This window comes from Brevibacterium sp. FME37 (genome assembly GCF_014897485.1).
In the GTDB taxonomy this organism is placed as follows: Bacteria; Actinomycetota; Actinomycetes; order Actinomycetales; family Brevibacteriaceae; genus Brevibacterium.
The window spans coordinates 1-56,808 of sequence record NZ_JABUYE010000015.1; the positions used below are offsets into that span (position 1 = coordinate 1).

55 protein-coding genes (1 of these 55 only partly in view) are annotated in these 56,808 nt (G+C 62.5%); 36 read left to right on the forward strand and 19 right to left on the reverse strand.

The features are described 5' to 3' along the window. The first annotated feature begins 224 nt into the window (after positions 1–224). Together INT29_RS15585 and INT29_RS15590 are read left to right on the forward strand one after the other, a co-directional pair. Positions 225–1,988 (forward strand): CDP-glycerol glycerophosphotransferase family protein, encoded by a 1,764-nt coding sequence (locus tag INT29_RS15585; RefSeq protein ID WP_193072281.1) that lies wholly within the window; start codon positions 225–227, stop codon positions 1,986–1,988. A gap of 621 nt (positions 1,989–2,609) precedes the next feature. Next, positions 2,610–3,821 carry a hypothetical protein gene (locus tag INT29_RS15590; protein ID WP_193072282.1) on the forward strand — a complete coding sequence of 404 codons (1,212 nt, stop codon included), beginning with the start codon at positions 2,610–2,612 and terminating at the stop codon, positions 3,819–3,821. A gap of 21 nt (positions 3,822–3,842) precedes the next feature. On the opposite strand, the gene INT29_RS15595 is transcribed toward INT29_RS15590, so the two are convergent. Next, complete coding sequence (locus INT29_RS15595) at positions 3,843–5,051, reverse strand: YbfB/YjiJ family MFS transporter (RefSeq protein ID WP_193072283.1); 1,209 nt, start codon at positions 5,049–5,051, stop codon at positions 3,843–3,845. Between the two features lie 133 nt (positions 5,052–5,184). Next, positions 5,185–6,567, reverse strand: coding sequence for a cation:dicarboxylate symporter family transporter (locus INT29_RS15600; RefSeq protein ID WP_101572630.1), 1,383 nt, complete (start codon positions 6,565–6,567; stop codon positions 5,185–5,187). Positions 6,568–6,620: 53 nt separating this feature from the next. Here INT29_RS15600 and INT29_RS15605 point away from each other — a divergent pair, with 53 nt between their 5' ends. From INT29_RS15605 to INT29_RS15630, 6 genes are all read left to right on the forward strand, one after another. After that, positions 6,621–7,187, forward strand: coding sequence for a hypothetical protein (locus INT29_RS15605; protein ID WP_308298064.1), 567 nt, complete (start codon positions 6,621–6,623; stop codon positions 7,185–7,187). A 43-nt stretch (positions 7,188–7,230) separates the two neighbouring features. After that, on the forward strand, positions 7,231–8,940 hold the full coding sequence (locus tag INT29_RS15610) for a sensor histidine kinase (protein ID WP_193072284.1): 1,710 nt from the start codon (positions 7,231–7,233) through the stop codon (positions 8,938–8,940). Further along, a complete protein-coding gene (locus INT29_RS15615) occupies positions 8,927–9,637 on the forward strand; it encodes a response regulator (protein WP_193072285.1) in 711 nt (236 codons plus the stop codon). Before INT29_RS15610 ends, INT29_RS15615 begins: the two co-directional genes overlap by 14 nt. A gap of 115 nt (positions 9,638–9,752) precedes the next feature. After that, positions 9,753–10,292, forward strand: a complete 540-nt coding sequence (locus INT29_RS15620; RefSeq protein ID WP_193072286.1) for a type IV toxin-antitoxin system AbiEi family antitoxin domain-containing protein — start codon at positions 9,753–9,755, stop codon at positions 10,290–10,292. Beyond that, positions 10,289–11,206, forward strand: a complete 918-nt coding sequence (locus tag INT29_RS15625) for a nucleotidyl transferase AbiEii/AbiGii toxin family protein (protein WP_226842081.1) — start codon at positions 10,289–10,291, stop codon at positions 11,204–11,206. The genes INT29_RS15620 and INT29_RS15625 overlap by 4 nt, the downstream gene beginning before the upstream one ends. A 21-nt stretch (positions 11,207–11,227) precedes the next feature. Next, positions 11,228–11,530, forward strand: a complete 303-nt coding sequence (locus INT29_RS15630) for a helix-turn-helix domain-containing protein (RefSeq protein ID WP_226842083.1) — start codon at positions 11,228–11,230, stop codon at positions 11,528–11,530. Positions 11,531–11,585: 55 nt separating this feature from the next. On the opposite strand, the gene INT29_RS15635 is transcribed toward INT29_RS15630, so the two are convergent. Beyond that, a complete protein-coding gene (locus INT29_RS15635) occupies positions 11,586–12,503 on the reverse strand; it encodes a LysR family transcriptional regulator (protein WP_193072288.1) in 918 nt (305 codons plus the stop codon). Positions 12,504–12,566: 63 nt separating this feature from the next. On the opposite strand from INT29_RS15635, the gene INT29_RS15640 reads away from it, so the two are divergent. The 6 genes from INT29_RS15640 to INT29_RS15665 are packed head-to-tail and all read left to right on the forward strand — an operon-like array spanning position 12,567 to position 19,561. Next, positions 12,567–13,499, forward strand: a complete 933-nt coding sequence (locus tag INT29_RS15640; RefSeq protein ID WP_101572646.1) for a universal stress protein — start codon at positions 12,567–12,569, stop codon at positions 13,497–13,499. Between the two features lie 43 nt (positions 13,500–13,542). Beyond that, positions 13,543–14,967 carry a diaminopimelate decarboxylase gene (gene lysA, locus INT29_RS15645; protein ID WP_226842085.1) on the forward strand — a complete coding sequence of 475 codons (1,425 nt, stop codon included), beginning with the start codon at positions 13,543–13,545 and terminating at the stop codon, positions 14,965–14,967. Next, the gene (locus INT29_RS15650) at positions 14,960–16,666 is read left to right on the forward strand and encodes an amidohydrolase (protein WP_193072290.1); all 1,707 of its coding nucleotides are present in this window, start codon (positions 14,960–14,962) and stop codon (positions 16,664–16,666) included. Before lysA ends, INT29_RS15650 begins: the two co-directional genes overlap by 8 nt. 39 nt (positions 16,667–16,705) lie before the next feature. Beyond that, complete coding sequence (locus INT29_RS15655; RefSeq protein WP_193072292.1) at positions 16,706–17,875, forward strand: M20 family metallopeptidase; 1,170 nt, start codon at positions 16,706–16,708, stop codon at positions 17,873–17,875. Between the two features lie 22 nt (positions 17,876–17,897). After that, complete coding sequence (locus INT29_RS15660; protein ID WP_193072293.1) at positions 17,898–18,122, forward strand: hypothetical protein; 225 nt, start codon at positions 17,898–17,900, stop codon at positions 18,120–18,122. After that, positions 18,119–19,561 carry a sodium:solute symporter family protein gene (locus INT29_RS15665; RefSeq protein WP_193072294.1) on the forward strand — a complete coding sequence of 481 codons (1,443 nt, stop codon included), beginning with the start codon at positions 18,119–18,121 and terminating at the stop codon, positions 19,559–19,561. Before INT29_RS15660 ends, INT29_RS15665 begins: the two co-directional genes overlap by 4 nt. A 223-nt stretch (positions 19,562–19,784) precedes the next feature. Here the strand turns inward: INT29_RS15665 and INT29_RS15670 are convergent, their stop codons facing one another. Then, a complete protein-coding gene (locus INT29_RS15670) occupies positions 19,785–20,123 on the reverse strand; it encodes a transposase (protein ID WP_193072296.1) in 339 nt (112 codons plus the stop codon). A 31-nt stretch (positions 20,124–20,154) separates the two neighbouring features. On the opposite strand from INT29_RS15670, the gene INT29_RS20465 reads away from it, so the two are divergent. Then, entirely contained in the window at positions 20,155–20,280 is a 126-nt protein-coding gene (locus INT29_RS20465; protein ID WP_264298589.1) for a hypothetical protein, read from the forward strand. Between the two features lie 63 nt (positions 20,281–20,343). Here the strand turns inward: INT29_RS20465 and INT29_RS15675 are convergent, their stop codons facing one another. Continuing rightward, entirely contained in the window at positions 20,344–21,879 is a 1,536-nt protein-coding gene (locus INT29_RS15675; RefSeq protein ID WP_193072297.1) for a class I adenylate-forming enzyme family protein, read from the reverse strand. Positions 21,880–21,974: 95 nt separating this feature from the next. On the opposite strand from INT29_RS15675, the gene INT29_RS15680 reads away from it, so the two are divergent. After that, complete coding sequence (locus tag INT29_RS15680; RefSeq protein WP_193072298.1) at positions 21,975–22,769, forward strand: SDR family oxidoreductase; 795 nt, start codon at positions 21,975–21,977, stop codon at positions 22,767–22,769. Positions 22,770–22,870: 101 nt separating this feature from the next. Here INT29_RS15680 and INT29_RS15685 read toward each other — a convergent pair whose 3' ends face one another. From INT29_RS15685 to INT29_RS15690, 3 genes are all read right to left on the reverse strand, one after another. Continuing rightward, the gene (locus tag INT29_RS15685) at positions 22,871–23,989 is read right to left on the reverse strand and encodes an MFS transporter (protein WP_226842086.1); all 1,119 of its coding nucleotides are present in this window, start codon (positions 23,987–23,989) and stop codon (positions 22,871–22,873) included. Then, complete coding sequence (locus INT29_RS20240) at positions 23,887–24,276, reverse strand: hypothetical protein (RefSeq protein ID WP_226842088.1); 390 nt, start codon at positions 24,274–24,276, stop codon at positions 23,887–23,889. The genes INT29_RS15685 and INT29_RS20240 overlap by 103 nt, the downstream gene beginning before the upstream one ends. Positions 24,277–24,356: 80 nt before the next feature. Beyond that, positions 24,357–25,316 (reverse strand): phosphotriesterase, encoded by a 960-nt coding sequence (locus INT29_RS15690; RefSeq protein ID WP_101572664.1) that lies wholly within the window; start codon positions 25,314–25,316, stop codon positions 24,357–24,359. Positions 25,317–25,507: 191 nt separating this feature from the next. On the opposite strand from INT29_RS15690, the gene INT29_RS15695 reads away from it, so the two are divergent. From INT29_RS15695 to INT29_RS15735, 9 genes are all read left to right on the forward strand, one after another. Further along, positions 25,508–25,987: a MaoC family dehydratase gene (locus tag INT29_RS15695; protein ID WP_193072299.1), complete on the forward strand. Its 480-nt coding sequence runs from the start codon at positions 25,508–25,510 to the stop codon at positions 25,985–25,987. A 126-nt stretch (positions 25,988–26,113) separates the two neighbouring features. Beyond that, positions 26,114–26,914, forward strand: a complete 801-nt coding sequence (locus INT29_RS15700) for an SDR family oxidoreductase (RefSeq protein ID WP_226842090.1) — start codon at positions 26,114–26,116, stop codon at positions 26,912–26,914. A 29-nt stretch (positions 26,915–26,943) separates the two neighbouring features. Continuing rightward, positions 26,944–27,945, forward strand: a complete 1,002-nt coding sequence (locus tag INT29_RS15705; RefSeq protein ID WP_193072300.1) for an NADPH:quinone oxidoreductase family protein — start codon at positions 26,944–26,946, stop codon at positions 27,943–27,945. A 70-nt stretch (positions 27,946–28,015) separates the two neighbouring features. Continuing rightward, positions 28,016–29,239, forward strand: coding sequence for an acyl-CoA dehydrogenase family protein (locus INT29_RS15710; protein ID WP_193072301.1), 1,224 nt, complete (start codon positions 28,016–28,018; stop codon positions 29,237–29,239). Then, positions 29,236–30,261, forward strand: a complete 1,026-nt coding sequence (locus INT29_RS15715; RefSeq protein ID WP_193072302.1) for a phosphotransferase family protein — start codon at positions 29,236–29,238, stop codon at positions 30,259–30,261. The genes INT29_RS15710 and INT29_RS15715 overlap by 4 nt, the downstream gene beginning before the upstream one ends. Positions 30,262–30,313: 52 nt before the next feature. Then, on the forward strand, positions 30,314–31,000 hold the full coding sequence (locus INT29_RS15720) for a TetR/AcrR family transcriptional regulator (RefSeq protein ID WP_193072303.1): 687 nt from the start codon (positions 30,314–30,316) through the stop codon (positions 30,998–31,000). Positions 31,001–31,089: 89 nt separating this feature from the next. Next, a complete protein-coding gene (locus INT29_RS15725; RefSeq protein WP_319020924.1) occupies positions 31,090–31,989 on the forward strand; it encodes an alpha/beta hydrolase in 900 nt (299 codons plus the stop codon). A 162-nt stretch (positions 31,990–32,151) separates the two neighbouring features. Then, positions 32,152–33,237: a helix-turn-helix domain-containing protein gene (locus INT29_RS15730; RefSeq protein WP_193072307.1), complete on the forward strand. Its 1,086-nt coding sequence runs from the start codon at positions 32,152–32,154 to the stop codon at positions 33,235–33,237. A 376-nt stretch (positions 33,238–33,613) separates the two neighbouring features. Then, positions 33,614–34,480 carry a uroporphyrinogen-III synthase gene (locus INT29_RS15735; RefSeq protein ID WP_193072309.1) on the forward strand — a complete coding sequence of 289 codons (867 nt, stop codon included), beginning with the start codon at positions 33,614–33,616 and terminating at the stop codon, positions 34,478–34,480. Here the strand turns inward: INT29_RS15735 and INT29_RS15740 are convergent. Both INT29_RS15740 and INT29_RS15745 read right to left on the reverse strand, forming a co-directional pair. Then, the gene (locus tag INT29_RS15740; protein WP_193072311.1) at positions 34,456–35,073 is read right to left on the reverse strand and encodes a DUF4166 domain-containing protein; all 618 of its coding nucleotides are present in this window, start codon (positions 35,071–35,073) and stop codon (positions 34,456–34,458) included. The two genes, INT29_RS15735 and INT29_RS15740, sit on opposite strands and share 25 nt — an antisense overlap. A gap of 65 nt (positions 35,074–35,138) precedes the next feature. Continuing rightward, entirely contained in the window at positions 35,139–35,792 is a 654-nt protein-coding gene (locus tag INT29_RS15745) for a histidine phosphatase family protein (protein WP_101572696.1), read from the reverse strand. Between the two features lie 241 nt (positions 35,793–36,033). Here INT29_RS15745 and INT29_RS15750 point away from each other — a divergent pair. Then, a protein-coding gene (locus tag INT29_RS15750) for an IS3 family transposase (RefSeq protein ID WP_096161367.1) occupies positions 36,034–37,424 on the forward strand; the annotation gives its coding sequence in 2 pieces (ribosomal slippage) (positions 36,034–36,382 and positions 36,382–37,424; 1,392 coding nt in all). Between the two features lie 87 nt (positions 37,425–37,511). On the opposite strand, the gene INT29_RS15755 is transcribed toward INT29_RS15750, so the two are convergent. Then, positions 37,512–38,402, reverse strand: coding sequence for an oxidoreductase (locus INT29_RS15755; protein WP_193072312.1), 891 nt, complete (start codon positions 38,400–38,402; stop codon positions 37,512–37,514). A 210-nt stretch (positions 38,403–38,612) separates the two neighbouring features. On the opposite strand from INT29_RS15755, the gene INT29_RS15760 reads away from it, so the two are divergent. Together INT29_RS15760 and INT29_RS15765 are read left to right on the forward strand one after the other, a co-directional pair. Further along, on the forward strand, positions 38,613–40,085 hold the full coding sequence (locus INT29_RS15760) for an MFS transporter (RefSeq protein WP_193072313.1): 1,473 nt from the start codon (positions 38,613–38,615) through the stop codon (positions 40,083–40,085). A 386-nt stretch (positions 40,086–40,471) separates the two neighbouring features. Continuing rightward, the gene (locus INT29_RS15765; RefSeq protein WP_193072314.1) at positions 40,472–41,680 is read left to right on the forward strand and encodes an NADP-dependent malic enzyme; all 1,209 of its coding nucleotides are present in this window, start codon (positions 40,472–40,474) and stop codon (positions 41,678–41,680) included. Positions 41,681–41,804: 124 nt separating this feature from the next. Here the strand turns inward: INT29_RS15765 and INT29_RS15770 are convergent, their stop codons facing one another. After that, positions 41,805–42,893 (reverse strand): SPFH domain-containing protein, encoded by a 1,089-nt coding sequence (locus tag INT29_RS15770; protein WP_193072315.1) that lies wholly within the window; start codon positions 42,891–42,893, stop codon positions 41,805–41,807. A gap of 174 nt (positions 42,894–43,067) precedes the next feature. On the opposite strand from INT29_RS15770, the gene INT29_RS15775 reads away from it, so the two are divergent. Together INT29_RS15775 and nagB are read left to right on the forward strand one after the other, a co-directional pair. Continuing rightward, positions 43,068–43,823, forward strand: a complete 756-nt coding sequence (locus INT29_RS15775; protein WP_226842092.1) for a FadR/GntR family transcriptional regulator — start codon at positions 43,068–43,070, stop codon at positions 43,821–43,823. 6 nt (positions 43,824–43,829) lie between these two features. Then, entirely contained in the window at positions 43,830–44,612 is a 783-nt protein-coding gene (gene nagB, locus INT29_RS15780; RefSeq protein WP_101572720.1) for a glucosamine-6-phosphate deaminase, read from the forward strand. 65 nt (positions 44,613–44,677) lie between these two features. On the opposite strand, the gene INT29_RS15785 is transcribed toward nagB, so the two are convergent. The 4 genes from INT29_RS15785 to INT29_RS15800 are packed head-to-tail and all read right to left on the reverse strand — an operon-like array spanning position 44,678 to position 48,897. Beyond that, entirely contained in the window at positions 44,678–45,367 is a 690-nt protein-coding gene (locus tag INT29_RS15785; RefSeq protein WP_193072316.1) for an N-acetylmannosamine-6-phosphate 2-epimerase, read from the reverse strand. After that, positions 45,367–46,398, reverse strand: a complete 1,032-nt coding sequence (locus INT29_RS15790; RefSeq protein ID WP_193072317.1) for an ROK family protein — start codon at positions 46,396–46,398, stop codon at positions 45,367–45,369. The genes INT29_RS15785 and INT29_RS15790 overlap by 1 nt, the downstream gene beginning before the upstream one ends. Next, positions 46,395–47,312, reverse strand: a complete 918-nt coding sequence (locus INT29_RS15795; RefSeq protein ID WP_193072319.1) for a dihydrodipicolinate synthase family protein — start codon at positions 47,310–47,312, stop codon at positions 46,395–46,397. The genes INT29_RS15790 and INT29_RS15795 overlap by 4 nt, the downstream gene beginning before the upstream one ends. Next, a complete protein-coding gene (locus INT29_RS15800) occupies positions 47,305–48,897 on the reverse strand; it encodes a sodium:solute symporter (protein WP_193072321.1) in 1,593 nt (530 codons plus the stop codon). Before INT29_RS15800 ends, INT29_RS15795 begins: the two co-directional genes overlap by 8 nt. Before the next feature lie 557 nt (positions 48,898–49,454). On the opposite strand from INT29_RS15800, the gene INT29_RS15805 reads away from it, so the two are divergent. The 4 genes from INT29_RS15805 to INT29_RS15820 all read left to right on the forward strand — a co-directional run bounded on the left by INT29_RS15805 (position 49,455) and on the right by INT29_RS15820 (position 53,492). After that, positions 49,455–50,822, forward strand: a complete 1,368-nt coding sequence (locus INT29_RS15805; RefSeq protein ID WP_193072323.1) for a hypothetical protein — start codon at positions 49,455–49,457, stop codon at positions 50,820–50,822. Between the two features lie 173 nt (positions 50,823–50,995). Further along, positions 50,996–52,075 carry a glycosyltransferase family 2 protein gene (locus tag INT29_RS15810; protein ID WP_193072324.1) on the forward strand — a complete coding sequence of 360 codons (1,080 nt, stop codon included), beginning with the start codon at positions 50,996–50,998 and terminating at the stop codon, positions 52,073–52,075. Further along, the gene (locus tag INT29_RS15815; protein WP_193072326.1) at positions 52,072–52,998 is read left to right on the forward strand and encodes a hypothetical protein; all 927 of its coding nucleotides are present in this window, start codon (positions 52,072–52,074) and stop codon (positions 52,996–52,998) included. Before INT29_RS15810 ends, INT29_RS15815 begins: the two co-directional genes overlap by 4 nt. Positions 52,999–53,030: 32 nt before the next feature. Continuing rightward, positions 53,031–53,492: a DUF3151 domain-containing protein gene (locus INT29_RS15820; protein WP_101572736.1), complete on the forward strand. Its 462-nt coding sequence runs from the start codon at positions 53,031–53,033 to the stop codon at positions 53,490–53,492. Positions 53,493–53,574: 82 nt separating this feature from the next. Here the strand turns inward: INT29_RS15820 and INT29_RS15825 are convergent, their stop codons facing one another. Further along, positions 53,575–53,910, reverse strand: a complete 336-nt coding sequence (locus INT29_RS15825; protein WP_193072327.1) for an ArsR/SmtB family transcription factor — start codon at positions 53,908–53,910, stop codon at positions 53,575–53,577. 166 nt (positions 53,911–54,076) lie between these two features. Here INT29_RS15825 and INT29_RS15830 point away from each other — a divergent pair, with 166 nt between their 5' ends. Continuing rightward, complete coding sequence (locus tag INT29_RS15830) at positions 54,077–55,153, forward strand: NADH:flavin oxidoreductase/NADH oxidase (protein ID WP_101572740.1); 1,077 nt, start codon at positions 54,077–54,079, stop codon at positions 55,151–55,153. Positions 55,154–55,216: 63 nt separating this feature from the next. On the opposite strand, the gene INT29_RS15835 is transcribed toward INT29_RS15830, so the two are convergent. Further along, positions 55,217–55,876, reverse strand: coding sequence for a TetR/AcrR family transcriptional regulator (locus tag INT29_RS15835; RefSeq protein WP_101572741.1), 660 nt, complete (start codon positions 55,874–55,876; stop codon positions 55,217–55,219). A 172-nt stretch (positions 55,877–56,048) separates the two neighbouring features. On the opposite strand from INT29_RS15835, the gene INT29_RS15840 reads away from it, so the two are divergent. Next, complete coding sequence (locus INT29_RS15840) at positions 56,049–56,309, forward strand: hypothetical protein (RefSeq protein WP_193072328.1); 261 nt, start codon at positions 56,049–56,051, stop codon at positions 56,307–56,309. Here INT29_RS15840 and INT29_RS15845 read toward each other — a convergent pair. Continuing rightward, positions 56,290–56,808, reverse strand: partial view of a polyphosphate polymerase domain-containing protein gene (locus INT29_RS15845; protein WP_193072329.1) — the 3' portion only. The gene runs 342 nt beyond the window's last position; the window shows 519 of its 861 coding nt (coding positions 343–861); its start codon lies off the right edge, out of view; its stop codon occupies positions 56,290–56,292. The genes INT29_RS15840 and INT29_RS15845 overlap by 20 nt on opposite strands.

Below are 56,808 nucleotides of genomic sequence, written 5' to 3' on the forward strand. Positions count from 1 at the left end.
TAGCGACTCGCCTTGTTTGAAATTCATCGGCCTACACTCTCGTTTACGAAGAGCCAGATAACTCGTCAACTCTGCAGAATAGCGCGATTGATCCCGGGAAATACACCGTCGTTCTTGAACACGGATGCCTTGATCTCCTTGAACAAGCAGGGCCGATTACTCCTCTGTGGTTGCAATATGCAGTCATCTACGAAATCACTTGGACCCTGCGGGCTGAAGAGGCTATGGCTTCGGGTACCTCTGGAATCGACTCTGAGACCGCCGCTCGTTTCCACGAGCTAGTCGGTAAAATCCGTCTGCATCTCTCGCGGGAAGCGATTGAAACGTTTCCACTAATCAAGCGCTCCACCGCGCAGTGGGAAGCGCTGGCATACGGCTACAATATTGAGGAATGGCGCTGGAGCTCGGTAGTCATCGACCACTTCGATGAGGCCCGTCGTCTTGTCGAACTCCGCTATCACTTCACGGGCAGCATGCCACACGAGGATATACGGTTCAGAGGCAAACGCGCGGCCCCGTTCGCCAGCAAGACACGGAGCTTTAACTATCTGCAAAGGACACTCCTTCATGAGCGGATTATCTGGGTACCCGTCGATGGAACTTTGGAGATTCGTCTTGATGGGCAATCGGTGCCGTTGACGTTTGAGTGGCCAAAACCCAAACAGTTCTCAGTTCGACCAGCCGCGGTTCAATCGCTTAGAGGCTCGCGAATACCACTCTCCAAACAGAAGAAGCGAAGGAAAACGGCTACGGGGAGCGACCGCGCAGTGTCTGCACTTGCCCGTGCGGAACCGATCCGTAGGCTCTTTGCCGGAGCCTGGGTACTGATGGATCGGGATGTGAACTGCAACGACAACGCCGAACATCTGTTCCGCTATCTGCGGAAACGACGGCGAGACATTAACGCCTGGTTCGTCGTGGAGAAGGACTCACCCGGTTGGAAGCGTCTGCGAGCCGAAGGGTTCAAACGATTGATCCCGTATGGATCGACTTTGTGGAGAGCCTTATGCCTCAACGCTCGATTCTTGGTGTCGTCCCACGCTGATCGGTATGTTTCCAATCCTTTTGTGCTCTCAAACGGTGAAAAGCTACGATGGAGATTTGTTTTTCTGCAGCATGGCGTGACCAAAGATGACATATCGCGTTGGCTCAACAGCAAAGACATTGCGGGAATGGTGGCGTCGACCGTTGACGAATATGCCTCTATCGCGGGGGACAACTCCCCCTATATTCTCAGTTCCAAAGAGGTCGCACTGACAGGTATGCCTCGCTACGATGTTCTGGCGAAGAATGCAGCCGGTTGCGGTGCGGGCAGGCGTAGATCTATTACATTTATGCCGACATGGCGGCAGTTCTTAGCTGGTAAAGCGGTCGGGCAAAGCAATAGACGAGACCTAAACCCCGAGTTCTTCGGATCCGAATTCCTCCACCGATGGCTCGAATTTCTCCAATCTGACGAACTCAAAGAAACGGCCCAGGAACACGGATGCACGATCACATTCATGCCGCATCCAAACCTCGAAGGCTATCTCCCTGAGATCACTCTGCCCGTGCATGTTGAAGTCGTCACATACGCAGATGTCAACGTTCAAGATGTGATTGCCCGATCGGCGGTAGTCGTCACCGACTACTCGTCGATCGCCTTCGACGCTGCTGTAGTCCACCGTCCGGTCGTCTATTATCAGTTCGATCGCGATCGTGTCTTTGGCGGGGGCCATTTAACTAGGCCCGGTTATTTCTCTTATAAAAATGACGGGTTCGGCCCGGTGGCTGAAGAGCTGGGAGGCGTGCTGGATGCCCTGCGCGCGACGCTCGAGGGTGGTGTCGATCCCGCACCCGAATACCTCGAAAGGATCGAACGGACGTTCATCAAGCCTGGGAGAGCTTGCAGCGCTGTCACCGAGATGATTGAAAGCCTCGATCGTCCAGTGGCTGTCGGCGACCATCGTCCGACGCCACAGGCGCCTCAGATCCAGTACCTCAACTGACCGATGAATAGCTCGGTCCTTGGTACGACCAGGCGGAGGGGCCAATCCACGAATTGATCGCGGGGTCATTTCCCCAGGGCGAACTTCCCACCTATGGCGGAGCCAGCTAACTCGGACGGCTTAATATCCGGTGGTCGGGAAACTCCCGGGCATCTGGATCCGGTGATGAGTCGGAGTTCTCCACGTTGAAGGCCTCCGGCTATGCGGCTGCGGGCTCCTCGCTACCCTTCTTGATCGGTGAGAGGTCGAACTCCAGGGCTACTTGGCCACTGACGAGCACACCACCGGAATCCAGGTTGTTGTTCCACTTCATATCTCAGTCCTTGCCTTGGACGTGGTCGGATCCTTCGAACTCGGCGCGTAGATTCCCGAAAGAATCGAAGTCGATGTGTTCAAGTGGAATAGGTACAAGAAGTGGCAACGTCGTCAAAGCCCGAGTTGTGAGACACTCCAATGTGAGACAGAGGATCCCCAGCATGAAGGAGTGCGATAGTGGCCAGAAGCGGACAGCTGACGAAGGATGCTGATCGGGCGGTAGATTCGGCAGCGGTCACTCCGATTCGCTCCTGGCTTGCCCGAATGCGGTTGAGGTCCTGGATCTTTCGTCCCTTTCTATTCCTGATGGTCGGACTGATCCTGCTCGTGCTGTGCTGGTGGCTCTTCGGTCTCACAACCTCTGATTCGTTTTGGCGCGAAGCGGTCAGCGCCATCTTGGGTGCCGTGGCCACGATCATCGGTGCAACCGCAATCGCGTTCATTGCACTGCGGGAACAGCTGCGACGGGTGGAGGAGAAACGCCTACTCAAGCGATTTGAAGATCTGACATGGAAGCATTCCTCGATCCGTGTCGGGGCGATGGAGATTCCGGGCATAGCAGTCGTCGCATCCGCGACTCATGATGCAGGCTGGGACGCGAACACGATCGTGGAATTCGCGCCGGAGGGGAGCCCTCGTGCAACCGATGAGTTGACCGCTCGGGCGCTCGATGTGACCTTGCCAAAGCTTCAGGCGCAGGCTGAGGAACGAAAACTCACATTCTTCGATGATGACTGTGTCGATATTGTTGACGTTGATCTCACCACGATTAACAGGGATGGGAAACGGCGCCCAAAATTTACTTTCACTCCGGCCAAAGCACGCTATTTCGACTTCGCGGTGTCGTCGAGTCGGTTGGACGCCCCGGTTGACCCCGAGATCGATCCTTTACAGCCATCATTGCGGCAACTGTGGGGCCACGGTCCGTCCTCGCTTTTAGAAGTCTCGGCATTGCCGGCCGTAGCCAAACTGGGGTGCGGAACGGTGGCAGTGACGAAGGATTCACGCATCGTGTTCGGCATTAGGGGAAAGACCTTCATCGCATCGGATTCTGTTTCCGACTCAGCCCGTCGTTCACTGCATTTTGTGGCCGAAGGGATGATCCCGAAGGATCTCAACCAGGAAGGGCGGGTTGATCCGAAAGTAGGAATCACTCGTGGACTGGACGAGGAACTCAACATCGGGCTATCGAGTCGCAACATTGGCCGTGTCGCCGAGATGATTTCAACGGGAGTCTTCTTTGATCAACAGAGATGGCAGCCGTGCTTCTCCTATCTGAGCAGACTGGATATCACCTGGGACGAAGTTCAGACGGCGGCCCCGATCGCACGGGACGCGTGGGAAGTCGAGGCACTGATTTCGCTTCCCTTCGATATTGAGCACGCCGGAGTGAGACAGCTTCTGCTTGGAACCCACCCTGATTTCCGACTGGCCTCCAACCACGCTGCAGCGATGTTGTGGTTCGCGCTTCTGCACAACCACGGCTATCACGTAATGCGTGACCACTTGCTCTCATAGAGCAAGACGGCCACCTCGGCGTCATTTCTCTATATTGCCGGTCAGCGACCCGAGCAGGGTCAGGACCATGGCCAGAAGCAGAGCAACCGCGGCGGCGATGAAGCTGCCGATGACGGTCCCGCTGAGGACGAGGGCGATCAGGGCAGGGCCAGCGATCTGTCCGAGGCTGTACCAGGTCGTCAGCTTCGCTGCGGCGGCGGTGATCCCCATTTGTGTTCCTTCGCCGATGGTCATCATGACCGCCCCGACGAAGGTCCCGCCGAACAGTGCCGCAGCGATGAGGAGCAGGATCGGGTTGGTGCCGAAGACGGCGAGAACAGCCCCGCCGACCTGCAGGCAATAGCAGAAGGCGAGTCCTCGACGGGTGCCGATGCGGGCGGCGACGTTCGACCAGATCAACGGTGAGGCCGCCGTTGCGATACCAGCGACAACCCAGGTCGAGGCGGCGGCCGTCTCACCGAAGACGGGCTTGGCGAGCACCACCAGGTAGGTGCCGATGATGATGTAGCCGAAACCTTGGAAGAAGTAGCCTGCCGTGAGAACTGCCATGGCCCGGCGGAGCCTCGGGGGATCGGCGGTGATGTCGGGGCGATCGTTTGCGGCGACCACCTCGGCGGGCTTGTCGGCCGGCTTGCTTTCGCCGGGCGCCGGCATGGGCCAGGCCCATGCGATTACGGTGAACACGGCACTGAGCAGCGCACAGATCAGCCAGAGTCCGCGCCAATCGACGAGACTGCCTGCGGTGAGGACGATGACTCCGGAGATGAGGATGCCGGTGCCGATTCCCGCATAGACGAGGCCGGAATCGACCGGTCTGCGGGCCACGAACGGAATGCGCTGGGTGATGCAGACGAAGATCAGACCCGAGGCGATTCCAGCCAGCGTACGCACCGATCCCTGCCAGACCAGATTCGACGTCAGGGGGATGGCGGCCAGGCACAGGGTGGAGACGATGAGGCTTAAGCGGTAGACGCCTCGGGTGGGCTCAACCCAGCCGCGGGCGATGACCAGGGAGCCGATGAAGTATCCCACGTAGTTGAGCGTGGCGATCCACGCACCTGGAGCTGAGCTCCAGTGCAGGGCGGCGACCATGAGCGGGAGGACGGGTGTATAGAAGAACCGACCCATCCCCATGGCCAGAGCCAGTCCGAGGGTGCCACGGATGGCGGTGGGGTTAACGGGGTTGTCGGCGGTGAAGCCCACTGCCCTGCCTCCTGTCTGTGACGTCATCAATAGGAAACGATGTCATGAAAACGCGGCGACCGCCTCGGCGGGGGCGGATATGAAACAACGCGGGTGCCGAGACTCCCGCGATGAGGGAGTGGCGGCACCCGCGTTGTGGATGGCCTTGCTCAGGTGAGGATCAGGCGCTGACGGCGACGCGTTCCTTCTCGTCGGGCTCGCCGCTCTCGTCCCAGGCACCGGGTGCCGGCGCTCCGTGGGCATCGGGTTCAAGCGAAAGCTCGTCGAAGGGGCTGGAGCCGTTCAGTGCTGCTCGAGCCTGGTCGAGGTCGATCTCATGCGTCCACTTGCCGATGAGCAGGGTGGCCACGGCGTTGCCGGTGAAGTTCGTCAGGGCGCGGCACTCGGACATGAACTTGTCGATGCCGACGATGACGCCCATGCCGTCGAGGAGCTCGGGGCGGTGTGACTGCAGGCCGGCGGCCAGGGTCGCCAGGCCCGCACCGGAGACTCCGGCAGCACCCTTCGACGCGATGATCATGAACACCAGCAGTGAGATCTGCTCGGGCAGGCTCATCGGCATGCCCATCGCCGTGGAGACGAACAGGGACGCCATGGTCAGATAGATCGCGGTGCCGTCGAGGTTGAACGAATAGCCGGTGGGCACGGTGATGCCGACGACCGGCTTCGAGACCCCGGCGTGCTCCATCTTCGCGATCAGACGCGGCAGTGCCGACTCCGAGGATGAGGTGGAGAAGATGAGCAGGAACTCACGGGCCAGGTATTTGAGCAGCAGGAAGATGTTGAGCCCGGTGACGACCTTGAGCATGGTGCCGAGGACGACGCTGATGAACAGCGCACAGGTGAGGTAGAAGGCACCCATGAGGATGGCCATCGACCCGATCGCAGCCCACCCGGTCTTGCCGACGACGGCAGCGATGGCACCGAAGGCACCGACAGGGGCGGCCCACATGATCATCATCATGAGCTTGAAGACCACGGCCTGGATGTGGCGGATGCCGGTGAGGACGGGCTGACCGGCCTTGCCCATCGACTGCAGGGCGAAACCGACGAGGAGCGCGAGAACCAAGGTCGGCAGGACCGGGATGTCGCCCGGGATGAGGCTCATCAGGAAGCCGACCATGCCGCCGTCATCGTCACCGCCGCCGGCCGCTTCATAGGGCTTGAGGTGCAGGCCCTCGCCGGGGTGGATGAGGTTGCCGACGAGGAGTCCGATGATCAGGGCGAATGTCGCCATGATGAGGAAGTAGATCAGCGCGATTCCGCCGACCTTGCCGACGGTGGCCGCCTTTGCCACCGAGCCGACGCCGAGGACGATCGTGCAGAAGATGATCGGTGCGATGATCATCTTGATCAGTGCCACGAAGGCGGTGCCCAAGGGTTCGAGGGCGATGCCGGCATCAGGGGCGATGAGCCCGATGGCCGCGCCGACGAAGACGGCGATGATGACCATGATGTAGAGCCAGTGGGTGCGGTCCTTCTTGCGGGGTGCCGGCGTTCCGCCGATATCCCCGGTTCCAATGTCTTTTGGCAACGCTGCCATGTCTCCTCCTTGAGAGAGTGTGCTCGCGACGTCTGGTCGCGAAGAATTTCTCAATGAGCATTCCAGAGACTGTGACGGCTGTCTCGGTTGCGTTCATAGTGTTCATGGACACAGTCGGCAGGTCGGCTAGTCTGGGGTTTGTCGGTCACGATCAGGTGGCCGCGAGCCATGACGATATGAAGGGACAGCTCATGAAACTCGATACAGCACTTCTGCGCGCCATCCCGGGTGCGTTCATTCTGAACTCCGGCATCGGCAAGCTCGGCATGGACGAAACCACGGCGGGTGGCCTGCAGCAGATGGCCGCCAACGGTGTCCCCATGGTCGAGAACATGACCCCCGCCCAGTTCGGGAAGTTCCTGTCCTACGGTGAGATCGCCGTCGGTGCCGCACTGCTGCTGCCCTTCGTTCCCACCCGCATCGCCGGAGCCGCGCTGACCACGTTCTCCGCCGGTCTCGTCGCGAACTACTTCTCCATTGACTCCATGACCAAGGACGACGGCATCCGCCCTTCCGAGGACGGTACCGCCGTGGCCAAGGACACCTGGCTGGCTGCCATCGGTGTCTCACTGATGCTTGCCAGCGGATCGAAGAAGAAAAAGAAGAAGTCCAAGAAGTAATCGTCGACGATCTCGTCATCGACGAAGGGACAGTTGGATAGTGATGGCTCCCGGGACGCGGCTCCGTCCCCGGCACCGGCGGCGCAGCGGCACCTTGGCCCGGCGGCTCTTCCTCATGCAGCTGGCGCTCATCGTCATCGTCTGCACCGCCCTGTCCATCACCAGCTACGTCACGACGTTGGCCTCGGCCCGGCAGGCAACCTCGGAGCGGGTGCTCTCCATCGCCGAGACCCTGGCCCATGACCCCTTCGTCATCTCATCGGTGGAAGGCTCGGACGCCTCGGCGAAGCTGCAGCCCTATGCGCTGACCGTCATCGACACCGCCGAGGTCGACTTCGTGACGATCATGGACCGCGACCGCACCCGGTACACGCACCCGGATGCTCAGCAGCTGGGCAAGGACTATATCGGCAGCATCGACAAGGCCCTGGCCGGTGAGAGCCAGGTCGAGGAATACGAGGGGACGCTGGGGGAGTCGGTGCGGGCCATCGTGCCGATCACCGACTCATCCGGCGAGGTCACAGCCATGGTCGCGGTCGGGGTGACGCTGAAGACCCTGTCGGTGGCACGGGCTGCCGCACTCCCGCAGATCATCATCGTCGGCCTCGCCGCAATCGCGTTGGGCGGGCTCGGGTCCTGGGTGCTCAGCCGCTACCTGCGCCGAGTCACCCTCGGCTACGGTCCCGAGCAGCTCAAGTCCCTGTTCGCGTTCTACGATTCCGCCTTGCATTCGCTGCGCGAAGGCCTCGTCCTCGTGAACGGTGATGGGCAGCTGGTGCTCTACAACGATGAGGCCGCTGAGCTGCTGGGTCTGCCCGAGCCCGATGACCGCGATCCCATTCCCCTCGCCGAGGTGGCCCTGCCCTCGTCCGTGTCATCCCTGTTCTCATCCGGTCGGGATGCCGTCGATGAGATCCATCTGACCCGTGACCGTGTCCTCGTGGTCAACCAGAAGCAGGCGAGCCAACCGGTGGGCGGCAGGGACGAGGACCAAGGTGGTGGCACCGTGGCGACTCTGCGTGATCGCACCGATATTCAGGAGCTCACCGGTGAGCTCGAGACGATGACGACGCTGACCGAGGCCCTGCGGGCTCAGACCCATGAGCATGCCAACCGACTGCACACGGTGGCGACGCTCATCGAGCTGGGACGCTCGCGGGAAGCCCTGGACTTCGCCGTCCGCGATCAGCAGGAGTCGCAACGACTGACCGATTCGTTCGTCGGTTCCCTCGACGAACCCTTCATCACGGCTCTCATGATCGGAAAAGCCGCGCAGGCCAATGAACGCGGGATCGAGCTCACGGTCACGGCCACGGGTGAGCTGCCGGCGGGCAGCCTTGATGCCCGTGACCTCGTCACTGTGGCCGGAAACCTCCTTGACAACGCCTTCGATGCCGCGGCCGAATCCGAAGAGCGGCACGTATGGGCCGACTTCGTTGCCGCCGACGCAGAGCTCATCATCACGATCGCAGACTCCGGTCCGGGCATCGATGAGCCTGAGATCGATGCGATCTTCCACCTCGGCGCCTCAGGCAAGGCAGCACCGCCGCATTCGGGTGGACGCGGATTCGGACTGGTCCTCGTGCGCCAGGCCGTGACTAGACTCGGTGGGGAACTCGACGTCGAATCGGATGGCGGCGCGATCTTCACGGTGACGTTGCCACTGACTGAGGACAACCTCGGCGAGGGTGGCGATTTCACTGCAGAAGACGACTCCGGACATGGAAGGGAGGGTGAGGATGACCGGCAATGATGCCGAGCTGCGGGTGCTCATCGTCGAAGACGATCCGATGACCGCCGAGGCCCACGGGGACTATGTCCGCAAGGTCCCCGGCTTCACCGTCGCGGCCATCTGCCTCAGCGGACACGAGGCGCTCGCCCGCTACGATGGCCTGGCGGCCGAGGGTACCCCGGTCGACATCGTGCTTCTCGACATGAATCTCACGGACTCCCACGGTCTCGACGTGGCCAAGCGCATGAACACGCGCGGTCACGGGGCTGACATCATCGCGATCACCGCAGTGCGCCACCTGCAGATCATCAGGTCCGCAATCTCCACCGGGATCACGCAGTACCTCATCAAACCCTTCACCTTCGCCGCCTTCCGCGAGAAGCTGGAGAACCAGCGGGCGTTCCGGCTCAACCTCGGCGATGGAGGTTCGGGCTCGTTGGCGACTCAGGCGTCGGTCGACAATGCCCTGAGCGCGCTGCGTTCCGTGTCACCGGACCGATTGCCGAAGGGGCTCATCGAGGAGACGCTGGCTGCGATCTCTGGTGTCGTGCGGGATGCTGACTCTGCTGTTTCGGCCACCGAGGTCGCGACGGCATTGGATCTCTCACGCGTGACGGTGCGCCGGTATCTGGAGCATCTGGTGAAGACCAAACAGGCGGTCAAGCAGCCGCGGCATGGGACTCCAGGGCGCCCGGAGTATGAGTATCGGTGGGTTTGAGGTTGAGGCCCCTCTGAGTGCGCCGAAGCAGTTGTTCACGACGCCTCGATCTGCCGAGACTGTCAAAACCGTACCGAAGCTGGTACGCTTTTGACATAAGGGGAGAGGCGGAGTCATGGGCTACCGACACGATCTGTGGGAGATCGCAGCAGAACAGCACGGTGTCGTCACGATCACCGAGGCTGAGGACGCGGGGGTGCCCGCCGTCGAGGTGCGCAAACTTGCCCACCGCGGCGCACTGCAGGCGTATGGCAATGGCGTGTACATCCACCGTAGTGTGCCCACCACAGACCTGACCGAGCCGGCGGCGGCGACGGTGCTGGCCGGTGACGGGGCATTCCTTGAGCGGGAGACTGTGCTCGATCTGCTTGGCCTGGGACAGTTCAATCCGCACCGCATCCGGGTGGCGACCCGTCGCCGAGTGCGCAGGACCCTTCCCGAGTGGGTTGACCTCGAGACGCGGATGGATGTCCCCGACGAGGACCTGACACATTACGAAGGCATCCCCACGACCACTGTTCGTCGCGCTCTCGTCGACGTGCATGACAGGATGCCATCGGAGCGGTGGAAAACGCTGGTCGAACAGGCACGTCAGCGCGAGTTGATCGACAACCACGACGTCGCGAATCTGACAGGTCAACGGGGCGCTGCATGAACACCGCGGCACCGCCTCTGAACTTGGCGCAGTTGAACACCCGGGTGGAAGAGGCTGCTCGAGGCCTTAGGGTGCCTGCGATTCGCGTGCGTAGAATGCTCTGCACGCTCATCGTGTCCCAAATGCTGCCTGACGCCGTCGCCATCAAGGGTGGCATGGGCGTAAAGCTGCGCATGGGGGAGAGTGGGACACGAGCCACAGCCGATCTTGACGTCTCCACGCTACGGCGGGGTGAAGAGCTTGAAGAGACACTCCGGGCAAGTCTGAACTCGGGCTGGGGCACGGTGCCCGCGACCAAGGGTGCACGCAAAAAAGATCCTGACGCGCCGGATCGCGTGGCGTTTACTGCGGACTTGAAGCCTCGGTTGCTGCACGACCCCGGGCTTGCTCAGCCCCAGTACGTGATGCACCCCTACCGGGTCACATTGTCATTTCTTGGTAGGGAATGGGGCGGTCTCGATCTGGAGGTGTCTGATCCTGAGATCGAGCCGCATGCTCATACTCGTCGCCAGATCGACGGCGAGCTCATTGAGCTGAGTAGTCGATTTGGCTTCGGAGCGCTACAGCCAGTCGAGCTGATCGACCTGGAGTACCAGATTGCGCAGAAGATCCACGCGTTGACGGATCCCGACTACTCCCGCGCCCATGACCTGGTGGATCTGCAGCTGCTTTGGGCCGCTGAGCCTGAGCTGGACTCCGTGCGAGAATTCTGTGTGCGCACATTTAACTTCCGTCGCGCGCAGGAGTGGCCCCCGCTGCCGTTGCGACCTATGGACGATTGGGAGCCCGCATATAAACTCTCCCGCGAAGAGACTGAGATCGATGGAGACACACTGGTGCTGGCAGATATCGATTCGGCGCGAGAGTGGCTTAAGCAGATGATCACGTCCATCGATGCAGCCGCAGTAACGTGAAGGCCCGATTATAGGCGGTGATTGCCTGCTCGCCTTCCGGCCTTGCTGCCTCGGCATCTGCCGTCACGTGTACTCAGCGCATTGCGCTCGGTGTCCTCGGAACGGCTGCCGAAGGGCCTGATCGAGGAGACGCTGGCTGCGATCTCTGGTGTCGTGCGGGATGCTGACTCTGCTGTTTCGGCCACCGAGGTCGCGACGGCATTGGATCTCTCACGCGTGACGGTGCGCCGGTATCTGGAGCATCTGGTGAAGACCAAACAGGCGGTCAAGCAGCCACGGCATGGGACTCCAGGGCGCCCGGAGTATGAGTATCGGTGGGTTTGAGGTTGAGGCCCCTCAGCTCGTGACCGGCTGAAGCTTCCTTCGGCTATCACAAGGACTACCGTCCAGATCGGTGGACCGAGCTATCGCCGATCAAGCTGGTGCAGTCAGTGATGATGTCGGAAAGCTTGCGTGTGTTCGCCGCGAGCTCGGAGCCCTTCGGGCTGTGCGGGGTGGCCAGCAGAAGGGATCGGGAGAAGGCCGGATCGTCGATGGGCAACAGCGCCACTCCCGGGCGGGGGCCCATCGAAGCCAGCAGCGGGACGAGACCGACAACCATCTCCGCGGCGATCATGCCCAGCATCACCGAGTAGTCGTCGGTGCGGAACTTGACCTCGAGCTGATGACCGGCCGCCTTGAATGCATCGACGACGACCGTGTCGATGGGATCGTCCCGGGTCGCGCCGAGCAGCCAGTTCTCGTCCTGCAGCCCGACCAGGGTCTCCATGTCGATCGACTCCCGGCGCGCCAGAGGGTGGGAAGCCGGCAGCGCCAGCTGCATCGGTTCACGGAACACCTCTGTCGTGGTCACTGTCGGCGTGAAGGGCAGATCGTAGCCGGGCACCGAATAGAGCAGCACAGCGTCGTACTCGTGCTGGTTGACATGCGCGACGAGCTGGTAGATCTCCTCGAGCGTGCTGTCGATGTGCAGACCGGCGAGCTTCGACTTCTTGACGATTGAAGGAAGCAGCGCCGAGGCGGCCGTGGGGAAGGTGCCGAACTTCATCCGCGTCAAACCGCTCTGCGCATGCGCCTGCACATCGTGCAGGGCACGCTGGGAGAGGGTGAGGATCCGCTGCGCCCGATCGAGCATGATCTCACCGGCCGCTGTCAGTGACGAACCACGCGTCGAACGCTTGACGAGGGGGGTGCCGCAGAGGCGATCGAGATTGCGCAGATGGTAGTCGACCGAAGGCTGGCTCCAGGCCATCTTCATCATCTGGACCGCTCTCGTGCTCGTCTGGTATTTCTTCACCGGACGGAAGAATTCGGTCCTTGCCCGGGAGCTCGCCGCCGCCGAGGTGGGGGAGCCGATCCGATGAGCATCGTCGTCGGCGTCGTCCCCGGCCGCGATCCCCGACCGCCCGTCCGGCTCGGGGCGCTCATGGCCCGCTCCTACGGACGCAGGCTCGTCCTCGTGTCGATCATCTCCAGACCCTGGGGCTCCGGCGGCAGCGGAGTGGATGCCGAGTATCGCCGCTATCGAGAGAGCGAGACCGCCCGTTGTCTCGAAGCGGCGGCGACCATGGTCCCCGACGGGATCGCTGTCGAGCAGCTCAGCCGCGAGGCCCATTCCCCGCGCAGCGGGCTCCGGAGGGTCTGCCGCGAGATCGGCGCCCATCGTCTCGTCCTCGGCTCCTCCGAGGATGCGCCTGTCGGCCGTATCCGTCTCGGTGGAGTCTCGACCGGCCTGCTCCACAGCGCCACGCTGCCGGTGGCGCTGGCACCACGAGGCTTCGACGCCGCCGATTCGGAGCGGATCACTCGAATCAGCGCCGCCTTCAACGGCACTGGCACCTCTGCTCGACTTGTCCTCGGAGCCGCGACGGTTGCCTCCGCGGCGGGAACCCAGCTGCGCATCGTCGCTTTCACGCCCCGACAGGGCAGGGCGACGACGGGCCTCGAGGCGGGTCTGGGAGCAGACATCGAGGATGAGATCGTCGAACAGTGGGAAGCCGAGATCCAGCAGCGGACACAGAAACTCATCACCGAGATCTCGGAGCGGGAGCCCACGCCTACCCGCACCGAAGCGGTCATCGGTTCCGGCGAGACCTGGGACGAAGCGGTGGCGGACGTGGCGTGGGTTCCCGGGGAGGTCCTCATGATCGGATCTCGCACACTCGGTGCGCTGACGCGCCTGTCGCTCGGCTCACGTGCGGCGAAGATCCTCAAGAATGCTCCGGTGCCGGTTGTGCTCGTCCCACACCGCGCCGGTGAGACCTACGCCGCCGCTGCCGATTCCGCACGGTGAAGCGGATCCGCCGATGACAGGAGAAAACACAACTATGCACACTATGAAGGCCCCTTCGAACCAGGTGGATGAAGCTGCCGCCGCATGCGGGACCGGGCCCACTGCAGCTCGGCCGGCACCGGATGGCACCCGCCTGGGCGAGCTGTGGTCGGTGCTGCCGCAGAACTCCGGGGTCGATGCCGAGGGAGTACTCGAGATCGGTGGCGTGCCGGTCACAGAACTCGCCGAACGGTACGGGACGCCCCTCTACGTCTATGACGAAGCAGGACTGCGCCGACGGATCCGCGCCTTCGTCGGCGGTCTTGCGGCCCGGTGGCCGAACTCCCAGGTCCTCTTCGCGTCGAAGTCTTTCCCCGCCGTGGGGATGTACCGGTTGGCCTACGAGGAGGGAGCGAACATCGACGTCGCAGGCGGGGGAGAGCTGCGGATGGCGCTTGCCGCCGGAGTCGCTCCGGAAAGAATCCACTTCCACGGCAATGCGAAGACCGATGCCGAACTGACGATGGCCCTGCAAGCGGGCATCGACACGATCATCGTCGACAACGAGGACGAACTCGACCGGCTCGACCGGCTCCTCACGACCCCGCAGAAGCTCCTTCTGCGCGTCATCCCCGGCGTTGATGCGAAGACCCACGCCTCCCAAGCGACCGGCGGACTCGATTCGAAGTTCGGCCTGCCCATGGACCAGGCGCTCGCCGCCATCGAGCGCATGCGCTCTCATCCGCTCATGGACTTCGAGGGAGTGCATCTGCACATCGGCTCGCAGATACTCGACACCACGCAGTTCGCCGAGGCCGTCGAGAAGATCTCCACTGCCGGGACGTTCCCCACCTACGATGTCGGTGGTGGACTCGGCGTCAGGTACACCTACGAAGACGAGGACCCCGGTATCGATGAGTACCTCGACGCCATCGTCACCGCTGCTCGCCAGCACCTGCCGCCTGCGGCCCGGCTGCTCATCGAGCCCGGTCGCTCGATCGTCGCTCGCGCCGGTGTCACCGTCTACGAGGTCATTACCGTCAAGCGCACCGGTAGGACCTTCGTCGCCGTCGACGGGGGACTCGCCGACCAGCTCGACGTTGCGCTGACCGGTCAGCGTTTCGAAGCGATCCTCGCCAATCGAGCCACCGATGCCTGGACCGAGACCGTCCAGATCGTCGGCCGACAGTGCGAATCCGGTGACCTCCTCGTCGATCAGGCACCGCTGCCAGCTGCCGAAGTCGGCGATGTCCTCGTTCTGGCCACGACCGGCGCCTACGGGTACACGATGGCGAACAACTACAACGGCGCGCTCAGACCGGCTGTCGTCTTCGTCTCCGAGGGCCATTCCCGCTTGGTCGTGCGGCGCGAGAGCTATGAAGATCTGCTCGCCCTGCACGAACCGATACTCGAGACCAGGACAGCTGCGAACCCGACAGCTGCGAACACGGCAGCATCGCTGCCGAAGGAGGACAATCCCCATGCTTGATCTGCTGCTCACCGACGCCCGCGTGCGCACCTTCGACCCGAATCGGCCCTGGGCCGAAGCCGTCGGAATCACCGGCGGACGCATCGCCTACGTCGGGGCTGCCGCGGACGCTCCCGCAGCGAAGGAGACCCGCCGCCTCGGCGGGAACCTCCTCACCCCCGGCATCATCGACAGCCACAACCACCTGCTGCTCGGCTTCGACTCCGATGCCGTCAGCCTCGAAGGGGCGGAGACCCTGGCCGAGGTGCGTTCGCGCATCAGCCGCCTCGCCGCCGAACGCCCCGACCTCGATTGGGTGTGTGCGGAGAACGCCGTCTACTCGATCGTCGACGACCGCCGCCCCAACGCCGATGACTTGGCCGGACTGACCGACCGTCCCATCTTCGTCACCACCTACGACCAGCACTCCGTGTGGCTCAACGACGCGGCCCTGACCATCCTCGGCATCCACGATGGTGCGGACATCGCCTGGGGGCGGGCCGAACGCGACTCCTCGGGACGGGCCACGGGCTGGGTCACCGACTTCTACACCTCGGCGATGACGAGCGCAGGTCTGGCCGCTCTTCAGCGTGATATCCCGATGTACTCGCCTGAGCGCCGCTACAAGAAGATCCTCGGCAGTCTCGATATGGCCACCCGCTCGGGCATCACCACCGTCGTCGAACCGCAGGTGCCCGTGGCCGAGATCGGCCTGTTCGAACGTGCCCTGCGCGAAGACCGGCTGTCCTCCCGCGTCATCGCCGCCCTGTTCCACCCTGTCGACTCCGCACCCGAGTTCCGGCAGGAGCTGCGCACGGCCGTCGATGACGCCCCGCGCAGCGACCGGCTGCAATTCGGGCCGATCAAACTCTATGCCGATGACGTCATCGAACCGCATACGGCCTGGATGCTCGCCGACTACGCCAACCGTCCCGGCCACCGCGGGCACCCCTCCGCCCCGATCGGAGAACTGACGAAGATCGTCACTGAACTCGACCGGCTCGGCTTCCAGACCCACACCCACGCCACTGGTGACGGGGGAGTCCGGCTGGCCTTGGATGCCATCGACGCGGCACAGGCGACCAACGGCACTCGTGACCGCCGGCACGGGATCGTCCACGTCGAATGCCTCGACCCGGCCGATCTGCCGCGGTTCGCCGATCTCGGCATCACGGCCGCAATGCAGCCTCGCCACGCCTCCCCGGACCTCATCGAGGGCACGTGGATGGACAACGTGGGCCAGCAGCGCTGGGACCGCGCCTGGCGCGTGAAATCACTCATGGACAGCGGGGCGCATGTGGCCCTGTCCAGCGACTGGCAGGTGGGGGAGATGGACCCGTTGGTCGGCATCTACTCCGCACTGACCCGCGCCGGCCTCGATGGATCCAGTTCGTGGACGCCCGATGAGATCATCACCCTCGACCAGGCGCTCTTCGGCTACACGCGAGAGGGCGCATGGGTCTGGCATGCCGAGGACCGCCTCGGCGTCATCCGACCTGGCGCCGTCGCCGACCTTGTCGCCTGGTCGGCCGATCTCTACCGGCTCGACCCGTCGGCGCTGCTCGAACAGCGCGCCGATCTCACCATCGTCGGCGGACAGATCGTCCACGACACGGGCGCCACCGGTGGCGAGCAGGGCGAACAGGGTCTCAACCGCGTCGACATCGCGGCGAAGACCCTCAACCCCGATCGCAGCTGTGCGGGTCACGGGCATCAATAGTGTTATTTTGTGTTGAACGACGATTCAGTTAGGAGATCGATGGCGATCAAGAAAATATGCCGGCGCAACGTCGAGGCTGCGGAGGAAGTCCTTCTCGGGCTCAGCCACCGGATCCACGCCGATCCGGAGCTGGGGTTCGAAGAGTACCGGGCCTGCCGGCTGCTGAGCACCGAACTCGAACAGCGGGGATTCACCCTCGAACGCGGACTGGCTCAGATGCCCACGGCCTTCCGGGCCACTATCGGTGAGGGTCCGCTGGTCGTCGGCGTCTGCGTCGAATACGACGCTCTGCCGGGGATCGGCCATGCCTGCGGACACAACGTCATCGCAGCCGCCGGGATGACCGCGGCCTTCGGGCTGGCCCCGCTGGTCGATCAGCTGGGCATCAAGCTCGTCGTCTTCGGCACACCGGCCGAAGAGAACGGCGGGGGCAAGGTCGTCCTCCTCGAGGCCGGAGAGTTCGACGGGCTCGATCTGGCGATGATGGTCCATCCCTCGAACCGGGAGCAGTCCCGCTCGCACTGCCTGGCGATCGGCGATCTGCGGGTGCGCTTCATAGGCAAGAACGCCCATGCCTCGGCGGCCCCCTATGAGGGCATCAACGCCGGAGACGCGGTGACCGTGGCCCAGGTTGCCGTCGGTCTGCTGCGTCAGCAGCTGCATCCCGGCGACCAGGTCCACAGCATCGTCTCCCACGGCGGCGAGGCGGCCAACGTCATCCCCGCCGACACTGGACTGGTGTTCAACTTCCGGTCTCCGAAGCTCGAGACCCTCGACCGCCTCGAACAGCGCATCCGCGCCTGCGTCGAGGGAGCGGCGAGGGCGACCGGCTGTACCTTCGAGGCCAGCAGCGAAGCTCCGGCCTATTCGGAATTCAACAACAACGACATCCTCTCCGGCCTCTACCGGGCCAACGCCGAGGCGCTGGGCCGGACCTTCGACCACGAGGACGACACCTCACCGGTGGGGTCGACGGATATGGCCAACGTCTCGCGCATCGTTCCTGCCATCCACCCGATGCTCGACATCGACTGCGGAACGGCCGTCAACCATCAGCCCGAGTTCGCCCAGCACTGCATCAGCGAAGCCGCAGATCGTGCAGCGATCGAGGGCGGTCTGTCGATGGCCTGGACGATCATCGATGTCGCCACCGACGAGGCGACGCAGCGCAGCTTGAGAACGGACCGCGAGCATCTGCTCGCGGACTGACACGAACAAAGGAGTTCACCCCATGAAATATTGGCTCATCGGCTCATCGGCTCATCGGCTCATCGGCTCGATCCCGTTCATCGGGGTCTTCCTCCTCACCTGGCTGCCGGCCATCAACGGCCCGCACGTGTGGTTCGGCATGCCGGCGATCTTCGTCTGGCTGACATTCTTCAGCACGATCCCGGTCACGGCAGTCCTCATCTACTTCGAGAAGACCCGCCGCGACCTCGGGGGTGACGACGAATGAGCACAACAGTCGTCGTCGGTCTCCTCGGCATGATCATCATCGCGGCCTTCGGTTTCATGGGACGGCGCCGTCCGGTGAAGAACATCGAGGAATGGACCGTCGGCGGACGCAACTACGGCGTCCTCACCGCCTGGGTCCTCCAAGCGGGCGAAACCTTCACCACTTTCACCTTCCTCGGCACCGTCGGTCTCGTCGTCTCCATCGGTGCCTCGGCGTTCTACGCGATCCCCTATGTCCCCTTGGCCTATATCGCGATGTACTGGGTCGGTCCGAAGATCTGGCGCAAAGCGAAGGAGCTGGGCTACCTGACGCAGGCGGACTTCCTGCGCGGCAGCTACAACAGCCCCACCCTCGGCTGGCTGGCCGCTTTCTTCGGCATCCTCTTCCTTCTGCCCTATCTGCAGCTGCAGATCACTGGGCTGGGCATCGTCATCTCGGTCGCCACGGGCGGGGAAATCAACGAGAACTACGCGATCGTGATGGCCTTCGTCCTCGTCATCGGCTTCGTCCTGTGGTCGGGCATCCGCGGAGTCGCGCTCACGTCCTACCTCAAAGACCTGCTGATGATCGTCGTCGTCCTCGTCCTGACCTTCGTCGTGCCCTTCCACTTCCGTGGCGGTCTCGATTTCGGTGTGGAGGAGATCCTGGACTCCATGCCCGATCTGCTCTTCGTCCAGCACGGAGAGACCGGCGTCGCCTGGGTCATCTCGAGCATGGCCATCAGCATCATCGGTGTGATGTTCTACGCCCTGCCCCACACCTGGCCGGCTCTGATGTCCGGACGCAGTGAGAAGGTCGTGCGGCAGAACCTCATCTACCTGCCCATCTACAACATGCTCGCCTGTATCCCGATGCTGCTGGGCTACACCGCGATCCTCGCGTTCGGCCTCAGCCAGGATGGCGATCTGGCCATGCTGAAGATGGCAGCAGCCTCGCTGCCCGACTGGCTGACAGGCATCGTCCTCGTCGCCGCGGCATCGACGGCGATGGTTCCCGGAGCTGCGCTGCTCAACGCCATTGCGCCCTTGGCCGTGCAGAACGTGTTCATGATCAAGGGCGAGAAGAACAAGATCGCCTACAACCGGATCTTCGTCGTCGTCTTCGGCCTCGGTGCCCTCGTCCTCGCGCTGACGATTCCGAGCCTGCTGGGCATGATGCTCCTGCTGACCTACAGCGGTTCGACTCAGGTCGTCCCGGCGATCCTCGGAGCGGTGATTCCCCGGATCAAGCTGCACAAGGCGTCGGTCATCAGCGGTCTGTGCTCGGGGCTGTTCATCGTCCTGCTGTTCACCTTCTCACCGATCCACGGTCCGAACATCAACGAGGGAATCAGCGGTCTGGCCGTCAACATCGTCGTGCTGGCCGTCGTTGAGTTCGCCATCCGAGCGAACCGGCCGCGGCCCTCTGTGATACCTGAACCAGCTGAAGAAGTTGTCTGAACTCGCTTCCTTCACCACACAGCATCGGGTATCTTCTCACGGATGAGAGTGGCGGGATCATCGCGTAGCCGCCGACGTGTTTTCGGAGCGCCTGCTGTCAGCAGCGCGGACATGGCAGCGGGGAGCTCAGCCGTACCGATGTACGGTTGTCTCTCCTCTGCCGCGGCACGTTCTGCCCTCGGCATCTGTCACTGAACGAGCGTCTTGGAAAGAGCTGAGCCGATCATGGCGATCCGCCAGACTTGCTGGATGTGTTCCTGATATTGAGTGCTCGCACGCCGAGCTTGAGATTTTCCTGCGAGAGATACGCTGCGGCCTCACGGAGGATCTTGTTCTCCCGTTCTAGCTCTCGGATGAGCTTCAGCGCCGCCGCTTGAGCGCGCGACTCGTCGGGATCCCTGGCGGGTTCGAGACCGTGGTCGCGTAGCCGCGAGTCACGCACCCAGGCTTGGAGGGCCGCTTTGGAGATGCGAAGGTCGGCGCAGACCTGCTTCTGGGTCATCCTCTCGTCGAGGAGCTCGAGCGCTGACTGCTTGAACTCATCGGTGTAGATCTTTGGCATGACTTCCATCCTTCCTGGAATTTATCCAGTCGTGAAGTCAACCAAACCTTCAGCAGTCCCCATGCTCATGCCCTCGCTGGTGCTGGCAGATATAGATTCGGCGAGAGAATGGTTCAAGCAGATGATCAAGTCCGTCAATGCGGCTGCAACGACGTGAAAGCACGAATACCTTCGGTGATTGTCACCTGGCCTTGCGGCTTTGCTGTCTCGGTGCCCGCAATCAAGTCGCCTTCGTGTACATCTTCACGATCTCCCGCTTGAGGATCTTGCCGCTGGGTCCCTTCGGCAGCTCCTCTACGAACTCGATGATCCGCGGGATCTTGTAGGCGGCCAGATCCTCTCGGGCGAACCTCTCCACCTCTACAGCGTCAAGGCGGGCGCCGGGGGACAGGGCGATGACTGCGGTGACCTGTTGACCGTACTTCTCATCGGGGGTCCCGACCACGCTGGCCTGAGCGACTCCGGGGATCTCGTAGAGGACCTCTTCGACTTCGCGTGGGTAGATGTTGTACCCGCCGTGGATGATGAGATCTTTAATCCGATCGACGATGAAGAGGTACCCATCGTCATCCAACCGGCCGAGATCTCCGGTGCGGAACCACCCCTCGGCATCGAGCACCTCGGCGGTGGCTTCCGGTTTCTTCCAATAGCCGAGCATGACTGCGGGGCCGCGCAAGACCACTTCGCCGACCTCACCGGCAGGAAGCGGTGCGCCTTCGAAGTCGATGACCTTCACCTCGAACCCAGGAGTGGGGAGGCCGACGCTTCCGACCTTCCTCGTCCCGAACAGCGGGTTGAACGTTCCCAGACCGGCCGTCTCCGTCAGCCCATAACCTTCGGCAACAGGGGCAGAGAAGCGCGCTTCGAGCTTGCGGATCACCTCTCCGGCGATCGCGGCTCCGCCCGAGCTCACGAGACGCAGATGCGGGGTGTCACCAGCGGCCGCATTCGTGAGCACCGACATCCACATGGTGGGTACACCCGAGATGATCGAGACCTCGTCCTCGGCAAGCGCATTGACAAAGGCCTGCGGATCCCACCTGGGGAAGAGCGTGAGAGGAGCGCCGGCACTCAGCGCAGGCAGAGCCATATCGGCAAGTCCGAAGACATGGAACAGCGGCAGGCCAGTTGCGGACCGGTCATCCGGGGAGGTCTGCGTCATCTCCTTGACGATGTCGGTGGTGGCGATGAAGTTGCCCAGCGACAGCATGGCACCTTTTGGTTTGCCGGTGGTGCCCGAGGTGTAGAGCAGCGCGGCCAAGTCATTCCACTCGAACTGTGCACGATCGAAGTCGGCAGCTCCGTCGTCTCCCAACTCCAGGATCGGCCCTTCATTGCCGACCAGCCGCAGTGTGGCGAAGTCGATGCCTTGCTCACCTGCAGCGAGTTTCCCCGCCTCGGCCATGGCCGGATGAGCCACGAGGCGGCGTGCGTCCGAGTCCTTGAGGATGTAGACGAGCTCTCTGGCCGTCGAGAGCGGATTGACGGCCACGACCGCCAGCCCGGCAGCATGCGCGCCGAGGAACTCAATGAGGAACTCCGGGCATGACGGAGCGATGAGCACCGTCCGATCGCCTGGGCGAAGTCCTGTCGAACGGTAGCGATCGCGAGCCGCGCCGATTTCGCCGAGGAAGCGCAGCTGAGTCAGCGAGACCCGCTCCGGGCCAGGGGGAGTGCGCACTGCAATGGAGTCGGGGATCGTCTGCGCCCAGGGGATGAGCAGATCGATGATTGACGTGCGCAGGGTCGCGTCCATGAGACTCCTTTACTTGAAACTGAGTGCAGGTTCAACTATAGATGGATGTGGCCTGGCACACAATGAGGTGAGGTCACTTCGCAGAGAGGGAGACGATGGAGCTCAAAGGACGAAACGCAGTAGTCACCGGTGCAGCCGGAGGGATCGGTGCCGCAGTCGCAGCGGCCCTGCACGAGCGCGGGACGCGAGTGCTGCTCGCCGACCTCGACGAATCCGTTGCCGATACCGCGGCCACGCTGGGCCAGCGCTATTGGGTGGGGGATGTGTCCTCTGCCAGCGGCGTGGCAGAGCTGGTGAACACCGCCGAGCGTGAACTGGGTCAGGTTGATCTCTACTTCGCCAACGCCGGGATCACCGGTGTCACCGGCCTGGGCGGCGACGGTGACTGGGATCGGATCCTCGACGTCAACCTGCGCGCCCACATCCGGGCAGCCGAATTGCTTGTGCCCAAGTGGACGGCCCGTGGGGAAGGATATTTCGTCGCCACCGCCTCGGCGGCGGGATTGCTCACTCAGATCGGATCGGCCGGATACTCGGTGACCAAGCACGCAGCCCTTGCCTTCGCAGAATGGCTGTCCGTGACCTATGGCGACGAGGGGCTGCGCGTGTCCGTGCTCGCCCCCATGGGAGTGAACACGAAGATCCTGTGGGGCGAGGATCCAGGGGACGTCACCGGCACAGCCCTGACCGGACAGCGAGCAGTCGCCGAGGCGGGCAGTGTCCTTGAGCCCGCCGAGGTGGCCACGACCGTGATGGCCGCCATCGAAGCCGAGAACTTCCTCATCCTGCCCCACCCCGAGGTCCTCGACATGTACCGCATGAAGGGATCGGACTACGATCGCTGGATCCGCGGCATGCGCCGCTACCAGGCGAAGCTGCGGGAGGCGTGATCGCGTGATCCGATGGCGACGCGTGATCGTTTCACGTGGTGCGTGAGTAAGGGCAGAGCAAACGGAGCGGCAGGGATGACCCTGCCGCTCCGTAGTGAGGACTAGCTGTTGACCGCCTCGGCGATGGTGGAATTGTCCACACGCAGATGCTCGCCGGGAACGGCAGTCGGGGACTGCCTGACCGAACTCGGATTGGTCTCCTTCAGGGCGATGGCGCACCCGACCGTGATGACCGCCATGGCGCACACGAACAGGGTGATGCCCAGCGTGGAGCCATCCATTTTAGAGATCAGCCACGTCATCACGATGGGTGTTGAGCCCGACACGATGATCGCGTTGAGCTGATAGGCCAGCGACACCGAGGAGAAGCGGATCTGCGGTGCGAACAGCTCACCGAAATACGAGGCGACCGGAGCATAGACGAGCGACTGGAAGACGGCGGCAACGCTGACTGCAATCGTGAACATGGCCATGTTCGCTGCGTTGATGAGCGCGAAGTAGGGAAAAGCCCAGATCAGAATCCCGACTCCGCCGATGATGATGACCGGTCGGCGTCCGATCCTGTCGGCGAGCTTGCCGCCGAGCAGGGTCACCGGGATCGCGACGACGGTGGAGAGCATGGCTGCAATGAGCATGCTGTTGTAATCCATGCCGAGGTACGTCGTGCCGTAGGACAGGGCGCCGGCGATCGTGATGTAGAAGACGCAGTTCGTGGCCGACAGGGTGCCGGAGGCGAGCAGGATGGTCTTCCAATGCGACTTCACTGCCTGCCACAGCGGTGCACGCACGACGGCAGGTTTGTCCGCCGAGACTTCTTGTTTGAGCGCTTCGAACTCTGGGGAGTCTTCGATCTTGAGCTGGATGTACATGACAACCGGCACGAGGAGCGCTGTGGCCCAGAACGGGACCCGCCAGCCCCACGAGATGAAGGCTTCATGGCTGATGGACGTGGAGACGATGACGAAGACGAGATTGCCCAGCAAGGCTCCGCAGGGGACGCCGACCTGCATGAACGAGCCCGAGAATGCACGATGTTTGGGTCCGGCTGATTCGCTGAGCAGGAGCGCAAGGCCACCCCACTGTGCCCCACAGGCGATGCCCTGGAGGAACCGGCACGTCACCAACAGGATCGGTGCGATGAGGCCGATGCTCCCGGTCGAGGGCAGACACCCGATGGCGAACGTGAAGATCGCCATTCCCAGCAGAGAGATGACGACCATGGGTTTGCGGCCGAGCTTTCGCCGTAGTTTCCGGCGAGCAGACCGCCGATCGGGCGGGCGATGAAACCTGTGGCAAAGGTTGAGAACGACAGGAGTACGCCGTTGATGCCTTCCGCATCGGGAAAGAACACGTGTGGGAAGACGAGGGCCGCGGCGGTGCCGTAGAGGAAGAAGTCGTACCACTCGATCGATGAGCCGATGAGGCCGGCCGCGCGGAGGCGTCCGTGCTTTCCGGCGTGGGTCTTGGGGCTGCTGCGATCCAGGCTGGTGGTGGAGTTCGGGGGCATACGGAGTCCTTTGTTCGGTGAAAACTGCTCCATGGGGTGCTGCGTGGCTGGGTCGAGCTGTCACTCGAAGAAATGGGGTGTCACTCGAAGTAGTGGCGCGGATTCTTCACCAGCATCGTGTCGATGTCGTCCTCGCTGACACCGCGTTCCAGCAGGGTGGGAATGACCTCATCCGAAATGTGACGGAAATGCCAGTTGGGCTGGATTTCCATCTTCTCCTCGTGCGAGAAGTAGTCGATGTAACAGGAGGCGTCGTGGGCCAGAGTGATCTTCTCGGCATAGCCGCGGCGGACGAGTTCGACGATCGTGTCGATGCGCTTCTGTGTCGGCAGATAGACGTCGAGACCGAAGCGGTCCATGCCCAGAAACGAACCGTTGTCGGCGATCTTCATCAGATAGTCGAGATCCGTCGAATCTCCTGAGTGCCCGATGACGACCTTGTTCAGATCCGCGCCTTCCTCTTTGAGTACCCGCTGCGCGACGAGCCCGGATTCAGTGTGCGGATTCGTGTGCACGGTGATCGGGGCGCCCGTCTGCGCACTCGCCTGACCGACCGCGCGCATGGTCCGTTCTACCCCGGTGGTCAGTCCCTGCTCCTCGATGGCGCATTTGAGGAATGCCGCCTTGACCCCGGTGTCTGCGATTCCGTCCTCGATGTCACCGACGAACAGGCGAACGAGGGGCTCGGGCTCATCAATGAGGAGGCCGGGCCCGCGGACGTCGAACTGGTGCGGCAGATCGGTGTAGGTGTAGAGGCCGGTGGCCACGACAATGTTGAGATCGGTCTGCGCGGCGACCTTCTGCACGCGTGGAATGTAGCGGCCCAGCCCCACGACGGTGGGGTCGAAGATCGTGTCGATTCCTGACGTCTTGAGGTCGTTGAGTTTGGCCACAGCGTCGGCGACCTTCGCCTCCTCATCCCAGTCCGAGTCGTAGTTCTGCCGCATCTCCTCGCTGACGATGAAGATGTGTTCGTGGACCAGAGTCTTGCCGAGGCTGCTGCTGTCGACGGCGCCGGTGACGGTCTGAACTTCTGCCATAGGTGCTGCTCCTTTGCATACGTGGCTTCGCCGTGTGAGGCGTTCCGGTGCCACTTGAAGTGACGACGCTCACATGGTTAGTCTTACGTTATCGAATATGACGTCAATTTCAAGTACGGCTTCAAGCACGACTTCAAGTTCCGACATTCTGCGCTCGCCCTCACTGCGTCGCGCTCATCGAAAGGCAGACAATGACAACTCCCATCCGCCCCACCTCGATCTCCGACCTCGAAGTGCTCGTTGGCCAAGAGCTCGGCCCGACCAGCTGGCATGTGCTGGTCCAGGACGACATCAATTCTTTTGCTGACCTGACGAATGATCATCAGTGGATCCATGTCGATGAGGAGCGCGCGACGGCGGGGCCCTTCGGTGGAACGATCGGTCACGGCCTGTTCACGCTCTCGCTGGGGCCGGCCTTCATGGAGGAGCTGATGGCCTTCGACGGCTTCGCCCACAGCCTCAACTACGGATACGGGAAGGTCCGATTCCCGAATCCTCGTCCCGTGGGCTCGCGTGTGCGCATGCGTGCCACCGTCACCGAGGTGGAGCGACGTAAGACCGGCTCCGCGCAGATCACGACGACTCAGGTCTTCGAGGCTGAAGGCATCGAAAAGCCCGTCTGCGTGGCCGAATCGATCGGATTCTTCACCGAGCACGGCGCTGAGGTCTGAGAGTCGAGGCGTCGAGCGACGGGACGTCAGACTATTGAAGTTGAGGTCAAGTTCAACTATGGTCGGGACATACTCACAGACGAGAGCGACGGGCCCGAACCGTCCACCACGAACGAAGGATTCCGAATGACGACGTCACCCGCCATGAACATGTCAACACTGTTCAACCTGGAAGGACGCTGCGCACTCATCACCGGCGGTTCACGCGGCATCGGCCGAATGATCGCCGAAGGCTTCGTCCAACTCGGCGTGCGCGTCTACATCACGGCCCGCAAAGCAGAGGAATGCGACGCAGCGGCCGCCGAAATGTCTGAGCAGGGAACCTGCACCTCGATCCCCGGCGACATCTCAACGACGGAGGGACTCGCATCCGTCGTCTCCCGACTCCGCGAGCATGAGTCGACGCTGGACATCCTTGTCAACAACGCCGGAGCCGCCTGGGGTGCACCCTTCGACGAGTTCCCGGAAGACGGCTGGGACAAGGTCATGGACCTCAACCTCAAGGCATTGTTCTTCCTCACCCAGCAACTCGCCCCCGAACTGCGCGCCGCCGCTGCCAGCGGTGACCACCTCGCCAAGGTCATCAACGTCGCTTCCATCGACGGCATCCGAACGAACCCCAACGAAACGTACAGCTACCACGCCAGCAAGGCCGGGGTCATCCACCTGACCAAGCGCCTGGCCGCGCAGCTGGCACCAGAAGGCGTGATCGTCAGCGCAATCGCACCCGGAGCATTCCCCTCACGGATGAACAAAGTGGCCCGCGACCACGGAGACGAATTGCAGCAGCGCATCCCCGCCGGGCGCATCGGCGGGCCAGAAGACATGGCCGGAGTCGCGACCTATCTTGCCTCACGCGCCGGTGACTACGTCGTCGGCGACACGATCGTCGTCGATGGCGGCGTCGTCGCATCGGCCGGACTCTAGGACAAACCGAACAAGGAAGACACAACATTATGAAGGCAGTACAGCTGAACGCCACCGACGGGCCAAGCTCCCTCGCACTCGCAGACGTCGACGCCCCCACAGCCGAACCCGGCACAATCCTCATCGACGTCGCCTATGCAGGCGTGACATTCCCCGAACTGCTGCAGTCTCGCGGGCAATATCAGATGCAGCCGCCCCTTCCCTACACAATGGGGTCCGAGGTCGCTGGAACGATCCGCGAAATGGGGGAGGGGGTCACAGGCTTCTCTGTGGGTGACCGTGTCCTCGGCGTTGCCGGCACCGGAGCCTATGCCGAGGTCATGGCCGTTCCTGCCGCCAGCGTCCTGCCTCTGCCGGAGTCGGTGTCTCTGCAATCGGGCGCGGGGATGCCGATGAACCTGCTCACGGCCGACTTCGCACTGCGCGTACGAGGTCGACTTGAAGCCGGACAAAGTGTCCTCATCCATGGAGCTGCCGGCGGACTCGGCAGCGCCCTGGTCCAGGTCGCACTCGCCTACGGTGCCGAAGTCATCGCAGTCGTCTCGACTCAGGAGAAGGCGGACACGGTGGCCAACCTCGGCGCTCAGCATGTGGTCTTCGCCGATGGTTTCAAAGACTCCGTCAAGGAGATCTTCCCGCGCGGGATCGACCTGGTGGCAGACCCGGTCGGAGGGGATCGCTTCACGGACTCACTGCGGTGCCTGTCGACATTCGGCACACTCTTAGTCCTCGGTTTCACCGCGGGACAGATTCCTGAAGTAAAGGTCAACCGGCTGCTGCTGAACAACATCTCCGTGGCAGGCGTGGGCTGGGGAGCCGCTTTGGCCGGACGGCCTGAGATGGTGGCTCAGCAGTGGGAAACCCTCTGGCCCCACTTGTCTGCCGGAGACCTCAACCCTGCAATCCACACCGTCCTTCCCCTGGCGCAGGCCGGTGAAGCACTGGAGATCATCGACTCCCGCTCGGTTCGAGGCAAAGTGCTCCTCGAAGTCGGCGGCGAGGGCAACGATCCAGCCGCCTCGGCGAGCTAAGCGTCTTTCGCAGCACTGACAAATTTCGCTGTACTCAACAGAACTGACCCCACACCCGAAAGCAGGAACAATGGACTTCGCACCCGATGAAACCACCCTCGACTACCAAACCAGACTCAACGCCTTCATGGACGAATTCGTCTACCCCGCAGAGTCCGTCTACCACCGCCAGCGTGCGGAATCCGGTGATGCGAACTTCCACCCACCGGTCCTCGACGAGCTCAAACGAGAGGCGAAATCACAGGGACTGTGGAACCTGTTCCTGCCCTACGAAGGCTGGGGTGCGGGACTGACGAACCTGCAGTACGCACACCTTGCGGAGATCACAGGACGCAGCCCAGAGATCGCGCCGGAAGCTGTCAACTGCAACGCCCCAGACACCGGGAACATGGAAGTCCTCGCCCTGTTCGGCACCGATGAGCACAAGGAGAAATGGCTCAAACCGCTGTTGGCCGGCGAGATCGCCTCCGCGTTCTGCATGACAGAACCCGCCGTGGCCAGCTCCGATGCCACGAACATTGAGATGAGCATCGTTTCCGACGGCGATGACTACGTCCTCAACGGCCGGAAGTGGTTCGCCTCGAACGCACTGCACGCCAACTGCAAGGTCTTCATCGTCATGGGCAAGACCGACCCAAGCGCGGAGACCCACCGGCAGCAATCCATGCTGGTCGTGCCGAAGGACACCCCCGGCATCACCATCGTTCGCGGACTGCCGGTGTTCGGGTACATGGACCGCGAAGGCCACGCAGAGATCCTGTTCGAGAATGTGCGGGTGCCGAAGTCCGCGCTGCTCTCCGGTGAGGGAGATGGGTTCGCCATCAGCCAGGCCCGCCTGGGACCAGGCCGCATCCACCACTGCATGCGCACGATCGGCATGGCAGAACGATCCCTCGAACTGATGATCGACCGTGCCCAGCAGCGAGTCACCTTCGGACAACCGGTGGCCGATCGCGCCAACATCCAGGACTGGATCGCCGAGGCGCGCATCGAGATCGAAGCCACCCGTCTCCTCGTGCTCAAGGCGGCATGGATGATGGACACCGTGGGCAACCGGGAAGCGGCAACGGAGATCGCAGCCATCAAGGTCAAGGCCCCAGAGATGGCCCTGACCATCATCGACCGGGCCATCCAGGTTCACGGCGGCGGCGGAGTTACGGATGACTTTCCGCTGGCCGGCTTCTATGCACACCTGCGTACGCTGCGCCTGGCCGACGGACCCGACGAGGTACATAAGCGTTCGATCGCCCGCCGCGAACTGCGCCGCCGGAAGACCGCTCGGGAGGCCGGATGAGTATCGAACTCAACCTGAAAGCTCTCGCAGTCTGGATGCAGGCTGCGGGGGAGGCCGTCGTCGGTGAACTCAAGGGGATCCGAGTCGGCCAAGGCCAGTCAAACCTCACGTACCGCATCGATGACGAGGCCGGACATGCGTGGATCGCACGCCGGCCCCCGCTGGGCAGACTGTTGGCCTCGGCTCACGACGTTGCCCGCGAATATCAGATCATGTCGGCGCTGCAGGAATCAGGAGTTCCCGTTCCGACCACGATCGGTGTGTGCACGGACCCCGCCGTCGCTGACGTTCCCGTCTTCGTCATGGCCCACGTGGAGGGGATCGTCGTTGACGATGAGGAGACCGCACACTCACTGACCCCAGACGTGCGGCGGCGGCTCGGCCTCGACCTCGCACGGACATTGGCCAAGATCCACGCGGTCGACATTGATGCCGCGGGACTGGGAGACCTGGCCTCCCGGAAGCCCTATGCGCCGAGACAGCTCAAACGGTGGAGTCGGCAACTTGAGGAAAGCCGAACCCAGGACCGGCCCGACCTCGACGCCCTGACTGACCTGCTCCGCGACACCATCCCGGACTCGGATGAGATCGCCCTGGTCCACGGCGACTTCCACATCCGCAACGTCATCATCGACGAGAGCACGGGAGACATCCGAGCGGTCCTGGACTGGGAGCTCTCGACCCTGGGCGATCCGCTGGCCGATATGGGCAGCGCGCTCGCATATTGGACGCAGGCCGGTGAAATGCCGGACGGAATGTTCGCCGCCTCAGCCCTGGACGGCTTCCCGACCCGGGCAGAGATAGCTGCAGAATATCTGCGTGCCTCCGGACGCGACGGGCAGGCGTTGGCATTCTGGCATGTGCTGGGAGTGTGGAAGGTCGCCATCATCGCCGAGGGAGTCTACCGCCGGGTCCTCGACAACCCTGAGAACGCCGCCGGAACCACCCTCACCCCGGAGAACATCCAAGCCATGATCGATCACGGGTGGGACATGGCCAGAGTGAACGGGTTGGCGCCATGACTCTGCTGCGGCCCGCAGCCGCAATGTCGACGGATTGTATGATGGGCTGACCATGACGAAGACCGAAGAACAGGGTGAAGATCTCCCTGCGCTGGTGGACCCCACGCTGGCGCGTGATCTCCCGTCCACTCCTCGAGGCATCCGCACACGCGCGTCCCTGGTGGCCGCTGCCCGCACCGTGTTCGAACGCGATGGGTTCATCGATTCGCGACTGACGGACATCACGAAGGAGGCCCAGTGCTCCACAGGTACCTTCTACACGTACTTCGACAGCAAAGAAGAGGCTCTGGCTGCCGTTCTGCATGAGGCTCAAGAGGATATGCTCCACCCCGGCCCGCCGCAGGGGCACCACAAGGATCGCAGCGTCGTCGAGTCGCTCGAAGCGGGCAACCGTGCCTATGTTGAGGCGTATAAACGCAACGCCAAACTGATGCTCCTGCTCGAGCAGGTGGCCGCGGTCGACCCGAAGTTCAGGCGCCTGCGACTCGACCGTGGACGAGCCTTCGCCCAACGGAACTGCAGGTGGATCAAGAAGCTCCAAGACGAGGGTTTTGCCGATCCGAGCCTTGACCCGGTTATGTCGGCAAGCGCATTGTCGCTGATGGTCGGGCGCATGGCCTATTTCAAATACGCATTGGAAGAACCGGACTGGGGCACCGATGACCTTCTCGTGGAGACCGCAACGAAGCTGTGGGTCAACGCGCTGGGCATCCCTGCCGACGGGTCCCGCCGAACCTAGGAGTTTCCATGGCATCGTCAACGACACCGTCAACGACTTCCGAACCATCACCTGATCGGAGTACTGGCGCTCCTTTCGACAATGCTTCGGTGGCAGCCCGTCTGGCAGAGCTGCCGGCGGTTGCTGAGGCAAAAGCGCTGACGGTGACCACGTCGAGTGGACAGCTCTCGGGATTCCAGGCGATACCGGCTCATCCTGATCCGCAGCTCGGCGATGCGCTGCTGCTCCACGGGTGGCCCGAATTCGCTGCCTGTTGGGAGCAGGCCGCAGCGATTCTCCTTGACCAGGGGATGAGCGTGTTCGCCTATGACCAGCGAGGATACTCTCCTGGAGCGCGTCCCGACTCCGTCGATGAGTACACAATGCCGCACTTGGTCGCGGACCTCGATGAGATCTCACGCGCTATGGGGCTTGACCGCTTTCACCTCGTCGGCCACGACTGGGGTGGGATGGTCGCCTGGCATTACGCGGCCAACCATCCGGAGCGTCTGCTGACGAGCACCGTTGTCTCGACCCCGCACCCGATCGCCCACGCCAAGCAGGTGCAGGCGGACCCGGACCAGTACGAGCGCATGGAATACATGCGTTTGATCCAGGACCATCCGGACGGAGTTGCACGAGCTCTGCTGCGCAACGACGGTGAGCGTCTCATCGCCCTCTACGACGGTGACGTACCTGATGACATGGCGGCCTCCTACGCAGCGCGCTTGAGCGAGCCTGGAGCAATGGACTCGGTGCTGAAATACTACCAGGCGGCGGACGGTCGAGCTCGATTGTCGAGCACCCCGGTCACCGTGCCCACGACCTTCGTGTGGGGCAGTGAAGATATCGCCTTCCCTCGCGCCACTGCGGAGCGCACCGCCGAGTATGTCGAAGGGCCTTACCGATTCGTCCCCCTTGAGGGCGCTTCGCATTGGCTGCCCGAGTCTCGCGCGGAAGAGATCGCACGGGCGGTTCTTGAGCGGGTTCGGGAACACCTCGGGGAGTAGCTGTTTGCTGGGGCGGCCGTTCAAGCGGCAGGCAATCCAGGTGCTTGGTGGTAAGAGCGCAGTAGTTACGTCGCCAACCAGTATTGCGCCTACGCGAGTGGCGACATGTGGAGTCCGGAAATACAATTGGGAATTTCCCAAGTTACGGTCTAGAATTGGCCTATGAGTACCATCGGAGACAGGGTCATTGCAGTCATGCGGAAACGTGGCATGGCTCAAAAGACGCTGGCCGAACATACTCAGATGACACCCGACGGGATGTCGCGAGCGCTTCGTGGGCAGAGAGGTTTTGCCGCAGTCGAGCTTGCAGACATTGCGCGGGCTCTCGATGAAGATGTGTATTACTTGATCACGGGCGAGCCCGATCCGTCTCAGCTTGCCTTTGCTGCTCGCCACAGATTCGACCATGAGACAAAAACACGCTCAGTCGACGGTCTTGAAGAAGACAGAGAAGTCCTGACTAAGATTCAGACTGCCTTCAACCTGGCCGGGGAGCTTAGCGCAACTCCGAAATTGCCTGCGGATCCAGCGGAGTTCCGGGAGATTCTCGGCCCAGGATTCGTCGAACGATTTGCAGATAAGCTCGAAGTGCTCGGCGTGGATGTTGTCGTTCTATCGGAGCTGACTACTGCATACTCTTTCACCGTCTCCGGCCGAAAGATCATTGCCGTCAATGGTTCAGGCAATTGGTTCAATGAGAATTGGTCGATCGCCCACGAGCTTGCACATCATGCTCTTGGTCATGAAGACGTTCGTCCTTGTAGCGATAACGTCGATGTGTGTGAAGCGGAGGCTAATAACTTTGCCGCTCAATTGCTCCTCCCGGAAGAGTCAATGCGCGCATTCGATTGGCAGTCGACACTGTGCAACGACTTAGCTGACTTTCTATGGGAGTCGGGAGTGTCAACGGCGACGGTGAAAGCTCGGTTGAACAAGCTTGGCATCGTTCCATCGCATGAGATTTCGACAGCGCTCGAACTCAAGACTCAGGGCGTCCTGCGGAAGTATTGGGGCAATAGTCGACACGTACAGGGCCCGGACAAAATCACTGACCGAATGGCTCGCGCGAGTGTGCGCTGCTTTCCCACATGGTTGCGATCCGCTCACCTGCAGCGGATCGAATCCGGCAAGCTGAACAAGAGCTATCTTGCTTGGATGCTTGGTACTAATGAGGCGGAACTCGAGGTCCCCAACCCAGCTCCTATTACTCCCATTGAGGGCGATGAGTTGCTATCGCTTCTTAGATAAGGCTGTTGGATGTGGATTTAAAACCCCTGTTCTTCTTCCATGACACCAACGTCCTCATCAACTTTAGTCTTTGCAATGAGATGGACTGTCTGAAGGAAATCCTGCAGGGTAGAGGCACCTGGACAGCAACTATCCGGCGTGAGTGCGATGGTCGTGGACCGTCGAATTATGGGCTATCGGATCTTGGCTACGCGGCTGAGCTTGTGCTCGGGGACCCAACCACTTCCCTGGCTGTGGGGGATTGACCTGCTCTCGACGCCTGCTGCATTTCTGTGAGAGGCCGTTGTGACTCGGAGAGAGCAACCGAGCCGATTTCAGTGTTCCTTGCATCGATCCGTGAGTTGCCCTGACGTCCTGCGGAAGCAAGGATGTGTGCATGGATGAGTCTCGTACCGCCCTGAGCGGCCAGTTGTCCGGATGCCGCGTGGTCCTGACTGCTCAGCGGAAGGCTGAACAGTTCGCGACTGCCCTCGAACGGCACGGGGCGGAGATCGTGCATGCGCCCACACTGTCGGTCATCCCCAACGTCGATGACCCCGAACTCGTCGCACGCACCCGTGCACTCATCGGCACCCAACCCGAGGTCGTTGTGGTCACGACCGGAGTCGGTTTCAACGGCTGGGCCGAAGTCGCCGAGGCCGAAGGGCTGAGCGAACAGTGGCACGCCATGCTCGCCGGAGCCCGGATCATCGCCCGCGGTCCCAAGGCCCGCGGCGCAATCCAAGCCGCCGGGCTGACACCGGACTGGGTCGCAGAATCCGAGACCAACTCCGAGATCCAGCAGGTTCTGCTCGAACAGGGCGTGCGTGGCCTTCGGATCGCGGTACAGCACCACGGCGCTGGCGCCGATGGTCTGGACGAAGTCTTCGCCGCAGCCGGTGCCGAGGTCAGCTCGCTGGTGGTCTACCGGTGGGGTCCCGCACCAGATCCAGACGCTGTGGTGGCAGCTGTCGAACTCGTCGCGGACCGCCGTTGCGATGCCGTGGCCTTCACCTCGGCGCCCGGGGTCACCGCCTTTCTGGACGCCGCTCGTGACCAGGAGCTGCTGCCTGAGGTCGTCGCCGCGTTCACCGACAAGAACGGTGTCCTCGCCGCTGTGGTCGGCAACGTCACAGCGGCACCCCTGGTGGCGCACGGAATCGAGGCGCTGATCCCAGAGAGATTCCGCCTTGGCGCACTCGTGCGCACCCTGGTCACCGAACTCACGGCCCGCCGACGTCAGTCTTCCTCTTCTATTCGGTAGGTGAATGACCCGTGGTACTCATACACCCGGCCCAGGGCAGGGACATCAACTGTGAGACTGACCTTCTGGAGTGCCGCCTCGGCGTCGAAGCGCTCGCTCAAGGCGATCACCGGACGAATGACCTTCGGGACAGGCAGACGGATAGGTCCCAACCGCACGGTGACGCCGCGACTGCTCAGACTCAACCCATCCTCATCCGCCGCGACATCGAATGCAGCTTCTACCAGGGCCGGTCGGCCCAGCACATCGACGACTTGGCCCGACTCGGACACAGAGACGGCGTCGACCATCGTCCAGGTGCCCGACTCCAGTTTCAGCGTGCGGGCAGCAGTCTGCTGGCCGGCAACCGTTCGGTTCTCGATCCGAAACGGGACCTGGTGGTGCATCCCGGGCGCAATCACATGACGTCGTGCCAGCCACTGGAGGATCGGTCGCAGCCACCATCGTTGGGTGCCGAAGCGCTCGAAGATGCCGTCTCCAACACCGACCGAACCTGCGGGGATCGTAGCAAAGTAGCGCTGCAGCACCGGGTGCAGCTCAGACAGTTGGGAACCGAGGGCTCGCTCATACGGCGATCTCATCTCAGGGCTCATGCCTGCGAGTATATGCGGCGGCCCGGCGCGGTCTGCCACCGATCCGGGCCGCCTGACTGAGTCGACTAGCGGTAGGTGACCCGCTCCGGGGTCTGGTGGCCATGTTCGTTGAAGGAGATGAGACTGGTGCCGCTGCGGCCGGTGATGATGCGGGTGATCCCGGTGTTGACGGTCACCCGATTGAACGCCATCCACTGGTCGAAACCACCACCGAGGAGTCTGGCCGCCGTCCACGCGATCGCCCCCGCGCTGGAGACGATGATCGTCGATTCACCCGACCCCATCGACGCGCACACCTCGTCGAGGGCGCGGTCGACTCGTGTGCTGAACTGCTTGAACGTCTCCGAGTAGTCGCCATCATGCTCTCCGCTGGCCCACCGGGCTGCTCCACGTTCGAGTTCGGCTTGGAAGATCTTCGAATCCTGCTTCGCACGCGGATCGGTGTCGGTCAGCGCCCCGGTGAGCTCCCAAGCCTGATACTCGTTCCACCCGGGATCGATCTGCGCATCCAGCTGACTGCCGAGGCCTGTCTGAATGCCTTCGGCAGTCTGTCGCTGCCGCAGCATCTCTCCGTGGATGACGCGCACGGGTGAGACCTTCTGCGCTCCCAGGTGCTCGCCGGTGATGCGGCTCTGCTCCTTGCCCAGATCGGACAGTCGGTCATAGTCATCGGTGCCGAATGACGCCTGGCCATGCCGGACCAGATAAAGAACACTCATCTCTCACTCCTGCGTAGAAGATGCCAATAAAAAACGGGTTAGGCTCAGCCTGCGACTGAGCCTAACCCGTTAAGAACCTCAGCGGCGGATCGATCCACCGTCGCCTCATCCCTGCGTGTCAGGGTGAGTTGAGTCCACCGGTTCATAGCAAGTCCGCCTTCGCAGGGCGAGTTCAGGAACAACCACCATGAGTATCTCGACTCTGTCCACACCGTCAGCACCGATCGGGAATGATGGAGACATGAACAGTCCGCACCCGCGCGCTGATGGCCCGCGCCGACGTACCTTCACCCCCGATCAGAAGCTTGCCCATCTCACCGCCTACGAAGAAGCCTGCAGGCAGCAGCAGGGCGGGGCCTATCTCCGCCGCGAGGGCCTGTATTCCTCGCTGATCACCGAATGGCGCCGGCTACGAGATGCCGGCGTCTTGGATGGAAAGAAGCCCGGTCAGGCGGTCGGGAAGCCGAGCAAGGAACAGGCCGAGATCGCCAGGCTGCGCCGCGAGCTCGACCAGGCCCAGCAGCGTTTGGATCGCACCGAGACGGCATTGGAGATCATGGGAAAAGCACGCGCGCTCTTGGAAGAGACCTCCAAGAGCGAGGATACCGAGACCAAGCGCAAGAGACGCTGATGGGCGCCTACACCGCTTTGAGTGCTTGCGGGACCTCTACCCGGGCGGCATCCACACTGACCGGTATCGCCCGATCTACAGTCGCCCGCTGTGCAGCACACCCAACCATGCCCACACCACGGAGTATCGAACCGGCCAACCGACTCGACTGCGCCGAACGGGCGCGGGTCCTGGCAGTTCTCAACAGTGCTGAGTTCATCGATTCCACCCCGATGGAGGTCTTCGCCACGCTCCTCGACCGTGGCGTCTACCTGTGCTCGATCTCGACGATGTATCGCATCCTGCGAGACAACGCTCAGGTCAAAGAGCGTCGACGACAGGCCCGGCACCCGGCACGGGCGATCCCGGAACTCGTCGCCACCGGGCCAGGCCAGGTGTATACCTGGGACATCACCAAATTGCCCGGGCCCTGTCGGGGCGTGTACTACGACGCCTACGTGATGATCGATATCTACTCCCGCTACATCGTCGGCGCCCACGTCCATGCTCGTGAGTCCGGTCCCTTGGCCGAGGAGATGATGCGTGAGGTCTTCGGCATCCACGGCATCCCGGCCGTCGTCCACGCTGACCGAGGCACGTCGATGACGTCGAAGTCCGTGGCCAGGCTGCTGGCCGACCTGGAAGTGACCAGGTCGCACTCGCGACCGAAGGTCTCCAACGACAATCCCTACTCCGAAGCGTGGTTCAAGACGTTGAAATACGCCCCGGTCTTCCCCGAGCGGTTCGGGTCCCTGGGTGATGCTCGCACGTTCATGGACGAGTTCATAGACCGTTACAACCACGAACATCATCACCAGAGACTCGGTTTGCATACGCCGGCCGATGTCCACTACGGCCTCGCGGCAGCCAAGGTCGATGAACGTGCTGACGTCCTTGCCGAGGCCCGGGCTGCCCACCCTGAACGGTTCGGCTCTGGCAAGGTCCCAAAGGCACTCGACCTGCCTGAGACCGCCTGGATCAACAAACCCGAAGAATCAGTCGTCGATCAGCAAGCCGCCTAACTCCCTTTGGTCTCATTCACCTTGACAACTTCCGCGAGGCCCAGGTGGAGGCCCCTGTCGGGTCCTGAACCACAGCCGACAGCACTGTCACTTATCGAGGCCGAAGCCGACGCCTGTCAGCTCTTCGGAGACTTCCCATAGGCGACGTGCCGTGGTGAGGTCGCTGGCTGAGGAAGATCGGCCGACCAAGGTGGGGGAGCCCCGCAGCTCACCGCGCCCGTCAGGTCCGATGTAGCTCGCGCCGGGAAGATCCTGTGTTGCCGCGAAGAGCGACGGCAAGGCACCGTGTTCGCTGGTTTGGGCGAATATCCGTCCAGCAAGATTCGCCGCGGCAACGAGAACCTTCGGCTGGCCCTTGGTTCCGAGCCCCGTCGCTGCGTATCCGGGATGTGCGGCCAAGGAGCGAACGTTGGAACCGGCTTGGTGGAGTCGCCGCTGGAGCTCGAGAGAGAACAGCAGATTGGCCAACTTCGACTGCCCGTATGAGGCCGCAAATCCGTACTTGCGTTGGCGCAGCGCCAGATCATCGAAATGGATCTCGCCTGCTTTGTGGGCGCCGGAGGCAACCGTTACCACCCGGTCGCTGATGTGAGGCAGGAGGAGGTTGGTCAATGCGAAGTGGCCCAGGTGGTTCGTGCCGAACTGCAGGTCGAACCCGTCCTTGGTCTGAGCGCCGTGAACTCCGGCTACTCCCGCATTGTTGATGAGTATGTCGAGGGGGTCATCCCACGACTGGGCGAACGAACTGATCGAGGACAGGTCGGCGAGGTCGAGTTCTCGCACCTCGGTGTTCCCGCTCATCGCGCGGGCGGCCTCTCGGCCGCGCTGTACGCTGCGGACCGCCAGAACGACGTGCGCGCCCGCTCGCGCGGATGCCGCTGCTGTCGCCGCACCGACTCCACCGTTGGCTCCGGTGATCATCACCGTGCGGCCGACCATTGAGGGCATGTCAGAAGCAGTCCACCGATATTTCGCCATGGGCCGAGCCTACTCGCGATCATCGGGTGAAGAGGTCGCCGCTGCTCCGCGCTGCTCAGGGGTCGACGAATCGCGGCAGTCGAGTTTCGTGGGAACCGAAAGACGCGATTGATGTGCGAATTCCGCCGGCGCCGCGGTCTGCGCATGCGTGAGTGACCGCACTGTGATGGGGTGTTGTGCAGACCTGCGCGGCGGAGTAGAACTGGATCAATGACGGGAACTTCAGAGACAACGGCCATGTCGGCACAGCAGCGCAGGAGCCTCGCCGTGATGCTGGTGCCGATGTTCATGTCTTTGCTGAGTGTCTCCATCGTCAACGTCATCCTGCCCGATATGCAGAAGTCGATCGGGGCCTCGAATTCCGCGATCCAGTGGGTGCTCTCCGGCTACACGCTGGCCTTCGGCGTACTGCTCGTCGCAGCCGGTCGCGCCGGTGACCTCTTCGGACGGGGCAGGCTCTTCGTCGCAGGAGTGAGCGTCTTCGCCTTCGGCTCGCTCATCGCCGGCTTCGCTCCCGACCCGGTGATGCTCAACGTCGCGCGCATCGTCATGGGCATCGGCTCGGGACTGCTGAGTCCCCAGGGCGTGGGGATGCTGCAGCAGTACTTCCACGGCAAGATCCGTGGTCGTGCCTTCGGCATGTTCGGCACCATCGTCGGTGTCTCCGTCGGCATCGGGCCCGTGCTCGGCGGAGGCCTCATCGCGGTGCTCGGGGAAGAATGGGGATGGCGTTCGGCGTTCCTCATCAACGTGCCGATCGCCATTGCCGCTATCCTCCTCGGTCGGCTCTGGCTGCCGCGGAGCGCGTGGAGGGGCAGTGCTGCCGAGGCCGGCGGCGCCGACGGCGGGCGCGCCGATTTCGATCCGGTCGGCCTCGTGCTCCTGTCACTGGGCACCCTGTTCGTCATGCTTCCCTTTCTCGAACGCTCCGCCGGTGCCTGGATCTACGCTCTGGTCCCCGTGGGTGCCGTCGTCATCTGGCTGTGGGTGCGCTGGGAGGGCCGTTACGCCCGCCGAGGCGGTGCCCCGATGGTCGATATGAACCTGTTCCGCACCCGGTCATTCGCCTATGGCGCCTCCCTGACGTCGATGTATTTCGTGGGCATGCCTGGAGTCTGGGTCATCGTCGCCCTCTATCTCCAGAACGGCCTCGGATTCCCTGCGCTCGAAGCGGGACTGATGGGTCTTCCCTCGGCGCTGTTGGCAGCGGTCAGTGCCCAAGCCTCCGGTCGCGTGGTCCTCACCTTCGGGCGCAAGATGGTCGTGCTCGGAGTCGGCATCGCCATCGTCGGAGTTGTCACGTCTGCACTGATCGTCCTGGCTCACGAAGACCTGGGCATCAGCATCTGGTGGATGCTGGCGAGCCTGGGTCTGACCGGGATCGGCCAGGGCATGGCGATCAGTCCGAACCAGACACTGACCCTGGCCGATGTGCCCGTCGAATATGCGGGAAGCTCCGGTGGGGTGATGCAGACCGGGCAGCGTGTGGGTACGGCCATCGGCATCGCGATCGTCACGGCCGTGTTCTTCGTTGCCCAGGGAATGGCCGGATATGGGGTCGCGATCGTCACAGGATTCGGATTCATCGCCGCGGTCATGGTCTTCGCCGGACTCATCGGAATCGTCGACCTGGTCCGCGGGCGGGCGAAGGATCGGCAGACTGCCACAGTGGCAGGAGGCTGAGGTCCGGAACGCATTGTTCCGGGGTCGAATCCTCCCGGCTAAAGGTATTGAGAATATGCCTCCAAAACGTCGGACAACCTCGGCGAAGGTGACATTTTCGGGTGGACAGCGAAGGCTCATCGGCTATGCTGGCCGAGTTGCACAGTGCGTTTCATGAGGTCGGAACTCGGCCGACTGCGAACCGCTCGTGCCCTGCGCGACCACGCACAGTCCTTCACAAAGGACGCGGACCACACTGCGCAGACGTCACCGCACCATCCTTCTTGGTGACAGCTCTTCGATTCGACCGCTGCCAGAGACGCCCCGTGGTACTGCGCCGCGGTCTGACGAACACCGAAGGCGGCATCGCCGTGATGCCAGCCGTCACGAGACCACGAGGATCAAACATGACGACAACGACCGACACAACCACCGCTGCCGCACAGAACTCGCTGCCGCCCATCACCGATGATGAGATCTTCGCCGGGCACGAAGGCGGCAAACTCTCTGCCGAACTCACCCGTCCGCTCGAGACCCAGCGCGATCTCTCCATTGCCTATACTCCCGGCGTCGCCAAGGTCTGCACCGCGATCAAGGACGAGCCGGAACTGGCGCGGACCCACACCTGGACCGGTCGACTCGTCGCCGTCGTCTCCGACGGATCTGCCGTGCTCGGCCTCGGGGATATAGGGGCGAAGGCCTCGCTGCCTGTCATGGAGGGCAAGTGCGCCCTGTTCAAGCGCTTCTCCGGGCTCGACGCCATCCCGATCGTCCTCGATACGAATGACTCCGACGAGATCGTCGAGACCCTCGTCCGCATGGCCCCGTCATTCGGCGCAGTCAACCTCGAAGACATCTCAGCACCTCGCTGCTTCGAGATCGAGGACCGCGTCAAGGCCGCGCTCGACATCCCTGTCATGCATGATGACCAGCACGGCACGGCCGTCGTCGTCCTCGCTGCACTGACGAATGCGCTGCGCGTGGTCGACAAGTCTTTCGACTCCATCAAGATCGTCCTCTCCGGGGCAGGAGCTGCCGGAGTCGCCGTAGCCAAGATCCTCGGCGATGCCGGTGTGAAGGACGTTGTCGTCCTCGACTCCAAGGGGATTATCGACTCCGACCGTGCGGATCTGACTCCGACGAAGGAATGGCTGGCGTCGAACACGAATCCACGCACCATCACTGGCGGGATCGACACCGCACTCGCCGGTGCCGACGTATTCATCGGCGTCTCCGGCGGCACCATCGATGAGAAGCACCTGCCGCAGATGGCCGACAACGCCGTGATCTTCGGCCTGTCGAACCCGAACCCGGAGATCACCCCGGACATCGCGCAGAAGTACGCCTCGGTGGTCGCCACCGGCCGCAGTGACTTCCCGAACCAGATCAACAACGTTCTCGCGTTCCCAGGAATCTTCCGCGGAGCCCTGGATGCCGGAGCCACCGACATCACGGATGCCATGAAGCTCGCTGCCGCGCGTGCCATCGCCGACCTGGTCGGCGATGACCTGGCACCGGACTACATTGTGCCCGGAGCGCTGGACGCGCGGGTTGCTCCTGCCGTTGCTGCTGCGGTTGAGGCCGCGGCCGATGCTGACGGGGTGGCTCGGGAGTAAGCTTTCGGAGGTTGTCTGCCTGCGGGCAACAGCCTGCAGAGGCGAACGGGCGCCGGTGCGAGATTACGCGCCGGCGCCCGTTCTGTCATGTGCTGCCCAGACTGAGTCAGACTTTGGCTCAGTCTCAGGAGCCGTCGGTCGTCGGGTCCGCGTTGTCGGTGTTGTGCCTGACAGCATCGACTGCACGCTTCATCGCCGACTTGGTATCGGCACGTGCGCTCTGCGCAGCCTTCGACACAGACTGCTGCTGAGACTGGGGGCCGGTGGCACCCTTCAGGCCTGTGGTGTTCTTTGCGTCCTCGGATGCGTTGGCTGCGAACAGGGTATTCCTGATCTCCTGCGTCATCTCGCCCAGGCCGCCGGGGTTCGACGGCATGAACAGCACGTTGGAGCGACCCTCCTGGGCCACGTTCTGCATGGTGTCGAAGTACTGGGTCATCATGAGCAGCTGCTCGGCTGTTTTGTCGATGCCGACTTCCTGCAGCTTCGCGTACTGTTCGGCGATACCTTCGGCAATGGCTTTGCGCTGTGCGGCCACACCCTCACCGTGCAGCCGCATCGCCTCGGACTCAGCCTGAGCCTGTGTGACCCGTTTGATCTTGTCGGCCTCGGCCAGGGACTGAGCCGCGACCTTATCGCGCTGTGCGGCATTGATCGAGTTCATGGAGTCGCGGACCTTGGAGTCCGGGGTGATGTCGGTGACCAGGGTGCTCACGATCTTGAATCCGTAGCGCTTCATCGACTCCGACAGGCGGCGTTCGACGTTCTCAGCGATATCATCCTTGGACTCGAATGCTGTGTCCAAGGTCAGACCCGACAGTGCGGAGCGAACGGTGTCGAAGACGTAGGACCTGATCTGCTCTTCGGAGTTGGCCAGTTTGTAGTAGGCGTCGGTGGCGTTTTCCTCTTCAACGACATACTGCACGGCCACCGGCACTGTGACGAACACGTTGTCACTTGTCTTCGACTCGATGTTGACCTCGAGCTGCTGGACGCGCAGCGAGATCGGTTTGCTGATGGTCTCGACGAGAGGCATTTTGAAGTTCAGGCCAGGCTTGGCAACCTTCTTGAACTTCCCGAACCGTTCGACGATGACGTTCTCCTGAGTCTTGACGGTGAAGAACATGCTGGTCCTCAGTTTGCCGAACAGAAGTACGCCGAGGATGATAACGATGACTACGACGGCGATGACGCTTCCGGTGAGAATTTCCATGGCTCCTCCGAGCTTTCAGTAGGTGCGCTGATTCTTACAACATCTGTTGCTTACCCACTCTAGTGCTGTTTGGGGCCGGGGCGCGAGGGGAGACCGCATGTCGGTCGAAGCCCACACATCTGATGTCAGACGTATACTGGAAGCTCGGTGCGGAACTATCTTTGGAGGGCGACAATGACGGAGACAATGCCGGCAGGCCATCAGCGTTCTGCCGCGGACAACGCCGACGGGCGACGGAAGACGACGACGTCGGACCGGATCAAGGATCTCATTCTCGCAGACGGACTTCGCACCGGGGACCTGCTGCCCACCGAGGGGGAACTGTGCACTCGCCTCGGCGTTTCGCGGTCGAATGTCAGGGAAGCCATTCGCAAGCTCTCGACCCTCGACATCGTTGACGTTCGGCACGGACACGGAACCTATGTGGGTGAGATGTCCCTGGACGCACTCGTCGAAGCTCTCGTGTTCCGCGGTGTGCTTAGTCCCGGTGATGACCTGCGCGCCTTGCGGGACGTGGTGGAGGTGCGTGAGGCCCTGGACCACGGAATGTCCGAAGCGATTGTGAAGAGCCTGGAGGGAACCACGAACCCGGACCTCTCAGCACTCGTCGAGGAGATGGTCGCCATGGCACAGGACGGACGCTCCTTTCCGCAGCAGGACCGCGCCTTCCACACCGGGTTGCTTGAGTCCTTGGGGAACTCGCTCGTCGGTCAGCTCGTAGCCGCCTTTTGGGACGTGCACACCGCTGTGCTGCCCAAGCTCAATCTCGCGGTGGCTGCCGATCTTGAACGCACCGCCCGGGCCCACGGACTCATGCTCACGGCGGCCGAAGCCGGGGACGTCGACGCCTTCCGCTCCGCGATCACCGTGCACTACGAACCGATCGCCCGAGCCCTTGACCACGCCCCGACACCACGAGCAGAGAGCTGAGGACCAATGGAAGTAGTCATCGCCCCCGACGGTGAACTGGCGATGCTGGTCGCGGACTCCATTGAGAGGCTGCTGCGAGAATCGTCTGCCCCCGTGCTCGGGCTGGCCACCGGCTCGAGCCCGCTGCGCGTCTACGACGAACTGACCCGGCGGCACGAACAGGAAGGACTGTCCTTCGCTGCTGCGCGCGCATTTATGCTCGACGAATACGTCGGGCTGCCCGCAGACCACCCGCAGCGCTACCGGAATGTCATCGACGCCGAGATCGCCTCACGCGTCGATTTCGCCGAGGGCGCTGTGCAGGGGCCCGACGGAACCGCCGAGGACCTGATCAGCGCTTCCTCGGATTACGAACGTGCCATCGCAGAGGCGGGAGGAATTGACCTGCAGATCCTGGGAATCGGGACCGACGGTCACATCGCCTTCAACGAACCGGGTTCGTCCCTGTCCTCGCGTACCCGAGTCAAAGTCCTGGCGAACCAGACACGGGTGGACAATGCCCGCTTCTTCGACGGAGACGTCGACCAGGTGCCGAAGCACTGCCTGACGCAGGGGCTGGGCACGATCATGGAAGCGCGTCATCTTATGCTCATCGCCACCGGAGGCAACAAGGCCGAAGCGGTGCACCAGATGTTGGAGGGGCCGATCTCTTCGATGTGGCCGGCGACCGTGCTGCAGATGCATCCCCACGCCACAGTCCTCGTCGACGATGCGGCCGCATCGAGACTGCAGTTGGCCGATTACTACCGGCAGGCGTACGCGAACAAGCTCGAACCGCACCGGCTCTGAGGCGTCACTTTCACGGGCTGGGAGCCGTCACCTGAGCAGGCGGCGTCACCCGGGCACGGAGTGCCTTAGGCGTTGTCGCAGGCGTCGACGAACCGGGACGTGATCGTTGCCGGGTGGGTGATCGCTGTTCCCACCACCACCGCCTCGGCGCCGGCCGACAGTGCTCCTGCGGCATCGTCAGGGGAGTGGATCCGTCCCTCGGCGACGAGCATCGGGGCGAGGTCTGCCGCTTTGATCTGTTCGAGCAGTTCCAGGTCAGGCCCCGTCGTCTTCGCGCGTTCGCCGGAGTATCCGGCCAGGGTGGTGCCGATGAAGTCTGCTCCGGATTCGGCCGCGGTCAGCGCATCGTCAAGGCTGCCGCAGTCGGCCATGACCAGCGCATTCGTCTCTTCATGCAGGCGCTCGATAGTCTGGGTGAGACTCAGCCCGTCCGGACGTTCACGGCGTGTGCCGTCCAGAGCCACCACGTGGGCTCCCGCCGAGGCGACGGCATGCGCGTGCTGATACGTCGGCGTGATGGCCACACCTTCGGTGCCGTCTTTCCATAAGCCGATCACCGGAACTTCGACCGCTGAACGAGTCGCCTGAATGTCGCTGAGCCCCTGGACGCGCACCGCCGCCGCACCACCGCGCACGACGGAAGCGGCGACCTGAGCAATGGTCCGCGGGTCCCGCATGGGCTCTCCCGGATAGGCCTGGGCCGAGACGATGAGGTGTCCTCGCAGGGCATCGACGATCTCCTGTTTGGTGAACATCACTCTGTCTCCTCGCTGGTGGTCTTCGATATTGCCGAGTTTCCTGGCATCGGGCTTTTTGGTGCCGAAGTTGCGGCCGAGGTCGCGGCCGACCACAGACTGGCCGCGCCGATGAGGGCGGCGTCTGATCCCAATTGTGCCTCGCGGAGCTCAAGTCCGCGGATGGCGGGGATGAGCTCACGGTCGAACGCCTCACACAGAGGCGACCACCACAGTTCTCCGGTACCCGCCAGGCCCCCGCCGATGACGACGACCTCGGGGGAGAGAACATTGGCCAGTCCGCCGAGTATCGAGCCGAGCGCTTCCCCAGCCCGGGCAAATGCCTCTTGGGCGATGACATCTCCAGAGCGAGCGACGCCCGCCAGTTCCCGGGTCGAGGAGACGTCCGCACGGCCTCCAGCCCGTCGATAGGCCGCCAGCACAGCCGGCCCCGAGGCGATCGCCTCGACGTGCCCGGCGCCGTCGCAGGGGCACGGCAACCCCTGGGCGGCGGCGACAGGAAGGTGACCGATGTGTCCTGCTGCGAAGTTCCGGCCGGTGAGGAGGCGGCCCTCGGAGATGAAGGCGCCTCCGATTCCTGTGCCCGCGGCTACCAGCAGCGAGCTGCGGGATCCTCGGGCTGCCCCTGCGAAGGATTCGCCGAGCGCATGAGCATGCACGTCGTTGACGGCCCGCGTCTCAAGGCCGAGGCGTGCCGTCAGCTCTGCCGTGAGTCGAGTCCCAGCCCAGCCGGTCAGGGAGTCCGTGGCCGAGACGACGGTTCCCGCCTCAGAGTCGATGACTCCGGCGGCCCCGATGCCCAGTTTCCACAGGAGGGGTGTATCAGCGCCGATCGAAGCGTCGGTGCTGCGCATGACTTCGCGGGCCACCTCGGCGATGGCATCCAGGATTGCCGAACGTCCCTCACTGGCGGGTGTCGGCACCTCCCGGATGTGTCCCATGGTGCCGTCGATGATGGTGCCGTCGATGACGGCACCGGCACGAATCTTCGTGCCGCCGACGTCGACGGCCACCACGGCTCTCGAGGTCATAGAAGACCTTCGGCGGAGATGACCTCTCTGACGCGTCCGGTCTCGACCTCATCGAGTGCCAGCATCGGCTCGGTCATCCGGTTGGAGGCGATGACGCCCATGAGCCGCAGGGCGGTCTTGAACGCACCAAGGCCAGCGGCACCGGGGGAGACGCGTCCGGGGGTGGGTGCAGCGGTGATCTGGAACAGTCGCGCCAGGCGATCCTGTTCGGCGGCGACGGCCGTCCAATCGCCGGCTCGGGCGGCGTCGTAGAGGCGAACGTAGCCAGCAGGGTCGACGTTGCCCAGACCTGGGACGATCCCGGCCGCACCACCGAGGAGTGCGCCGTCGGCGACCACTTCGTGGCCGGTGAAGACCGCGAAGTCGGGTTGGTCCTTGGTGTCGATGAGCAGGCGACGGAAGGACACGTCATCGGCCGAGGAATCCTTGACTCCGGCCAGCACACCCTCGCGGGCCAGGCGCACGGTCACGACGTGGGGCAGTTTGGAATGGGTGCGCACTGGGATGTCGTAGGCGAAGACCGGAACGTCGAGGTGTTCGGCGACGGTGCGGAAGTGCTGCTCGATCTCGCCCGCATCGGAGAGCGCGTAGAACGGGGTGGTGACCACGGCGGCGTCTCCGCCGATCGACAGCAGACGCTTCGCCTCGTCGAGGACACGGCCTGTCGTCTGTTCGCTGATTCCCACGAGGACGGGGACCCGACCGTCGGCAGCTTCGATGGCAGTGGTCAGCACCTGCTCGCGTTCGCTCGCAGTGAGATAGGGGACCTCCCCTGAGGAGCCGAGCACGAAGATGCCGTGCACACCTCCCTCGACGAGGTGGTCGACGAGGGCCGAAATGCCCTCGAAGTCCAGCTCCCCGCGCTCGGAGCGCGGTGTCAGCAGTGGGGGGATGATGCCGTGGAATTCACTCATTGCTCTGTCCTTGCTTGATGCTGTTGCTGTCCCCCGCCGAGGTTGTCGCCGGGGAGGTTGAGATGCGCCGTGTGTACTGGTCACGTTTGCCGTAGATCGTCAGGGCAGTCACGTCGTGGTCGGCACGACGGTTCTGGGATCCTGTGAACAGGGAGATCACATAGCCGAAGACGACGGCGCCGACGAAGGCCACGGCCGAGACTGCGAAGGGTGTCAGCCCCGCGACGTCCTGGACGTACCAGGCGACGGCGGCACCGAGCACCAGTCCGCTGAGCACTCCGGCGCTGTTGGCCCGTTTGGTGAAGATGCCGAGGGCGAAGACACCGGCAAGGGGAACCCCGAAGAGTCCGGTGATGGACAGGAAGAGGTCCCAGGTGTGAGCCTGGTCGGTCGCGGATAGGTAGAGGGCGACTCCTACCGAGATCGTTCCGACGATCACGATGACCAGACGGGAGAACCCGACGCCTGTGCGGGCCACACCGTCCTTGGGCGGGAAGAACCGGTCCCGGATGTCAACGGTGACGCAGGCCGAGATCGAATTCAGGCTCGAGGAGATCGTCGACTGTGCGGCAGCGAAGATTGCCGCGATCAGCAGACCTGAGATGCCGGCCGGCAGTGCGGTGACAGCGAAGTAGGGCACCAGAGACGAGGTGTTGAATCCGGAGGGAAGCGCCTCGGCGTGCTGGTAGTAGCTGTAGAGGACGGTGCCGATTCCGTAGAACAGAGGAATGGTCAGCAGTGCGAGGAAGCCGTTGACGATCAGAGACCGGATTGTGCTCTTCGGTGAGTCGGTCGTCTGATAGCGCTGCACCACGTCCTGGCTGGCGGTGTACTGGTGGAGATTGTTGAAGACCGAGCCGAGGAAGACGATCGGAATGGCCGCCGCCGCTCCACCGATCTTCCAATTGTCGGCCGAGATGAACTTGTCGTCTGCTGCTGCATCGGCGGCCACTGTCGCCAGACCACCGTCGAGGGCTGCGATGCCGAAGACGAGGATCACGGCGGCACCGACGAGGAGGATGATGCCCTGGACCACGTCTGACCAGATAACGCCTTCGATGCCGCCGAGGAAGGTGTAGACAACGGAGAGGACGCCGACTGCGGCGGCGACGAGCACGGGGCTGATATTGGTGACCGAGCTGATTGCCAGCGTGGGCAGGTAGATCACGATGGCCACGCGTCCGATGTGGAAGAGCACGAACAGGGCCGATCCGATGACTCGGATAGTGGGCCCGAAACGTTCCTCAAGGTACTCGTAAGCGGTGGTGACGTCGAGCTTGCGGAAGAAGGGGATGTAGAAGAGGACGAGCAGCGGGACGATCGCGAAGATGGCGATATTGCCTGCTGCATAGGACCAGTCTGTGAGGAAGGCCTGTTCAGGCGTGGACATATAGGTGATGGCAGACAGGGTCGTCGCATAGATGCTGAAGCCTGCGGCCCAGGCCGGGATGCGACCGTTCGCCTTGAAGAACGAATCAGTTCCGGCGCTCGCCTTGCGGGTGAACCACACCCCGATTCCCAACGTTGCCAACAGATAGATGATGATCACAGCCCAATTGAGGCCGCCGAGTCCCGGAGCGTCCATGCTCCCTCCTCACAGAAAGTCCGAACGGGACCGCATCGATGCCAAATCCCGGATGCAACATAAGACGTATGATGTCCTACGTTATAAATGTACGGGAATGTGTTCCCGCGCACAAGCCTTTTTGTTCGGCACGGGGAGGGCGAGGCGGAAGGGGAGCCCCTCGATCAACGCGGCACCTGAATATGTCGTCGCCGGCGACGACATTCTCAGACCAGCCATGGATCAACGGACTAGGTGTGCTGGGCCTCGGTGAGTGCAGCGGCGATGACGAGGGCGCCGATCAGACATGCACAAGACACACCTCACAGGATGGCGGTGGGGATGTGCACTCCCGGAGCGAGGGCCAGCAGCTGAGAAACGACTGTAAGGAGCAGCAGCACGAGGATCCATTTGGTTTTGGGTGACCTTCTCATGACTCCTCCAGTAGGTGATGATCCGCGGCAATTCTCGGATCAGTTTAGAGTAATGCTTAAGGGCGAAAACCGAAGGCATCCACTGGTCATAGACTGTACCTATACAGCGGAATTTTCGATCCAGGTCTGAACGGGGCGGCAGTTATGGTGACGGCAATAGGAGTCGGAGCCACCGCGGCTGTGGTGCTCAAAATAGCTTTTATGCTGGCTAGAGTTTCTTGGCCGGAAAACTATTTTGACAGCACCGATCGGGCCAGCCATTGGTTCACTGATTCTCCGGTCAAGGTATTGATCTGGCGTCTGCTTCCGTACGCTCTTGTATCTATCGCTGTTGGTTCCTTTGCTTCGAGCGCACACGTCAGCGTCGCTGGATCGCTTTGGTCCCTTTATATTGCGCACCTGCTGTCGACAAACGTGCTAAGTCTGGCTGTTGCCTTCCGTGATGGCGTCGGCGTCAGTGGGCGGTATGCCTATCTACTTTCGGTTGCCGTTGTGCTTGCGATTATCACCGCTGCTGCGGCTTCAGTTCCGGAGCTCCTAGTTGAGTTCACGCCGAGTTCGGAAGGGTTGGTGGAGGGAATCTGGACCGCCATATTAGTTGCGGTGATATTTGCGGGATACAAGACGCTTACTGATGCCCAGCTGTCCAGATCTGCAGACGAAAAGCCATTTGCGGATCTAAAAGTGAGCGAATATTATATCGGGGTTATTGCTAGAGAGTCATATTCAAATACTGTAGATTTACCCTTGATGCTGTCAATTATAGCTCTCGAGTCGAGCAACAGACCCAAATTCATACGCAGGATAGAAGTGTTTCTTAGTGAGCACAAATTGGGGACGCACCAGCCGAAGACGGTCGGTATTGCGCAACAGCCTCCGAACGCTGAGCGTGTTCAGGAATTGGCGTATCGAAATCGCCTGAGAAGCTATGATGAGGCTTCAATTGAGTCTCTAGTGAGCCTGTTTGAGGGAACGGTTCCTGGTCCTGAGGTCGCTAAATTTGGACCGAACCAAGTTAAATCTCTGGCTGATAGAAATAACCGAGGTTCAGTCGTTATTGCTGGTGTGTCACGCATTTACTCAGGTCTCTATTCGACGGGTAGGTCGGTGATGCGCGACGTGTACCTGAGTCGAATTGATGACGGGCCTGATGGAGTTGAATGCTCCGCCGATGCGCAACCATCCTTGCCAGAAGGCGGTGTTCGCGAAGAAATCGTGGTTAACGCGCCGTGGGCTGTGAGGTGTGGAGAGCATGTGTACATGCAGTTCAAAATCCCCACTTCTTGGGTTAGCTCAGTTGAGCTGCGGTTGGTTGATGATGACACGTCTAGCTCCGTCATTGAGTCTTTCGAATTCACCAAGAACAGCAAGGAGTGTGTGCAAGGCCTTTATTTATTACCGAATATAGGGGCCGGAATTCAGGTAAATATCTATTCGAGTGCTGGTGCCAAATTTGTTGCACCAATTTTGTGGTACTCGTCAACAAGCGATATTTGTGCCATTGATTCGTAGCTCGATTAGGCGGCACGGCGGTTCTTTGGATGCCAATAACGAATTTGAAGCTCGGTTGTTCTTGTGGATTTGTTTAGTGGCCAATGCGGGGGAGATATCTGAGGTGCAATTTGACGTGGTGCCTGAGCAACCCCTCAAGGCCGAGACCGTGGGCATGTGGGAAGATTGAGGGCGTGTCGAAAATTCTTGAGATCCTGACCCCGGAAGGTCTGCCTCCACTGGCCGAACGCCCCGGTGTCTCCTTCATCATGCCGGTCCTCAACGAGGCCGAGCACATTGCCAAAGCGATCACCACGATCCTGGCCCAAGACTATGAAGGAGACAAGGAAATCGTCCTTGCGCTCGGGCCCTCGACCGATGACACGAACGCCATCATCGCCGACATGGCTACGCAGGATCCTCGCATCCAGACCGTCGACAACCCGCAGGCTGCGACGCCGATCGGACTCAACCTCGCGATCGCCGCGACTCACCACCCTCTGATCATCCGCGTCGACGCACACTCGGGGCTGGGCGCCGACTACACGAAGCAGGCCATCGACACTCTGCGCCAGACCAAGGCCGCGAACTGCGGCGGACTCATGCTTGCCCGCGGTCGCACATCGTTCCAGAAGGCCGTGGCCCGGGCCTACATGTCACCGGTCGGGCTCGGCGGACCTGCCTACCACTCCGGAGACGAAGCCGGCGAGGCCGAGTCGGCCTACCTCGGCGTGTACCGACGTGAGGTCTTCGACCACCTCGGCGGGTTCGATGAAGGAATCAAACGCGGACAGGACTGGGAGCTCAACCTGCGCATCCGCACTGCAGGCGGGCGCATCTGGTTCAACCCGGACATGGAGGTCACCTACTGGCCGCGGGATTCCTGGTCGAAGATCGGTCAGCAGTTCTGGGCCACCGGCATCTGGCGTGCTGAGCTCATCCGACGCTACGGATCGCAGAATTCGATACGTTACTTCGCGCCACCGGTGCTGGTCCTCGGGATGGCAGCCAGCGTCGTCGAAGCCCTCCTGCAGCTCACAGGCAGGACGAAGACCTGGCCCAAATTCCTGCGCCGCTTCACCTCTCTGGTCCACGTGCCCAGTCTGGGATACGTGTCGGGCATACTTGCGACCGCCTCGGCGGCCAAGGATTGCGGTCGACGCGAACGCGCTTGGTTCGGACTCGTATTGCCCACCATGCACCTGTGCTGGGGAGCAGGGTTCCTGCGGGGCCTGATCGCCGGGGCCGGATCGACGAAGGACGGCAGCCGTTGAGCAAGAAGAACCGCCGGTACGGACGCAGTGAACGCGAGCAGAGCACCCGGGCTCAGGCAGGCAGCGAACACCCTGCAGAGGAAGCTCTCGAGAGCGGACGGGCTCCGGTGCCTGAGCGTCCGACGCCGAAGAAGTTCAACGCGCCTCTGTGGGCCGGGCTCGTCGTCGTCATCGCTGTCGTCGCCGTCCTTGGACTCAACATGTTCGGAAGCAAGGACCATCTGACCGTGGACTCGCTCAACAAGCCCGCGGTCGCCGCCCTCGACGGTGGTTCGAAGGTCTACCCGGCGAACTCCACACTCGCCTTCACCGAGAACACGAAGTTCGGCTACCTGCCCGCACCGACCCTGTCCCAGCTCGGTGACGGCACCGTTGTCGCCGCGGACCCGAAATCCGCGCCCAAGGAGATGGAACTCAAAGGCGACCTGTCTGACCTGGACCGTAAGTCGTTCCTGGACCAGACCATCAAGCCACCACGCAAGAACACCGCATTCGGGGACCCCATCACCTGGGACCAGATAGTCGATGAGATGGGCGGAGCCACCGTGCTCATGCCCCTGATCGAATCGCCCAAGGTGGCAGATCCAGTGCTGAAGAAGATCGCCGAGGCGGACAGCGCCGATTCGACGATCGTGCGGACCTCCAACGCGAAGGTCGCCAAGGCGGCATCCGACGCCGAGGTGGCAGTGATGTTCACCGGTGACTATTCATCGACTTCGCCCGAGGACTTGAAGAAGTCGGGCTACAGTATGGTGTCCGTCGCACCCGATGCGGTGAGCACCTGGGCCGAGTCGGACCTCAAGGTCTGGGCCACCGGAGTCAAGGATGAAAAGCAGCTCAAAAAGCTCACAGATGCCGGGATCTTCGGGGCTCTGAGCACCAACCCGTACACGATCCAACCCTCAGACGTGAAGTCCAACTGAACTCTGCATTCGACCAACGACCAGGAGATGACATGACACAGCCCATCGGTAACCCATCGCATATCGGCAACCTCGACGCCACTCAGCTCGGCCCCCAGCCGACATTCCTGCCCGATGATCACGCAGACGTGGAAGCGAAGAAGCGCCTCGACGCCGGCGAAGAACCCATCGACGTCGCCGCAGCGTTGCCCGCCTCATCACTGGCCTGGGCGATCCTGGCCGATGAGGCTCACGGCGAGGGCCGCCTCGTCGACGCCTATGCCTATGCCCGCGTCGGCTACCACCGTGGTCTCGATTCCCTGCGTGCCGCCGGATGGCGCGGAGCAGGCCCGATCCCATGGAAGCATGAGATCAACCGCGGATTCCTCCGCGCACTCAACGCCCTCGGCCGTGCCGCCGGCGCTATTGGCGAAGGTGAAGAGGCTGCTCGGATCGAGGAGTTCCTGCGGTCCTCGGACCCGGTTGCCGTCGATGCGATTGCGGCGGGGGAGTAGGGGCGACAGCCTTGAGTTCCGCGGATTACGGAGCGGGGTCACAGGCGTCTGCCTGTGACCCCGCTCTGGTCTTCGATCGACCTCAGGTCGAGACGACCGCGGCTCCGCCTTCGATGTTCTGAGCAACGAAGACCGCGTCGAGGAGTCCGGGGAACCGTGCGTCAAGATCGTCCTTGCGCAGTGAGTTCATGATCGACGTGCCCTGGTACTCCTGGCGAATCACACCGGCCTCGCGCAGAGTCCGGAAGTGATAGGTCGATGTTGACTTCGATACCGGCAGCTCGAATGTTGCGCAGGCGTGATCCTGGTGGGTGGTGTTCAGTCGGCAGGCGATGTGCCGACGAATCGGGTCGGCAAGTGCGGCGAGCACGGTGTCGAGTCGCATCTCGTTCCGTTCGGGGTGTTCAAGGGTTCTCATCCGTCACCTCTTCGTCACGCTGATTCTTTCGTCACAGTGATTCACAGTCCTTTGATTATACGTTCTTCTTCGTAGTACGGTAAATATCGAAGTACGAGGAGCTTCGTACTTCATCTCGAGTTCAGCGCTCAAGACTCGAGTCCACTACTGACGATCACGAGGTCATATGTCTCATCTGCTGTTCGAACCCCTCACCTTGCGCGGCCTGACTTTCCGCAACCGTGCCTGGGTGCCGCCGATGTGCCAGTATTCCGTGGACACCCTCGACGGCGTAGCCGCCCCGTGGCACGTCGTCCACTACGGATCCCTGGCCCGGGGCGGCGCAGGCGCAATCATCGTCGAAGCCACCGGTGTCACTCCCGAGGCGCGGATCTCCGCGAAAGACCTGGGCCTGTGGAATGACAAGCAGCGCGATGCACTGATCCCGGTCGTCGACTTCATGCACACGCAGGGGGCCGCGGCCGGGATCCAACTCGCCCACGCCGGCCGTAAGGCCTCGACCTACCCCGAGTGGGGCGCCGACCACGAAGGCAGTCTGCCCGAGAGTGAAGGCGGCTGGCAGACACTGGCTCCCTCACCGGAGGCGTTCCCCGGATTGGATGCTCCACGTGAGCTCACCGAAGCGGAGATCGCCGAGATCGTGGCTGCCTTCGCAGCCTCGGCGCGCAGGTCGATGGAGGCCGGCTTCGACTTTGTGGAGATCCACGGCGCGCACGGCTACCTGCTCCACGAATTCCTCTCCCCGCTGAGCAATACCCGCACCGATTCCTACGGCGGAACCCCGGAGAACCGGGCGCGCTTCCTGCTCGAGGTTGTCGATGCCACTCGCGCCGAGGTGGGCGAGGACGTTCCCGTGCTCGTGCGCCTGTCCGCGACGGACTGGACCGAGGGTGGGCTGAGCCTCGATGACACCGCGCGGCTGTCCGGCTGGTTGAAGGGCCATGGCGTCGACCTCGTCGATGTCTCCACCGGCGGCAACGTGATGGCCAAGATTCCTGTCGGCCCCGGCTACCAGACGAGCTTCGCCGAGGGGGTCCGCAGGCAGGCGGACATTCCGACCGCGGCGGTCGGACTCATCACCGAGCCCTTTCAGGCCGAACACATCCTGGCGACCGAGCAGGCAGATGTCATTCTTCTCGGCCGCGAATCGCTGCGTGACCCGAACTTCCCGCTCCGGGCCGCTGACGCTCTACGCCACGAGATCGATTACCGGCCGTCCCAGTACCACCGCGCGTATAAGTGACACGTCGCCCGTGAGGTGAACCAGTGCGCGTAGGTAAGCCGTCGTGCGCTTAGGTCGACCGACTCAGAGTTCAGAGACGGTGCGGATGCGCTCGATGAGGTCATCCAATCCGTCGCTGAATTCGCGTTGTGAGGGGTCTTCGGCCAGTTTGCCTTCCAGGCGCTTGACTGTTGCATACTCGGCAGGATCCTCTTCGGGTTCGTCACCGTCGCCGGCTACCGGCGCGATGTCGATGCCCATCGCGGTCACCTGGAGAAGGAGGTCGCCGAGGAGGAAGCTGGTGAAGGCCTTATAGGCCTTCACCGCGTGAGTCTCGGAGAAGCCGTAGCCGAGGAGTGAGGCAAGGAAATAGTCCACCCAGCGAACGCTGCGCAGAGGGGGCCGCAGCCAGGGGGCTTCAGGCGGCTGTGAGATCAGTAGGGGAAACATCCTCGGATGAGACAGCGCCAGATTGCGCATGGCGTTGGCAACGTGCTGGAAGTAGGCCTCCCAGCTCTTCGGTTGAGTCTGCATGAGTTCGTCGTCAAAGAGGCCGTCGATGAGTTCACGGACAGCGGCAGAGACGAGTTCTTCGCGACTGGAGACGTGCCGGTACAGGGCCATGGCCTCGACGTCGAGGGCGGTGCCCAGGCGGCGCATGGTCAGAGACTGGACCCCATATTCGTCGATATATGCGATCGCGGACTGAATGACATCCTTTCGGCGCAGGCGTGTGCGATTCATGAAATCTCCTTGTCTTCGAAGCGAGCGGTCGCGGGAGGCGAATCGGCCCGGCCCGGCAGGGTCATCGTAGCGATCCTACACGCGTCCCCGGCTGCTGTGATGGGCAACGAGCGATGGCCGTGACCCTGCCGCTTCAGCGGTGGGGCCACGGCCATCGACATCAGATCAGCCCATGATGGTTGTTCCTCTACTTGACGTACAAGGCGCCTCCGGCCGAGCTGGAGGCGCCTTGTATATTCAGGTGGGGATGTATCCGGGTGTTTACAACGTAAATAACATATCAATTGATTCAGTTATTCACAAGCGCAAACCAGTTGTCGTGCTGATTGCTTCGATGCTGGAGGGTTTACGCGGTAAACGTATGGGAGGTCTGGTCGCGATCGCTGAACACGGCAGCCCCTTCAGCCGCGAACTCACTCGAAGTAACGTTTGATCGTCTGTTTCCACGGGTTGCTCGGCAGCTGCGGGTAGAGCAGTGACGCGGCTACGCAATACTTGCTGACCTTGTGCGGTCGGACGCCGTGTTGTTTGAGCAGCGCGTCCCAGATGCCGCCGCCACCGGCGGACTTCGTCTCGACGAGGACATCATCGGGACCGTCATGGGTCTCGTCCCCGTTGACCGCGCGAATGTTGAGGTCACACGTCAGTCGCTGATGGTCATGACACAGAGTGATCCGGTCGTAGATGGTTTCAAGCACCGGCTCCAATCGGTCGGCAGGGACCCGGCGGTGCGAGTCGCCGCCGATGATCGAATCGATGAACCCGATGTCGGTCTCCGACAGTGACCCTGGGCGATCGGTGGAGTGAGGGATTCGCTCCTTCACGGTCTGTCCCCGGTAACCCTTCGACTTGACCTCGAGGTGGCAGGTGCCGGTCTCCACGTAGGTTCTCGTTCGCACCTTGTACCGGTGACGACGTTCCTGGACATGGTC

Bases quoted from the DNA above. Each gene is read 5' to 3' on its own strand.
- INT29_RS15590 (WP_193072282.1), top strand. From the start codon at position 2,610: ATGGTCGGACTGATCCTGCTCGTGCTGTGCTGGTGGCTCTTCGGTCTC.
- INT29_RS15585 (WP_193072281.1), top strand. From the start codon at position 225: ATGGCTTCGGGTACCTCTGGAATCGACTCTGAGACCGCCGCTCGTTTC.
- INT29_RS15785 (WP_193072316.1), bottom strand. From the start codon at position 45,367: ATGTTCACCAAACAGGAGATCGTCGATGCCCTGCGAGGACACCTCATC.
- INT29_RS15695 (WP_193072299.1), top strand. From the start codon at position 25,508: ATGACAACTCCCATCCGCCCCACCTCGATCTCCGACCTCGAAGTGCTC.
- INT29_RS15770 (WP_193072315.1), bottom strand. From the start codon at position 42,893: ATGGAAATTCTCACCGGAAGCGTCATCGCCGTCGTAGTCATCGTTATC.
- INT29_RS15620 (WP_193072286.1), top strand. From the start codon at position 9,753: ATGGGCTACCGACACGATCTGTGGGAGATCGCAGCAGAACAGCACGGT.
- INT29_RS15745 (WP_101572696.1), bottom strand. From the start codon at position 35,792: ATGAGTGTTCTTTATCTGGTCCGGCATGGCCAGGCGTCATTCGGCACC.
- INT29_RS15610 (WP_193072284.1), top strand. From the start codon at position 7,231: ATGGCTCCCGGGACGCGGCTCCGTCCCCGGCACCGGCGGCGCAGCGGC.
- INT29_RS15760 (WP_193072313.1), top strand. From the start codon at position 38,613: ATGACGGGAACTTCAGAGACAACGGCCATGTCGGCACAGCAGCGCAGG.
- INT29_RS15720 (WP_193072303.1), top strand. From the start codon at position 30,314: ATGACGAAGACCGAAGAACAGGGTGAAGATCTCCCTGCGCTGGTGGAC.
- INT29_RS15715 (WP_193072302.1), top strand. From the start codon at position 29,236: ATGAGTATCGAACTCAACCTGAAAGCTCTCGCAGTCTGGATGCAGGCT.
- INT29_RS15825 (WP_193072327.1), bottom strand. From the start codon at position 53,910: ATGAGAACCCTTGAACACCCCGAACGGAACGAGATGCGACTCGACACC.
- INT29_RS15775 (WP_226842092.1), top strand. From the start codon at position 43,068: ATGACGGAGACAATGCCGGCAGGCCATCAGCGTTCTGCCGCGGACAAC.
- INT29_RS15675 (WP_193072297.1), bottom strand. From the start codon at position 21,879: ATGGACGCGACCCTGCGCACGTCAATCATCGATCTGCTCATCCCCTGG.
- INT29_RS15790 (WP_193072317.1), bottom strand. From the start codon at position 46,398: ATGACCTCGAGAGCCGTGGTGGCCGTCGACGTCGGCGGCACGAAGATT.
- INT29_RS15765 (WP_193072314.1), top strand. From the start codon at position 40,472: ATGACGACAACGACCGACACAACCACCGCTGCCGCACAGAACTCGCTG.
- INT29_RS15640 (WP_101572646.1), top strand. From the start codon at position 12,567: ATGAGCATCGTCGTCGGCGTCGTCCCCGGCCGCGATCCCCGACCGCCC.
- INT29_RS15650 (WP_193072290.1), top strand. From the start codon at position 14,960: ATGCTTGATCTGCTGCTCACCGACGCCCGCGTGCGCACCTTCGACCCG.
- INT29_RS15665 (WP_193072294.1), top strand. From the start codon at position 18,119: ATGAGCACAACAGTCGTCGTCGGTCTCCTCGGCATGATCATCATCGCG.
- INT29_RS15755 (WP_193072312.1), bottom strand. From the start codon at position 38,402: ATGGCGAAATATCGGTGGACTGCTTCTGACATGCCCTCAATGGTCGGC.
- INT29_RS15710 (WP_193072301.1), top strand. From the start codon at position 28,016: ATGGACTTCGCACCCGATGAAACCACCCTCGACTACCAAACCAGACTC.
- INT29_RS15595 (WP_193072283.1), bottom strand. From the start codon at position 5,051: ATGACGTCACAGACAGGAGGCAGGGCAGTGGGCTTCACCGCCGACAAC.
- INT29_RS15735 (WP_193072309.1), top strand. From the start codon at position 33,614: ATGGATGAGTCTCGTACCGCCCTGAGCGGCCAGTTGTCCGGATGCCGC.
- INT29_RS15680 (WP_193072298.1), top strand. From the start codon at position 21,975: ATGGAGCTCAAAGGACGAAACGCAGTAGTCACCGGTGCAGCCGGAGGG.
- INT29_RS15670 (WP_193072296.1), bottom strand. From the start codon at position 20,123: ATGCCAAAGATCTACACCGATGAGTTCAAGCAGTCAGCGCTCGAGCTC.
- INT29_RS15685 (WP_226842086.1), bottom strand. From the start codon at position 23,989: ATGGTCGTCATCTCTCTGCTGGGAATGGCGATCTTCACGTTCGCCATC.
- INT29_RS15600 (WP_101572630.1), bottom strand. From the start codon at position 6,567: ATGGCAGCGTTGCCAAAAGACATTGGAACCGGGGATATCGGCGGAACG.
- INT29_RS20240 (WP_226842088.1), bottom strand. From the start codon at position 24,276: ATGCCCCCGAACTCCACCACCAGCCTGGATCGCAGCAGCCCCAAGACC.
- INT29_RS15830 (WP_101572740.1), top strand. From the start codon at position 54,077: ATGTCTCATCTGCTGTTCGAACCCCTCACCTTGCGCGGCCTGACTTTC.
- INT29_RS15625 (WP_226842081.1), top strand. From the start codon at position 10,289: ATGAACACCGCGGCACCGCCTCTGAACTTGGCGCAGTTGAACACCCGG.
- lysA (WP_226842085.1), top strand. From the start codon at position 13,543: ATGAAGGCCCCTTCGAACCAGGTGGATGAAGCTGCCGCCGCATGCGGG.
- INT29_RS15805 (WP_193072323.1), top strand. From the start codon at position 49,455: ATGGTGACGGCAATAGGAGTCGGAGCCACCGCGGCTGTGGTGCTCAAA.
- INT29_RS15800 (WP_193072321.1), bottom strand. From the start codon at position 48,897: ATGGACGCTCCGGGACTCGGCGGCCTCAATTGGGCTGTGATCATCATC.
- INT29_RS15605 (WP_308298064.1), top strand. From the start codon at position 6,621: ATGAGCATTCCAGAGACTGTGACGGCTGTCTCGGTTGCGTTCATAGTG.
- INT29_RS15795 (WP_193072319.1), bottom strand. From the start codon at position 47,312: ATGAGTGAATTCCACGGCATCATCCCCCCACTGCTGACACCGCGCTCC.
- INT29_RS15840 (WP_193072328.1), top strand. From the start codon at position 56,049: ATGATGGTTGTTCCTCTACTTGACGTACAAGGCGCCTCCGGCCGAGCT.
- INT29_RS15700 (WP_226842090.1), top strand. From the start codon at position 26,114: ATGACGACGTCACCCGCCATGAACATGTCAACACTGTTCAACCTGGAA.
- INT29_RS15660 (WP_193072293.1), top strand. From the start codon at position 17,898: ATGAAATATTGGCTCATCGGCTCATCGGCTCATCGGCTCATCGGCTCG.
- INT29_RS15690 (WP_101572664.1), bottom strand. From the start codon at position 25,316: ATGGCAGAAGTTCAGACCGTCACCGGCGCCGTCGACAGCAGCAGCCTC.
- nagB (WP_101572720.1), top strand. From the start codon at position 43,830: ATGGAAGTAGTCATCGCCCCCGACGGTGAACTGGCGATGCTGGTCGCG.
- INT29_RS15740 (WP_193072311.1), bottom strand. From the start codon at position 35,073: ATGAGCCCTGAGATGAGATCGCCGTATGAGCGAGCCCTCGGTTCCCAA.
- INT29_RS15705 (WP_193072300.1), top strand. From the start codon at position 26,944: ATGAAGGCAGTACAGCTGAACGCCACCGACGGGCCAAGCTCCCTCGCA.
- INT29_RS15615 (WP_193072285.1), top strand. From the start codon at position 8,927: ATGACCGGCAATGATGCCGAGCTGCGGGTGCTCATCGTCGAAGACGAT.
- INT29_RS15835 (WP_101572741.1), bottom strand. From the start codon at position 55,876: ATGAATCGCACACGCCTGCGCCGAAAGGATGTCATTCAGTCCGCGATC.
- INT29_RS15820 (WP_101572736.1), top strand. From the start codon at position 53,031: ATGACACAGCCCATCGGTAACCCATCGCATATCGGCAACCTCGACGCC.
- INT29_RS15730 (WP_193072307.1), top strand. From the start codon at position 32,152: ATGAGTACCATCGGAGACAGGGTCATTGCAGTCATGCGGAAACGTGGC.
- INT29_RS15655 (WP_193072292.1), top strand. From the start codon at position 16,706: ATGGCGATCAAGAAAATATGCCGGCGCAACGTCGAGGCTGCGGAGGAA.